The following is a 54,495-nucleotide window of genomic DNA, read 5'->3' on the forward strand; positions in this document are numbered from 1 at the left end:
TTTGTGTTTGCTCTCGACAAGCACCACACAACACCCGGAGGTCCTCTTATTGCGTCAAATCAATCCCCGTGTCACTAACCTGCCGGGACAGTACAACTAGCCGTCGATGTGCCCTGACCGGTGACTTTTCCGCGCCGTGCTGGTCTGTACAACCGATACCGCCTCACGGGAGACTGACGCCATGCGCACCCTGGCCTTCGGCATGAACGTGAGCGTGGACGGCTTCATCGCCGCGCCCGGCGATGACCTCGGCTGGAGCGTGCCCAGCGACGAGCTGTTCCAATGGTGGTCCGACCGGGTGGGGGCCACGGGCCTGGCGCTGTACGGGCGCAGACTGTGGGAGACGATGAGCTCTCATTGGCCGACGGCGGACCAGCAGCCTGGTGCCACACCCGCCCAGATCGAGTACGCCCGCCGCTGGCGGGACATGCCGAAAATGGTGTTTTCCTCGACAACCTGCCCTGTCGACTGGAACACCAGTGTGGTCACCGGTGACGCGGTTACCAAGATCACGCAGCTCAAGGCCGACGACGGCGGCTCCATGGACATCGGCGGCGCCACACTCGCCGCGGCGGCCATGCGGGCCGGGCTGATCGATGAGTACTTGATCGTCAGCCATCCGGTACTCGTGGGCGCCGGTACGCCGTTCTTCACGGCCTTGGACAACTGGGTGAACCTGAGCCTCGTCGAGACACGGACGTTCCCCGACGGTGTACTCATGACGAGGTATGTGACCAGGGGCTAAGTGCCCGGCAGACAGGCACCAGCCCACTCGAAGCTACGAAGTCCACGCCGGGACCTTTCGATCGCGTGGATCGGCGTTGTAGGGTGACGCCGTGATCGTCCCCGATGTTTCCCAGAATGCCGCCGCGGTCGCGGACCACTACGACGAGCTCGATCCCGTCTATCGACGGGTGTGGGGCGAGCACGTCCATCACGGGCTGTGGGCGACGGGCCGCGAGACGCCCGCCGAGGCGGTCGAGGCGCTGGTCCACGCCGTCGGCGATCGGCTGCGGCTTATGCCCGGGGAGGAATGTGTGGACATCGGCTGCGGCTATGGCTCCACCGCAAGGCAGCTCGCGCTGACACGCAGGGTGAGCGTGACCGGGCTGACGCTGTCCGGAGAGCAGGCACGCTACGCCGCAGCGCATCCCGTACCCGGCGTGGATATCCATCTGCTCGACTGGCTCGTCAACGGACTGAGCGATGCCTCGGCCGATGCGGCATGGGCGATCGAATCGAGCGAGCACATGGTCGATAAGCAAGCGTTTTTCGCCGAGGCACACCGCGTACTGGCGCCGGGCGGCCGCCTCGTGGTCTGCGCGTGGCTGGCCGAGACTGGTGCCACCGGATGGAAGGTTCGCCACCTGCTCGAACCGATTTGCCGCGAAGGGCGCCTGCCCTCCATGGGCACGCGCGAGGACTATGAGGCGATGGCCATGGCTGCCGGTTTCGCGATCGATGGCTACGAGGATGTCAGCCAGCGCGTCGCGCGCACCTGGACCATCTGCGCCCGTCGGCTTGTGAAGGCCCTGCTCGTCGATCGTGAGATCCGCCGCCTCGCCCTGGGCGGACGCAACCGTATCTCCGTTCTCAGCTTCCCCCGCCTCATCCTGGCCTACCGCACCGGCGCAATGCGCTACGGGATCTTCACGCTGTCGAAGGCGAGGTAGAACGGGCGCCGCGTGAACGCGGCAGAGAAACGCAGCAGGAGCCGGCCCGATCGCAAAGGGACAGCGGACGACGGCGGAGCCTCCCGCCGTCGTCCGCTGCCTCTGGTAGGGCCCTCCATTGCGCCCTCCAAGACCATTCCAGCTAGGCGGCCAACGGCATGTCGAACAATTGCTCCGCAAGCCGGATCAGGTGGCGCGGAGCGTCGGCGTGCTCCCCTGACTCCGCCCGGCCCAGGAACAGGGCGGTCCCGTGTATTGTCGCGTCCACGTCAACGCCGGCTTCGCGGATCAGGACTTCCGCCCGGAGGTTCTCGGCGTATTTGGTCCCCTCGCTGTCCAGGTAGGCATGCCAGCCCGTCCCGGCGATGTGCCCAATGTCCCCCTCCGCCACCCGCAGCAGCGCTGCCCGGTCCAACTCCACGGGCAGGATATGCACGGGGTGGACCAGCGGGGCCGGGACCACCAAGGCCGTGAAGGAAATGTTCATTGTGTTTGTCCTTGACGCTCGATCCGGTGTGCGGCGCCTGACCGCCGCGGGGACGCGGGCAGCCGTTCGGGCTAGGAGTCCCTTGTCCGGCTGCCCGCGGGCTCTTTAGCGTTGGTTTTTGCGCGGCTTTGCGAAATTAAGTTCGCTATTCTCGCTTTTAGCCCTTTTGTCGGCCCTTTTTTCGAGAATTGACTTGCCGGCTTTTTTGGCAGCGCCGCTTTTGGGGGATTTTCCGGACATCGGAATCACGCCTTTCTTTGCTTGCGTTACCCAGTACCATACCTACTTTAATTTTTTAAGCCAGTCCTGCGAAACTGGCGCTACACCGCAGCAGCGAAGCCGTCCACCGCGCCTAAGCAGGGGGTTCGGCCTTTTTCAATTTGACCAGGAAGCATTTTTGATTTTTTTTCCAAGGAATGTGGCCGACGGTAGAATCTAATTCGAAAAAAGGGAAGAGTTGCGGAGACGTCATTTTCTGCTCTCTAGGCCTGCTGAAGGAATTTTTCGTCCTCACCGGCCGGCTGGAAACTGACACCTACCCAAGTTGGATGGCGTGACCTTCAGTTGCGAACAGCCAGGCCCCCAGTACAACTAGAGCGGACGGCGACGGGACCTCCAGCCGCCGTGCGCTCGCGTGTCGCGCTCGAAGGGGGAAGCGGGCGGGCACGCTTGCTGGCACACTGGCCCAATGAATGCGGCACTCACACCTTCCCGCCGACCTGGCATCCGCGCGGCGATGTTTGTTGATTTCGACAACGTCTTCACCGGCCTTCAGGCTTTGGATCCACAGGCGGCGAAGCGGTTTGCGGAAGACCCCAAACATTGGGCTGATGCCTTGTCTGCAGGAGGTCCCGGTGAGGGTGCCCGGCGCTTCCTGATCCGCAACTGCTACCTGAACCCCATGGTGTATTCGAAGTACCGCACGTATTGGACCCGCGCCGGATTCCGCGTCATCGACTGCCCCTCCCTCACCCAGCGGGGCAAGAGCAGCACGGACATCAACCTGGTGCTCGACGCCATGGACGCACTCTCCGGTGGCGGTGGAATCGAGGAATTCTTTATCGCCTCCGCCGATGCCGACTTCACATCCCTGATCCAGCGGTTCCGCGCTGCCGACAGGATGACCACGGTCATCGCGGCCGGGGCGGTGGCCTTCGCCTACAGGGAGATGGCAGACCACGTGGTGGAGTCCCACGATTTTGTCTCGATCCTCAACGGCACAACCTCTGAACCCGTCCGGGCAGCAGCTTCCGTGCAGCAACCCCAGGCACCTGCCGCAACCAAGGCAAAGACCAAAGCCCACTCCCCCGCGATCCGTGAGGTAGCGGAGTTTGTCCGCACGGCACCCGGACCGGTTGTTGGCGCCATGGTGGCCCACCGGGCGCTCACTGCCGATCCTTCTTTGAAGACGGACTGGGGTGGCTTCGGAAAGTTTGGGACATGGGTTTCCCAGATCGGCAAGAACGTCGAGTATTCAGCGGCACAGGGCGGCTGGGTCTGGGACTCGAAGCGGTTCTCCAATGAGGACCTTCCCCTGCCAGCCGATGCGCAGCCGGGTGTCGAGGAGCGGGTCACTCGGGTGACGGATGTGCCGGCGCTCTCGGAAGCCCAGTTTCGGCAGATCTTTGAGGCCATGGCGGAGCGGTTGCGGGAGCATCCGCCGCTCAACCGCACGGAACTGTCCCGGCAGGTGCGGGATGACTGTGTCAATGCAGGCCAACCGGTCTCCCGTAGTGCGGTCAGTTTTGTCCTGCAGGGTCTCGCTTACGCCAACTTCCAACTCCACGATCAGGCGACACCGGAGGAATTGGCGGCAGCATGGACCGAGAATGTGGAAGAACTCTGCCGCGTGGCATTGCTGGAATTCGACGCGGCGGAGAAGCTGTCAGTCCGGCGCTGGGCGAGCGGTGCACTGCTGGACAATTGACCCAAGTGAAGCGGACGACGGCGGGAGGTCCCGCCGTCGTCCGCTTCTTTCAGCCCCTCGTAGAGGTGAGGGTCAAACCTCGACCAGTGCGCGCCGGGCCCGCGCGGCCCGCACCAGCCCGCTGGAGACGGCCGCTCCCACGAGGGCGAGCGCCGCGAGCACTATGAATACGATGTGGTAGCCGCCGGCTCCCGGGTTCGCGTCGAGGATGGCACCGTAAACGATGAAGGCGAACATTCCGGGTGCGTAGCCCACCAGGCACGCGATACCGAATGCGGTGCCGCTGGTCTCTTCAGGAATCCCCACCTCGTCCATCGGCGCCCAGAACACGCCGCGCATGGTGAAGACGATCAGGGAGAACAGCAGGGTCACGATCATGGCCGGGATCTGGCTGCGCGGATCGGCCGGGAGGAGCAGCAGCACCGCCACCACGGGGATCAGGCCCAGGAAGGTCAGGCGGAGGTACCGGCTCGCACCCTTGAACACCTTGTCAGCGAGGACGCCGCCGATGGGGCCGCCGAGGATCTTCAGGCCGTACTGGTTGATGATTCCGTAGGCGCCCACCAGTGCGACGGGGAGCCCGTAAACGTACGTCAGGTAGGGGATGAAGTAGGTGAGTCCGCAGTACACGACGTAGACCATGAATACGGTGAAGCTTACCCACCAGAGCTGCGGCAGCTTGGCCGCGCGCCAGATCTCGGCAAGGCCTGCCTTCTGCTTTGCCGGGGCAGGGCTTTCACTCGGCTGGCTGCGAAGGAGCAGGAACAGCAGTACGCCGACCACAACGTCGATGATGGCGTAGAAGGCGATGGCTGCACGGAATCCGCCTGTTCCGGATCCAAGCAGTACGAAGATTCCCAGCGCAGAGAATGCGACGACAGTGTCCACCACGCCCCGGCCGCCCTCGAGCAGGCCAAAGAGCCGCCCTTGTTCCTTTGAACCACCGAGCTGGCGGATGCTCTTCAGCAGCGCTGGCCACACCAGGCAGTCTGAACACACGGCCAGCAGCGCGAACAGCAGAAGAAGTGTGTTGAAGCCCGGGAAGGTGCTGAGGAACAACCCGAGAGCACCTGTGCCCACCAGACCGAGCGGGATGAGGATCCGGGTGGAGAACCGGTCGGCGAGGTAGCCGCCGACGATAAAGAGCGCTGTGGCAACCATCGAGTTGACGCTCAGTAGGGTGCCGATCTCAGTGTGACTGAGCCCCATGGCTTCCTGCATCGGGACGTAGAATGCATCCTTGAGGTTGGCGAGCTTGTAAATCGTGCCGCCAGCCATGACGAGCAGGGCGAAGCGGATCCATTTGCTCCAGTTGATACCGCTGGCCGTCTTCTCGGGAGTGTTGGCTGTCGTAGTCATCGTGCACCTGCCAGGGAGGTTGTGGTGTCGAGCTGTGCGACGGCGATGTCGCGCAGCGAGGAGAGCAGGCCCTTCACATAGGCCACTTGGTTGTCGGCCCAGAACGGTTCTGCAGCCAGCAGTGAATCCCGGGTCCAGCCGTCCGGGATGCCGGTAGTGCTCAGGTCCCGGTACGGGATAAACGGGTTCTCCCCCTCACCGGCATGCCGGAAGGCGGGAGCGTAGTAGAGATTCTCCTGTTCGAGGGCCAGGGCGATGACCTGGGGCTGGTCCCCACCGAGCATCAGGAGTTCGAAGAGCATGCGTGCATTGGGCAAGTCGTCCTCAGCGCTTCCCTGCAGCACGCCGCGGTGTCCGAATCCGTCCCCCTCAGGCAGTACGTGCACCCCTTTGAGGTGTGCCTGCCGGATGTGCGGCGCGAGCGCGGCGAGGGCGGCCATGGGGCGCTCACAGGCATTAATCATGTTCCCGAAATCGAACATGGCGTGCAGCCGCGGATGGGAGACCCGGCGCAGCAGCTCTGCAATTTCGGTGGAGCGAAGTTCCTCGTGCTGCTCAAAGGAGAAGTGCAGATCGTGCTCGTCTGCGAGCGCCGCAAGCCGGTTCAGGTCGCTCTCGATAAGGGTCAAAACCTCGGACAGCGTGCCCTCGAAACGTGAGTAGACACGGATATTCTCGACGCCGAGGACACCGGCAATAAGGACCACCTCGTCCACGTCCCGGCGCAGTGTAGTGCTGATCTCAAGATGGATGGCAAGGCCCAGGCGGCGTGCACGGTCAGCGAACTGGTGGAGCCTGTCGTCGCTCATCCGGCCCAGGCTTCGCTCCTCGCCGTCGAGGAGGTGGATGCAGACGCCCTTCAAGCCATGCCGATCTGCGAAATCGAGCACGTCGTCGGGCCCGTATCCGCCGTAGGTCAGGTTGCCCAGCAGGGCGTAGGCGTGGGCGAACAGCGGGGCGCGATCGATCCGGTCTATCAGCGTGCGGGCCAGCTCGTCGGTGAGGCGGGGCATGGACTCCATTTCCTCGTCGTTGAGGCATGGTTTCAGGAGCGCCTGGAATCGGGCGTCGGCAGGGGGCATCATAGGCTCCTCGGAGGAATGTCAGGGGTGGTGGCGAATGTCACTCCTCATTTGTACGCGCGTAATGGACAACTAAAAAGATCCATTATGAACCCATCGTTTAAGTCCATTCAGGAACCCGCAGCGGCTCTCTCCCACCTGTCCCAGGCGGCGGCCATCCTGCCCACAGCCCGCGGCATGTGCTCCTCGGAGGTGCCGGCGAATCCGATCAGCAGCGCAGCCGGAAGCTGCCGGGTGAGGCGATACTCGCCGAGCGGGTAGGTGTACACCCCGCCTGCGGCCAGTCCCCGCGCCACCTCGATATCGTCGGCAGGTTCACGCAGCCAACCCATGAGGTGCAGGCCGGCGTCGACCGGAGCGGCTGAAACCCGGTGGCTCAACTGTTGGTCCAGCGCCTCGAGCAAGGCGTCCTGTCGTGCCGCATATAGCCGCCGGGTGCGGCGAAGATGGGCGTGCAGGTGCCCCTCGGCCAGAAAGTCCGTGAGTGCCGCCTGGAGCACCATCGCAGGCGGCCGTCCGATGATCGAAGAGGCGGAGGCGAACGGTTCCACCAGATCCTCTGGAAGCACGCAGTACCCAAGGCGGATCGATGGTGCGAGCACCTTGCTGAAGGATCCCACGGTGATTACCTGCCGGCTCAGGTCGAGGCCGAACAGTGTCGGCAGAAGCTTCCCGCGGTAGCGCAGCTCGCTGTCGCAGTCGTCCTCGACCACCCAGCTCCCGTTTCGCTGGGCCCACGTGATCCACTCCGCCCTGCGTGCCAGGCTCATGGTCATGCCGAGCGGATGCTGCCTGGCCGGAGTCAGACAGGCCAGACGGGCCGGGGCCATGCCGTCTGGCTCGACCGGGAGGACAGCTCCCTCGTCGTCCACCGGGACTCCTCGGAGAGGGCAGCCCTGGGACTGGAAGGCGAGCCGGCCCGAGATGTGCCCAGGGTCCTCGACGACGACGGGATCGCCGGCGTCGAGCAGCAGCACTGCCAGCACGTTGAACGCCTGCTGCGCACCAGAGGTGACCACAATCTGGTCTGCTGTGCACCCGAGGCCCCTGACGTCGTTCACATAGTCCGCAATTGCTTCCCGGAGAGGCCGGAAACCGTGCGGGTCGCCGTAGCCGATGGCGAGCGGGTCGGTGCGTCCGGCATGGCGCCCCAGCAGACGCTTCCAGGTAGCCGCGGGGAACGCCGAGGACGCCACCTGGCTGGCAACGAACGATTCAATCTCTGCCGGCGCCCACGAGTGTGGAGCCTCGGTGAACAGGCTGGTTCCCCGCGAAGACGTGGCGGCGCCACGTTCGGACAATGGCGGCCGGGGCATCGGCCTCTGCGGGGCAGTATCGCTCCACAAGGTGTCCACATACGTGCCGTCTCCCGCGCGGGAGCGCAGGAAGCCCTCGGCGGTGAGCTGCTCGAACGCCGACACAATAGTGATCCGCGAGACTCCCAAATCCGCGACGAGTGTGCGGGTGGAGGGCAGGCGGGTCCCGCTCGGCAACGAACCTGCCAGGATCTGGGTGCGAAGTTGGGCGTACAACTGCTGGTGCAGGGGTTGGGCGGCGGCGCGGTCAAGTTCCAGTCCTGCCAGCAGCCGGCCGCCAGCGGTCTTCATCCCGCAGGCCGCGGAACTGTTGTCACCATGGCGCCATTTTACGGGCCCGGCTTTGGTAGATGGCGCCTGCACACGAGTCCAACCCGATGACATTGCTCTACGCCGTCGTAGGCTACTGAAGAGGTTGAACACCAACGCAGGCCTCAGGCCCGAAGGGAACATCGAGTGGACAGTAATCCTGGTACCTGGTTCTTGAGTGGCGCTGAGCGGGGGAACACTGCCACCGGAGTGCACGCCGGAGACGCCGGATCGCAGTCCTGGTCCGAGGGAAACCTGGTGCGGCCCCTGATTCACGGGGCCACCTATTTCGCCCGGCTGCATGAGGAGCTGACGGCCCTGCAGGCCGGAGACCGTGTGTGGTTTACGGACTGGCGTGGTGACGGCGACGAGCGGCTCACCGCGGACGGACCCACGATCGGTGAGCTGCTGGCGCAGTTGGCGGAAGCGGGGGTGGAGGTGCGCGGGCTGATCTGGAGATCCCATGGCGAGCGCATCTCGGCCCCGATGAGCAACCGGTCCAACGAGCTCCTCAGCCGCCAGATCAATGACGCCGGCGGTGAAGTCCTGTTGGATCAGCGGGTGCGCCTCTTCGGCTGCCATCACCAGAAACTGGTGGTCATCCGCCGCCGCGACGACGCCTCAAAGGACGTGGCGTTCGTAGGTGGGATCGACCTCTCGCACGGCCGCCGGGACGACGCCGATCACGCAGGAGACCCGCAGGCCGTGGACATGGATCCCCGGTACGGAAAACAGCCCCCGTGGCACGATGCCGCAATGGAACTGCGCGGGCCGGTGGTGGCGGATGTGCTGGAGCTGTTCGCCGAAAGATGGAATGACCCCCATCCCCTGGACCGGCGCACACCGTACCGGATGCTGCTGCAGCGCCTGGCCGACATGCCGCGGCACCCAGAACCCCTGCCGGAGACAGCGCCGCCACCGCCGCCGGCCGGCCCCCACGCCGTGCAGCTGCTGCGCACCTACGGCGTGAAGCACCCGCCGTTCCCGTTCGCCCCCGGCGGTGAGCGGAGCGTTGCCCGCGCCTACACCAAGGCCTTCGCGCAGGCCCGCTCGCTGATCTACATCGAGGACCAGTACCTGTGGTCCTCCGAGGTGGCCGCCGGAATCGCTGCGGCCCTCGAACAGAACCGGGAGTTGAACGTGATCGCCGTGGTCCCCCGCTACCCGGACTCGGACGGCCGCCTAGGAGGGCCGCCCAAGCGGGTGGGGCAGTTGCGGGCCATCGAAAGGATGCGCCGCGTTGCCCCGGACCGGTTCGGCGTCTTCAACCTGGAGAACAAAGCCGGGACTCCCATCTATGTCCACGCCAAGATCTGCATCATCGATGACACCTGGTTCACCATCGGGTCGGACAACTTCAACCGCCGCTCCTGGACCACGGACAGCGAACTTACCTGCGCAGTGATCGACACCAGCGCCGGTTCTGACGCTTCCCGCTCGTTGGCCCACGCCCTCCGCCGCCAGCTCTGGGCCGAACACCTGGGCCTGGACCGGAATGACCCCCGGCTCAACGATCCGGCAGCCGGGCTCGGCCTGTGGAACGCCACAGCCGACGCCCTGGACCAGTGGCACAAAACCGGACGCGGTTCGGAGCGCCCCCGGGGGCAAGTGCGGCGGCACCATCCGCAAGGAGTGCCGCGGCTCCAGCGCATCTGGGCGAATCCCGTCAACCGCTTCCTGATAGACCCGGACGGCCGCCCCCGGAAAATGCGCGGGACCACCGAGTTCTAGACCCGGGCAAAAGGAAACGGACGACGGCGGGGACCTCCCGCCGTCGTCCGTTTCGCTTTGGTGCCTACTCGCTGAAGGGGACCCTCTCCCAGCTCAGGACCTCGCCGCCGGTGCTGTTGCCGGCCACCGTAAACCGCACATAGTTCGTGGCGTTGGCGGAGCCGTCCACGGTGATGCGCTGCAGGTTGTCCGCGGCGGGCTGGCCGTACACCGCGAGCCAGGGAGAGCCCTCGGCCAGCGGCTGGTTCTCGGCGAAGACGTGGCTGTCGCCGTTGATGAGGTACACCGGGGCGTCGAAGCCGTTGGTCTCCTCAATGATGGTTCTGACGACTTCACGGAACCCGGAGACCGTTTCCGGGTTGGCGGTTGCCGCGGCAAGCAGCGACGGATCGAACATGTCGGCCTGGGTCATCAGCACCACGGCCCGGTCGTTGCGGCGCTCAGCATCTGCGAACGTCTCGTGGATCTGGGCGATGACGGCGTCCGTCCGGTGCTGCACCTCAGCCAGCTGCTCCGCGGTGGCAGTGGTTTCGCCCAGCCCGGTCCACGGTTGCAGGGAGTTGTTGCTGCCCTGGATGTCCACCACGGAGAAGGCCACCCGGTTCTGGGTAAAGCGGACATTCTCCGGCAGCCCGAGGCTCTCCTGGGTCTTGACGGGCATGGTGGCGCCCAGCGTCTTGCCTGGCTCGTTGAAGAACACTTCCCGCAGCTTGTCCAGCCGCTCCAGCGGGTTGTAGGCGCCGTTGTTGGTGCGGTGGCAGTCCACCCATTCGTTGTCGCCGGGGGTGTAGACCAGCGGGTGCTCGAAGGTGTCGAACTCGGCCCGGATGTTGGCGAAGTATTCGTCGGAGCAGACCGATGAGCCATTCTTGATGTCGCCCACGTGGGTGACGAACTTCAGGTCCCTGTCAGCGTTGATGTCCTGGATCCGGGACGGGAACTTGGCGATTTCGGCGGCACCGTAGGGGATGTCGCCGATGACGCCGAAGGTGAAGGCCTCGCCGGTGCTGTCGGCGGCTGTGGCGGGCTGGGACGCAAGGAGGCCAAGCGCCAGGGTGAGCGCCGCCGTCGTAATTTTCATGGTGCGTGAAGGCATCGGAAATATTCCTGTCTCGGGAAGGGCTCAGGCCGCGCGGGCGGTGAGGAACTGCTGCAAACCGGCGAGGTCGTCAGTGTTGATGTGGTCCACGCCGGCATCGGCGAGTTCGGTCCACAGGGCGTCCCGGGCTGCGCCGGGCATGTCCGGGGTGGCCCAGAACCGGACGCGGTAGCCGTTGACGTGCGCCTCGGCCACGTAGGCGTGCAGCTTGGTGCGCTCCGCTTCGGGCATGGGCCCGACGCCCTGCCAGGCGAAGAGCTTGGTCCAGTTGTCGCTGACCAGCGGCATGAGCCCGGCGGGCATGCCCGAAGTGAGGTCCGCGGAGCGGCCGTCGTAGAAGCTGAAGCGCTTGTCCTGCGCCTGCATGGTGGCCAGCGGACGGTTGCCGCTGATGACGGCGGTGACCGGGCCGGTCTTGACGTTGCCGCTGGTGTAGCGGCTCAAAATGTCTCGGTGCTCGGCCAGTTCCTGCTCAATGGCCGCATAGGTGGCCTCGCCCTCGCTTTTGATGTCGATCAGCAACTGCAGGCTGCCGTCCCAGTGCGGGTAGACGCCGTGGCCCGGCTGGCTGCGGACCAGGTCCTGCAGCGGGTCGAGATAGAGGCTTTCGAGCGTGACGCCCTGCTTGGCATCTTCCAGATCGTGGGCCACGCGCAGCTCACCGTCCACCAGCCACACGTCCGCTTCAACGCTCGTGAAGCCGTGCTCCAGCGCTTCGAACAAGGGACGGTCATGCTCATAGTCGTTGTGCGCATGCGCCTGGGCCACCGGCTGGCCGACGACGACGGGAGCCGGCTGAGGTGCCTCGGCCTGGGCAGGTGCCACTGCGGTGCCGGCCAGGGAGGCAAACACGGCGACGGCAGCGAGGGTGCTTTTCACGAACACGGAGTACTCCTGGTACCTCGGGGATGTTCGCCCGGCAGGGGGTGTGCCGGGCAAAAGGGTGCGTGAAAAGACTGCTGGTGGCAGGAGAACGAAGGCGGACATCCTGATTGCTGGCAGGTAAACCGGGAGGGACCAATTCCCCTTTTGCATGCAGATTAAGTCCGGAATCGCTGAGACACGTATTGCTGAGAAACCGCTTTCTCGCTAGTGTCCTTGTCAGCGCTCACAAATGACCGGCGTCACAGTGGACCCGGCCGAAGCGCAGTTCGTTCCAAAGACGGAAGAGAGAACATGCGAAAACGCAGTACCCGCTTATCCATGTCCGCAGCCATTGCCGTAGCAGGGGCACTGGCCATTTCGGCTCCTGCCGGAGCATCCCCCAACCCGGTGGCGGACCCTGTCGCCCAGACCGCCCAAACCCCGCTGGAGCGCCAGGTACTTTCCGCAGGCGACGGCTGGGCATCCGAAGGAGCCGGAACCACGGGAGGCTCAGCGGCGGCAGACGACAACGTTTATGACGTCTCCACCAAGGCCGAACTGCTGGCCGCCTTCGCAACCGCCGGCACCCAGCCCAAGATCGTCCGCGTCCACGGAACCATCGACGCCAACACCGCCGCGGACGGGAAGCCGCTGACCTGCGAAGACTACGCCGCAGGCACCGGCTTCCGGCTGGAGCAGTACCTTCAGGACTTCGACCCCGCAACCTACGGCCGCACCGAGGAGCCCGCCGGCCCGCAGGAAAGCGCCAGACGCCTCGCCGCAGCAAACCAGGCCAAGACCATCCGGTGGGACATCCCCAGCAACACCACCATCGTGGGCGCCACCCCGGAGAGCAGCATCACCGGCGCCGCGCTCCGCGTCAACGGCGCCACCAACGTGATCGTCCGCAACCTCACTGTGCGGGACGCCGCGGACTGCTTCCCGGCCTGGGACCCCACCGACGGCGCCGAGGGCAACTGGAACAGCGAGTACGACCTGCTCCAGGTCATCAACAAAGCCACCCACGTCTGGATCGACCACTCCGAATTCACTGACGCCCCCAACCTGGACAGCAACCAGCCGCTGTACTTCGGCCGCCCCTACCAGGTGCACGACGGCGCCGTGGACGTCACCAACGGCTCGGATCTTGTGACCATGTCCTACAACCGGTTCTCCGACCACGACAAGCTCCTCCTGATCGGCTCCACCGACTCGGCCAACCGCGGGGACCCCGGCAAGCTGCGTGTCACCATCCACCACAACGTCTTCGAAAACGTCGGCCAGCGCGCCCCGCGCGTCCGGTTCGGCCAGGTGGACGTGTACAACAACCAGTTCAAGGTCAACGAGGACAGCACCGTCCCCTTCGAGTACGCCCTCGGGGCCGGATTCGACTCCCACCTCTACGCCGAGGCAAACGCCTTCACGCTTCCGGCCGGAACCGACGCCGCGGACCTCATCCGGCGCTTCAAGGGAACCGCAATCACCACCATCGCGAACGCCGTCAACGGCAAAATCACCGATCTTCGCGCCGAGTACAACGCCGCTGCCGCGCCCGCGGACCAGCTGGCCGAGGACACCTCCTGGACACCACTCCACCGGACCCAGGTCCACCCGGCCCAGGCCGTCCCGGCGCTGCTCAAGAACTCCACCGGCCCCATCTTCACTGCCGGCGGAAACCTCTGATGGCCGCCATCCTGCCCAGCCGCCGCAGCGTTCTGGCCACCCTGGCGCTCACCGCAGGAACCATGGCCCTCTCGGGAACGGGCATAGCCAGCGCCTTCCCCCAAGCAGAGCCGGAGCCCACCAAGCCACGCACCAAGCCGGTCATTTTCGTCGTCGGGGACTCGACGTCGTCGGCCTACCAGCAGTCCGAACGCCCCCGCGCCGGATGGGGACAGGCCCTGCCGCTCCTGCTGGGGCCGCAGGCCACCGTCTTTGACTACGCCTGGTCCGGCGCCTCCTCCAAGAGCTTCGCCGATGCAGGGCTGCTGGACCGGGTGCTGGCACTGATGCAGCCTGGCGACTACCTGCTGATCTCCTTCGGCCACAACGATGAGAAGGTCACGGACCCCAACCGTGGAACGCTCCCCGACACCTCCTTCAAGGAGTACCTGGGCCGGTACATCGAGGGTGCCAGGGCACGCGGGGGCAAGCCCGTCCTGGTGACCTCGGTGGAACGCCGCCGCTTCGATTCCTCCGGCAACGCCCAGGACTCCCATGGCGCGTACCCGCAGGCCGTGCGGGAACTCGCCGCGGCGTCCGGCACTCCGCTGGTGGACCTGACGGTTTCCTCGAAGGAGCTGTGGCAGCAGCTGGGCCCCGAGGGGACCAAGCAGCACTTCCTGCACCTGGCTCCCGGCGAGCACCCGCAGTATCCGGCAGGGTCGGAGGACAACACGCACTTCCAGGCCGCCGGAGCGCTGGCGGTGGCCCGCCTCGTGGCCCGCGAACTGCAGTCCAAGGAGATCGTCCCGCCGGGCTACTTCCTGAATATCGACGCCGGCGCCGATCCCCTGCTGGGCATGTACTGGCCCGCCGAGCGGCCCGTGGATGTACCGGTGACGTTCGACGTCGGACCGGGCAGGACGTTCGCGACCGTTCAGTCTGCCGTCGACTCCGTCCCCTCGGGAAGCCTCCAGCGGACCGTCATCAGGATCCAGCCCGGCACCTACCGGGAAGCCGTGCGGGTGCCATCCGACAAACCCCGGATCTCGTTCATCGGCCAGGGCGCCTTGCCGGAGGATGTAGTGATCGTCTACAACAACGCGTCCGGCACGCCCAAGCCGGACGGCAGCGGCAACTTCGGCACGTCTGGCAGCGCGTCCGTGCGGATTGACGGGCCGGACTTCGTGGCCCGGAACCTGACATTCAGCAACGACTTCGACGAGGCCGCCAACATTGGAATGAAGGACCGCCAGGCCGTGGCGCTGCACATCACTGCGGACCGTTCGGTGCTGTCCAACGTCAGGATGCTGGGCAACCAGGACACCCTGCTGGTCAACTCCCCGGCGGCGGGCGTCCAGGCCCGGTTCTACTTCGAGGACTGCTATGTGGAAGGGGACGTGGACTTCATCTTCGGCCGCGGAACCGCTGTCTTCAGCGGCTGCGAGATCAAGTCTTTGGACCGCGCCTCGAGCACGAACAACGGCTATGTGACAGCAGGCAGCCTGGACCTGTCCCTCAAGTACGGCTACCTCTTTGACCATTGCCGGCTCGTCTCCGATGCCGCCGCAAACACTGTCCACCTCGGCAGGCCGTGGCACCCCAGCGGCGACCCTAAAGCTGTTGCCCAGGTCCTGATCCGGGATTCCTGGCTTGGTGCCCACATCTCCGGCACGCCGTGGACGGACATGAGCGGCTTCTCCTGGCGCGAGGCGCGGTTCCACGAGTACAACAACCGCGGCCCCGGCGCGCAGGTGACTGCCGACCGTCCGCAGTTGCCCGGGACTGAGGCGGGCAACTACACGGCCAGGGACTACCTGCAGGGAATGGACGGCTGGGCACCCCGGCTCGCAGGCACGACGGCGGACTGCAGCGTCGTGCCGTCGGAGGTGGCTGCTTAGCTTCCGGCATGCAATGGCGGGCGACATCCGCTAATGGCCCACCCCGGAAAACCGACGCGGGGTCACTTTCGGCCCAATAATCGCTGCATTTTGGGCCGGAAGTGACCCCGCGTTGCAATGGCGGCCGGACGACGGCGGGAACCTCCCGCCGTCGTCCGCTTCCTGGCTGCTACCGCTGTACGTGCGCGGTCAGTCCTTTGCCACGTCCAGCTCGATCACTGCCCAGGACAGGGCGGGGAGAGTTGCCCGGAGTTCGGAGCCGCTCGCCTTGGCTCCTTCCAGCGGCTTGAGCCCCACCTGGTCCGGCCTGCTTTGGGTGTTGATGGTGAAACGGTCGCCGTCTTCAGGGATTTCCAGGACCTCAGCGCGGACAACCTGGCGCGCATCAAACCCGCGAAGCGCTACTTCAATGTCCGCCGCTTCCTCAAGGCCCCGGTTAGCGAAGAACAGCGCCAGGCGGCCTGTTTCCTCGTCCCAGGTGGCACTGACATCCACCAGATCGGTGCCGCCGAAACGGGCATTTTCGTACTTGTCCGAGTCAACGGACAAGCGGAGGATCTGGCCCTTGGCCAGCTCTGCCATCCGGGCGAACGGGTGGAAAATGGTCTGCCGCCACGCCGGCCCGTTTTCCTCGCTGAAGATCGGAGCGATGACGTTGACCAGCTGCGCCTGGTTGGCGATCTTGACGCGGTCGCCGTGCCGGAGCAGCGAGTTCAGCAGGGTTCCCACCACCACGGCATCGGTCACGTTGTATTTGTCCTCGATGACCCGGGGGTGCTCGCGCCAGCCCGCTTTGGCCACGTTGTGGGGCTGGTCCTGCGTATCCAGGCCGCGCTGGTACCAGACGTTCCACTCGTCGAAGGAAAGGTTGATGTGCTTCTTGTGCTTCCCCTTCGCCCGGACGGCGTCGGCAGTGGCGATGACTGATTCGATGAAATAGTCCATGTCCACGGCGCTGGCGAGGAAGCTGCCGGCGTCACCGTCGTGCTCCTGGTAGTAGGCGTGGAGGGAGACGTAGTCCACCTCGTCATACGCGTGGGTGAGGACCGTCTGCTCCCACGCGCCGAACGTGGGCATGCCGGAGTTGGAGCTTCCGCAGGCCACCAGTTCGATGTCCGGGTCCACGAAGCGCATGGCTTTGGCGGCTTCCTGCGCCAGGCGGCCGTATTCCTCGGCGGTCTTGTGGCCGATCTGCCAGGGCCCGTCCATTTCGTTGCCCAGGCACCAGAGCTTGATGTTGAACGGATCCTTGTGGCCGTTTTTGGCGCGGAGATCGGACCAGTAGCTGCCGCCGGGGTGGTTGGCGTATTCGACGATCTCGCGGGCCGCGTCCACTCCCCTGGTGCCCAGGTTGATGGCTTCCATGATTTCCGTGCCGGCCAGGCGGGACCAGTCCACGAATTCGTGCAGGCCGAACGCGTTGGTCTCCACGGTGTGCCAGGCACCGTCCAGCCGGCGGGGACGGTCCCCGCGCGGGCCGATGCCGTCTTCCCAGTTGTAGCCGGAGACGAAGTTGCCGCCGGGATAGCGGACAACCGTGGCGCCAAGTTCTTTGACGAGCTTGAGGACGTCGAGGCGGAAGCCGTTCTCATCCGCTTCAGGGTGGCCCGGCTCGTAGATGCCGGTGTAGACGCAGCGGCCCATGTGCTCCACGAAGGAGCCAAAGAGGCGGCGGGGAACTTCGCCGATGGTGAAGTCGCGGTCGAGGGTGATCCGTGCGCGGGACATGTTGGAGTTACTCCTTGGTTGTGGGAGGTCTGTTTGAAAGCGTTGGGTTTGCTAGGCGGAAGGTGCCCGATCAGGTCCCGGCGAGGCCCGTCGTCGCAACGCCCTTGATGATCTGGCGCTGGAAGAACAGGAACACCAGGATCAGCGGCAGCGCCGCGAGCAGGGCGGACGCCATGTTCTGCGCGTACTGGATGCCGTAGGCGCTCTTGATGGTCTGCAGGCCCACCGGAAGGGTGAGGAGCGAGCCGTCGTTGGTGGCGATGAAGGGCCACAGGAAGTTGTTCCAGGCGCCGATGAACACAAAGATGGCGACGGCGGCCAGGATGGGCCGGGACAACGGCAGGATAATTTGGGTGAAGATCCGCATGCGGCTGGCGCCGTCCATCACCGCGGCTTCTTCAAGTTCGCGCGGAATCTGGTCGAAGAACTTCTTGAGCACAAACACCATGGCCGGGTGGATGACCTGCGGCAGGATGATGGCCCATGAGGTGTCGATCATGTGCAGGGCGAGCATCTGGTAGAAGAGCGGAATAATCAGGACCGGCGGCGGGACGATGATGGAGGCGATGATCACCGTCATCAGCACCTTCTTGCCCTTGAAGTCGATCCGGGACAGCGCATAGGCCACCAGTGTCGAGATCACCAGCGTGATGGCCGTGATGGCTGCCGACGTGTACAGCGAATTCCACGTCCAGAGCGGGATGTTGCCGTCCTGGAAAACCTTCACGAACGCTTCAGGAGTAAAGCCCGACGGCGGCACCCAGCTGATCTTCGGCGCTGCGGCATCCGTCTCGGTCTTGAAAGCGGTGGCGGTGGCCCAGGCGAAGGGAACCAGCCAGAGGACTGCGATCAGCGCGGCCACCACCACGGCGGCGATCTTGCCAGCGGTCATCTTCTTGCGGGGTTGGCGGATTTCCTGGCTGGTGCTGGTGCGTGACTTCGGGCGGTCGAGGGTCTGAATGGCCATGGTTATGCACTCCTGCGGCGGGTGATGGCGAACTGCATGACCGAGACGAGCACGATCAGTCCGAAGAAGATGTAGGAGATGGCTGCCGAATAGCCCAGCCGGTAGCCGGTAAACCCGGTTTCGAAGATGTACTGCACCACGGGCCGGGTTGATCCTCCGGGGCCGCCGGCTGTCATCTGGTACACCTGGTCGAAGATCTTCAGCGAGGCCAGGATCTGGAGGAGCACGATCATCACGGTGGTGGGGGTCAATTGCGGCAGGGTGATGGAGAAGAACTGCCGCCAGGCTCCGGCGCCATCCAGGGATGCCGCCTCATAGTGCTGGTGCGGGATGTTCTGCATCGCGGCCAGGTACAGCAGGAAGTTGAACCCCACTGTCCACCACAGCGTGGCGATCACGATCGCCCACATGGCCACGTTGGGGTCGTTGAGCCAGGCGACTTTGGGGATGCCGATCTTGGACAGGGCATCGTTGATGAGGCCTAGCTGCGGGTTGTACATCCAGGTGAAGAAGAGGGAGACCACGGTGGACGCGAGCAGGTAGGGGGCGAAGTAGGAGAGCCGCCACAGCCACTGCGCCGGAAGCCCGACGTTGAGCAGTGCCGCCATCACCAGGGCCACCAGTACCAGCGGGACCGTGCTGATGACCGTGAAGTAGAGGGTGTTGCCGAGTGAGCGCCACATGCCGGCGTCGGCCAGGGCTTCGGCGTAGTTGGCGAAGCCGATCAGGCTGTCATTGGCTCCGGTCAGGGACTTGCCGGTGAGGCTCATGTAGAGGCCATAAAGAAGGGGCCAGACAAGGAACACAAGGAAGAAGACCAGGAAGGGGGCGGCGAACCCCCAACCGCTGCGGTTGCTTCTGGTGAGGCTCCCGGGTTTCCGCCGGGCTGCTAGTGAAGAACTCATGAAGGACTCCTTTGTCGCTCGGGCGGTTAGACCGGGTTGGGCATGGAAAGAAGGTGGTTGGTCCGCTCTTCGAAGGCGTCCCAACCCGCAGCTGCCTTGTCGCGGCCCAGGAGGACGTTCTGCACGTTCTCCGCGAAGTAGGTCTGCCAGTCAGAACCTGATCCGCTGAACCAGGATTCGGGATCATAGGCAATCACGTCGGCTGCATTGGCGTAGTGCACCTGCGGTGTGAGGTCCTTGTAGGCCTGCGACCGGACCACGGGCTGGTACGCCGGGATGTGGCCTGCTTCAGCCCAGGAGAGTGATCCCTTGAGGACGTCGCTGACGAACTTGTAGACATCGCGGCGCTTCGCTTCGTCCACGTTCAGTTGCCGCGGAAGGACAAAGGAATGCGAGTCTGCGTAGGCGGCCGGCGTGCCGTAGAGCGTGGGAATGGTCGCGGCGTCCACCGGCAGGCCTGCCTTCTTGAGGGTGGGCAGTTCCCAGACCCCACTGAAGAGCATCCCCGAGTCGCCGCGGGCGAATTCCGCGATGCCGGTGCTGATGTCGCCGCTCTTGGCCGCGATGGTGTCATCAAAAAGCGATGCCATGAACTCCAGGGACTCAATGGCTGCGTCCCGGTCGACCTTCATCGGCTGGCCCGGCGTGAGGGTGATGTCCGCGCCGTGCTGTTTGTAAAGCGTGTAGAAGAGCCGCCACATCTGGGATCCGCTGCCCAGGTAGCCAAAGGACAGTCCATGGGCTTTGGTGACCTTCTGCATTTCCCTGGCCAGGTCCATGAACTCCTGCGGGGAAGCCACGTCCTCCAGTTGTCCGTTGCCGGCCAGGACCCCTGCTTTGCTGGCCACGTCCGTGTTGTAGAACATCACGAACGGGTGCGAATCCAGGGCGATGGAGAACACTTTGCCGTCCTGCTGGCTCTTCTCCCAGATGCGCGGGGCGAAGTCTGCACCGGTAACTCCGTGCTCTGCCAGCAAGGAGAGGTCCCACGGATCGATCAGTCCACCCGGCGCGTAACCGGGGACGCGGCTGGCATGCATGATTGCTACCTCAGGCGGACGTCCACCTGCTGAGGCCATGGCCAATTTTGTGTAATACGGGGGCCCCCAGGCCAGCACCGTGGGATTCACCTTGAACCCCGGGTTGGCCTGGTTGGCGCCGTTGATCATGGCCTGCATCTTGATGCCGTCGCCACCGGACAGCAGATGCCAGAAGCCGATATCCCGGACACCGGCGGCCTGGGCGTTTCCGCCGCACCCTGTCAGTGCGCCTGCTGCCAGGAGGCTGCCAAAGGCCGCGGTTCCCGTCAGTAACTGTCTCCGGGACAACTGCTTCCCGGGAAATACTTCAAACTGCTTCACCAATCACTCCTTTGGATGGGTCCGCTGAAAGGTCACTTCTTATTGCTCAAAACTCCGGTTCCGGCGCATCACGTTCCTAGGCCAGGGCCTCCGGGGAGTGACGCGGGTCTCACATTACATCGATGTAATGACACCTGCAAGGAAAAATTGTTAGCGCAAACAACTTGATTGCAGGCTCCCGTTTCAGCCGCCGCTGCTGTCCCGTTCCACAATCGTGTAGTCAATGGGAGCCAAGCGCTGTTCATGGCCCCTGTCCGCCATCCGCTCCGTCAGGAGGCGCAGGGCTTCCGTGGCGACAGCGCGCTTGTCAAAGGAAACGGTTGTTAGGGACGGAACGGCATAACGGCCGTCAGCAATGTCATCAAAGCCCGCCACGGCAATGTCCGCCGGAATCCGCAGGCCCTTCTTCCAGAGCACGCTCAGTGCGCCGATGGCCATGGAATCGGTGAAACAGAACAAAGCCTCCGGAAGCGGATGCGAGGCCAGGTAGGCAGTCAATGCTTCGGCGGCAGTTTCCGGCGTCCATTTTTCGCAGGGAATCAGCAGCGATTCGTCCCGATCAACACCGAGGATCCGCAACGCTTCTTCGTAACCCTGGGTTCTCTGGATCGCCGCGGCCGATCCCCTGCCCTGGGTGGTTCCGAGGATGGCAATTCGGCGGCGCCCGGGCTTCGCCAGGGCCAACGTCATGTCCCGTGCCGCCGCGAAGCTGTCCACGAACACGCGGTCGGCGAGCTTCTGCGTGACCTCGCCGAGCAGGACCACCGGCGGAAGGGCAACCCCCACCTGCACGGCGCTCTCATCGAGCACCACAGGATTGAGGATCAGCCCGTCGATGAGGTTGGTGCGGGCGCGCACCATAAGTTCGTGTTCGCGCTGGGGGTCGGAGCCGGTTTCCTCGATCTGCACCACCCAGCCCTGTTCATGCGCTACCTCGACGATGTTGTGGGCAATTTCTGCCGAGTAGGGCGTGGCAAGGTCAGGCAAAGCCAACGCAATGACACCGGATCGTCCATTGCGCAACCCCCGGGCGGAGAGGTTGGGCACGTAATCCAGATCGAGGATGGCCTGCTCCACTTTCAGCCGGGTGGCTTCACTCACCGGAACGATGCCGTTCATGACGTTAGACACCGTCTTGGGTGAAACACCGGCGCGGCGCGCGACGTCCTTGACCGTTGCGCGCACTGCTCCCCTTTCCGACCCAATAACGCCAACCCGGCAGGCAGCGGATGCCGCTCTGGTGGCTTGCTGATGATGTTACCGCCCGCTTAAGGGAGGTCCTGCCAGAACCCGTTTCAGCAGGGACTCCCTTACGCGTCCGGGAAGGCGTTGACTGGAGGAAAAGCCCGGCACATCGGCGTCGGGCGAACGATTATCAGCAAGGGAGACATGATGCATACGCGGACACTTGGGCAGGGCCTGCAGGTTTCAGCGATCGGCCTTGGCTGCATGGGAATGTCGCAGAGCTACGGCCCCAACCCCGGGGACCGCCAGGCGATGATCGGTGTGCTCCGCGATGCTGTGGAGATCGGCATCAACTTCTTCGATACCGCCGAGGTGTACGGCCCCTTCGTCAACGAGGAACTGGTCGGCGAGGCACTCGCCCCGGTCCGGGACGAGGTGGTCATCGCCACCAAGTTCGGCTGGCGGATCGAGAACGGGAAGTCCGTGGGGCTGGACAGTTCACCCGAACGGATCAAACGCGTGGCCGACGAGTCGCTGCGCCGGCTGCGGGTGGACACGCTCGACCTCTTCTACCAGCACCGCGTGGACCCCAATGTGCCCATCGAAGAGGTGGCCGGAGCCGTGGGCGAGCTCGTCCAGGCCGGAAAGGTGCGTCATTTCGGGCTGTCGGAGGCCTCCGCTGCGACCATCCGTGCCGCCCACGCCGTCTTTCCGGTGACAGCGGTGCAGAGCGAGTACTCGCTGTGGACGCGGGACCCGGAGCCGGAAGTACTGCCTGCCCTGGCAGAACTGGGCATCGGTTTTGTGCCCTTCAGCCCGCTCGGCAAGGGCTTCCTCACCGGAACCGTGGATACGGCCACACAATTCTCCGAAGGTGACGTCCGCGGCACCATCCCGCGCTTCACACCTGAGAACCGCGCCGCCAACCAGGCCTTGGTGGATCACGTGGCCGGACTCGCGGCAGCCAAAAACACCACGCCCGGGCAGATTGCACTGGCCTGGCTCCTGGCGCAGCAACCGTGGATTGTGCCGATCCCCGGGACCCGCCGTCGGGAGCGCCTCGAGGAGAACGCCGCGGCCACGGCCGTCGCGCTGTCCGCCGATGACGTGGCCGACCTCAACGCAGTCGCCGCCCGGATCGGCGTGCAGGGGAACCGCTACAACGATCTGCATCTGGGCCTCGTCGGGCGATGACCCCTAACGCCCCCTCACCCTGAGAAAAACCGACGCGGGGTCATTTCCGGCCCAATAATCGCTGCATTTTGGGCCGGAAGTGACCCCGCGTTGCAAAGGGGAGCGGACGACGGCGGGAACCTCCCGCCGTCGTCCGCTTTCTGTTTGTCAGTGGTCGCCTTCCAAGCCGGCCGCACGGGCACTGCTAGAACTGCCCGCTGGGGCCGCTGTCCTGGACTTCGCCGCGCCAGCCGCCGGTTTCCGTGCCGCGCGATTCGATGAAGTCCTTAAACTTCCGCATGTCGGCCTTCACCTGCATCTCGTCGATCTTCAGTGCCGCACCTGCCTTTTCAGTCAGGGTTTCCGGCGCCCATTCGAAATGGACCCTGACCTTCGTGTGATTGGGATCCAGCGGCGTAAACCTGATGATGCCGGCATGGGACTTGCCGTCGGTGCTGCGCCAGGCGATCCGGTCGTCCGGCTCCTGGTCGACAATTTCGGTATCGAATTCCCGCCGGACACCACCCACCTTGGTGACCCAGTGGTTGGTTGTGTCAGTCAGCTGGGTTACGGATTCCACACCGGACATAAACTGCGGAAAGGACTCGAACTGGGTCCACTGGTTGTACGCGGTCCGCACCGGTACTGCCACGTCGACTGTCTCTTCAACATGTTCCATCTGCTTCCTCCTCGTGACGGACGGCCGCAACAGCGGACCGGCAGCACTGGCCATCCTGCCAGTCAGGCAGCCGCCACCTTTTCACCATAAATCCGGCCGCTGCCGCGGGTCCAGACCCTCTGATTTCCCGGCACAGGGTTGAGAATTCCGCGGCTTCAGCCGGTAGATTTGAGCCGATGATTTCCATTGACCGGGACGATCCCGCACGGGCCGACGTCCATCAGCTCCTCCCAAGAGAGAGACGACGCCGGCTCGGATCATGGGAGTGAACCTCCGGGTGGTGTCGCCGTTTCACTTCTTGGGTATAGGGGTTACCGCACCGTTCAATACTTAGGTATTAGGGTATCGAGCGTGCCCGGAAAGAGGTACATTACTTCGTTGCGCCTACTTTCGTTTCGGGTCTACGCTTTGGCATAGCTGGCATTTAGCCGTCGTTATTTCTGGGGTCGACGCTTGCTTTACCCAGCAAAAACTTAAATTCCCCAACAGAAACAGCCGATTAACATGAAGGCTACATCCGCCGGCTTAATAACTCAGGAATTGCCAATCCACGGGACAAGCCGCAGTGCGCGTCCAACAAAATTTCCAGGCCTGATAAGGGCCAAGGGCAAGTCCTGGCGTAAATACGTGGCGGTCGCATCATCCGTTCTGGCTGTGTTCGCACTATTTACCCCACCATCGGCAAACGCCGCAGCAGCGACCATCTCTCCGACAATGGACACCTACGTTCAGGCGGACAAGGCGACCACCAACTTCGGGACCAGCATCCGTTTATCAACCGAAGGCCGCACCAATATTTGGCGGAACGCACTCCTACGGTTCGATGTCCAAGTTCCCGCCGGCCAACATGTTGTTTCGGCTAAACTGCGGGCCTATTCGGAGACCTCAACAACGTCCACTCAGTTCGTGGATGTTTTTACTACCTCCGGCGGTTGGACCGAGCGGGGAGTAACCTGGAATACCGCACCGGCGCGCGCGACTTGGCTGGGGAAGGCCGGCAGGTTCGCTGCCAACTCCTGGGTTGAGTGGGACGTTACGAAGGGCGTTGGCGCAACGGGTGGCGAGGCGAACTTCAAGCTGGAAAGCAACGCGCAGAAGTGGATCGGCTTCAAGTCCAAGGAATCCTCGAATGCCGCCCTGCGTCCACGGCTGGTAATTACCACCGCAGCTGACACAGTGACCTCCACGGAGGCTGCGGTGGCCCATGGCTGGGGCACACCTGTAACTGGCGACGAGTTCAATTACACAGGTGCACCCGATGCCACCAAGTGGACTGTTTACAACAGCCCAGGGCATGCGGGCAACGGTATCCGCAGTCCACAGCAGGTTACGGTGGACGGTTCCAAGATGGTTATCAATGGAACTCCGGATGGCACCACTGCCGGTATCGGCGCCAAATTCGCAAACCAGAAGTACGGCCGGTGGGAAATCCGCGCGGCGGGCTCCGGTGACAATGAATACCACCTGGTGTCCATTCTGTGGCCGGATAGCGAGAATTGGCCCTGCGAGGGCGAAGTTGACTACGCGGAGACGACTGGTGACTGGAGCTTAATCAAATTCTTCCACCACTACGGATGTTCAAATTCGCAAACATCGGGGACAAAGATTCTGGACGTCAGCCAGTTCCACAACTACGCGGTTGACTGGTCTCCGAGCGGGACGGTCGGCTACATCGATGGAGTTAAGTGGTTTGAGGACTACGACCCAACCCATCAGCCTCCAGCGTCGATGCACCAGACACTGCAATTGGACTGGTTCCCGGACGGCACTCCTGACGGCGCTGGCGAGATGCGGGTGGACTGGATTCGCGTATATGCGGCTGGAGCCTAGGGCGTTTCTCCCTAGGCATAGCCGAATGACGACGGCAAACAGTGACCTGACGTCACACAACGCGATCGCATCCGGATTAGGCCAAGCAACGTCCTACCCTTGACAGGTGACTTTGACTAAGATGCGTACCGCCGCCGCGAGCTCGCTCGCCGCCGCCGGTCTCCTGTTTTCCCTCGCCGCCTGCTCCGCGCCGGCCACCCAGCCCGCTGCCTCCGAACCGGCTTCCTCGGCAGCCTCCTCCCCCAGCGCCTCCGACGGACCCTGCACCGGCGTGAAGGTTATCGTCGATTCCGGCTCCCTGAAGCAGGCCGCCGCCGACAAGTCCGTGTGCGTGCCCGTGGACGCCGCCACCCCCGCGTCCAAGGTGCTCGAAGAGGCCGACATCAAAACAGTGGGCACTGAGCAGTACCCCAACGAACTGGTGTGCCGCGTGAACGGTGTCCCCGCCGCGGACTTCGACATCACCCACAAGGGCGGCACGTACCGGGAAGAATGCAAGGGCATGCCCGCCGCCTTCGCGTACTGGTCCCTCTGGACCAAGCCGGCCTCCGGTGAGTGGGCCTACGCCCAGGAAGGCCTTGCCACCCTGAAGGTGAACCCCGGAGAGAGCCTGGAACTGCTCTACACAGTCGACGGCGAACCGGCCGCCCCCAAGGCATGACCTTTCGACCCGCGCCGCTCCGCGCCGGCATTGCTCTGGCCGTCGTGTTCATCGCGGCGCGGGTCATCTACCGCGTCCTCTTCAACGGCGCCGGCATTGGCTCGCCCATCCTGCTGGACCTGCCGGCCCTGCGGCTGCCGGCCCCGTACGCCCATGTGGTCTTCCTCGGTCCTGTCTCCGGGCCCGGGCTGTGGGCGGCGGTCCTGTCCGCCCTGCCCATCGCCGGGATGTTCATCGGATTTGGCCTGCTCAACGCCTGGGTGGACGTGGCCCGCGGCTTCGTGTTCCTGGCCCGCCGGGGCCCCATGCAGGGCATAGCCCGGATGCTTGTGGTGGCATGGGCGGCTCTCCCCGCGCTGGCCGACGCCGTGACCTCCGTGCGCCTGGCGTTTCGTTTGCGGGGCGAGCGTTTTGGCCCCCGTGCCCTGGTGCCCGTGCTCGAGCGCACGCTTGAGCATGCCAGCAGGGTGGCTGCGGCTCTGGAACTGCGGGGCTTCGGGAGCCGGGCGGTACAGCAGCCTGGCAACGTTTTCGAAGCTCCACTTTTCATCCGGGACGCAGAGTTCCGGATCGGAGACGCGGCCGTCCGCGTGGCCGGATTTACCCCTGCCAGGGGCTCACTTACCGCCATTACCGGGCCCACCGGCTCCGGCAAATCCACCATCCTGCGGGGTATCGCCGGTCTCCTCTCCCACGTCGACGGTGGCGAACTTTCCGGCACCGTTCGCGCCGCCGGATCGGACCGCGCCGCCACTCCACCGCGCGATACTGCCCGCCACATCGGCGTCGTCCTGCAGAATCCCCGCGCGGCTTTTGCCAGCACCCGGGTCCGGGACGAAATCTCCCTCGCCCTTGAGCTGCGTGGCATGCCATCCACTGCCACCAAGGCCCGGGTGCAGGAAGTCGCCGAGCAGATTGGCGTGTCGGCGCTGCTGGACCGGAATCTCAGCACCCTCTCGGCGGGGGAGGCAACACTCGTCGCGATTGCCGCCGCAGTGGTGGACCATCCGGCGCTGCTGCTGGTGGATGAGCCCCTGGCCGATCTTGATACTTCAGCCCGCGCACGCGTCATCTCGGTACTTCATGCCCTCGCCCGCGACGCCGGTGTCTGCGTCATTGTCGCCGAGCACCGGGCGGAAGCGCTCGTTCCCGTTGCCGATTCCTGGTGGACCATCAACGACGGCGCCCTGGTCCCGGGTGCCGCGCCCTCCCCTTCACACCCTGTTGAGCTCCGCGAACCACCGGCAGAGCCGATGGACGTTCCTCCCGTGCTGACCGCGACCAACCTCGCGGTGCACCGCAAGGGCAAGCCGCTGGTGGGCGACGCATCCCTGACCCTGCACCGCGGTGAAGTGGTGGCCCTGGTGGGGCCCAACGGGGCCGGGAAGTCTTCCCTCTTGGTGGCACTCGCGCTAGGCGAAAGTACGGGCGGATCCACTACGTACGACGGCGGTCGGGTCGCCCTGGTGCCGGACGCCTCGGACGACCTCTTCACCAGGGATACTGTCGCGGGCGAGCTCCGCGCCGCAGAGCGGCGCCAGGCCCGGCGAAAAGGCGGAAGCCGGCCCGCGCCCGGTTCCGCGGCTGCACGACTGGCCCGTCTCCGCGGAGACGTCACGATTCCCATCGGGGACGAGCATCCCCGCGACCTTTCCGCCGGAGAACGCAGGATCCTTGCCATCGCGCTGCAGACTATGGACGATCCCCAAGTGCTCTTGATCGACGAGCCCACCCGCGGCCTCGATCCCGCGGCGCGCGCAGCAGTCTCGGCAGCACTCCGCGCCGCGGCGGACGAGGGCACTGCCGTCCTGATCGCCACGCACGACCTCAACTTTGCCCAAGGCCTTGGGGCCCGGATCCTCCCGATGAGGGACGGCGTCGCGCCCTCCTTGGAGACGGAAGCCGCCCCGGCTGATGCCGTCACTGTACAACCCGCAACAGCACCACAGATCCCCGCACCAAAGTTCAGTGAAGAACCAGCCGACTCTCACACCGCCGCGAAGCCTCGCCGCATCCGGATGCCGCGGCCCCTCGAGTTGGCAGTCCTCGGCGCTGCCAACCTTCTGGCCCTCGGTGCCTTCTGTTGGCCGCTGCTCGCCGCAGCGCTTCCGCAGGATGCCGCCGCAGCACTCCCCTACGCGGCGCTGGCCATCGCACCCCTCGCCGTCGTGGCCATCGTGCTCTCCCTCGACGGTTCGGTGAGCTCGGCACATACCGTGGCATTGCTCGGCGTCCTGGCCGCGGTAGGTTCCGCGGTGCGGGTGGCGAGTACCGGCGTCGGGGGCGTGGAGGCGGTCTTTATCCTGCTGATCCTGGCCGGGCGGGCATTCGGTGCCCGCTTCGGTATGCTCCTCGGCGCCGCCACCATCGCGGTTTCGAGTGTGCTGTGGGGCGGGATTGGGCCATGGACGCCGTTCCAGATCTTCGCCTGCGCATGGGTGGGCGCGGGTGCCGGCCTGCTCCCCCGCCGGGTGCGGGGCAAGGCCGAACTGTGGATGCTGTGCGGCTACGGCGTGGTGGCGTCGTACCTGTTCGGCCTGCTGACCAACCTATGGTTCTGGCCGTTCGCAGTGGGCGCCGGCACCGGCATCTCCTACCTGCCCGGCGCGCCGCTGGGCACCAACCTCAGCAGCTTCCTGCTGTACTCACTGGTGACGTCGACGGCGGGCTGGGACACCCTGCGCGCCATCACCACGATCATTGGCATCGCAGTGGTGGGCCGGGCCATCCTCGCCGCGTTCCGGCGCGTGAAGCCGGTCTCCAGCGCCGGCGGGCAAAAGCAGGCTCACTCCAGCCAAGCCAAAGACCGGCTTCAGCTCAGGGTCTAAGGCCCCCCCGAAAATAGTGGCAGGACCAGCCCCTTGTTGATGACGTGCTTCACGCACCCGCGTATTGGGCGGGGGCATTGGCTTCGAGTGCGGCGTTGAGTTCCTCAAGGGTGGGCGGATTCGCTCCCGGGCGCTGCACGGTGATGGCCGCGGCGGCTGCTGCGGTGTGTCCAAGCTGCTCCAGGACAGCCGGCGCGAACCCTTCGGTTCCCCGGGTGAGGAAGCCCAGGATCAGGGCGGACATGTAGGAGTCTCCGGCGCCGATGGTGTCTGCAACTGTCGTTTTCACGGCGGGGATGCTGATGGTGGCGGCGGCTGTGGTGAATTGCGAACCTTCAGCGCCTTTAGTAATGACGGTTAACCGGGTGCCCAGTCCGAGGATGTGTGCAGCGGTTTCGTCCAGGCGTTTCCCGGGGTACAGCCAGTGCGCGTCCTCGTCGCTGAGTTTGACGACGTCGGTGAGGGCAACGAGCTCTTCGAAGATGGCTTTCGCTTCGGCGTGGCTGCCGAGGAGGGCGGGCCGGATGTTGGGGTCGTAGGTGATCATGCAGTGCCGGTGTGCCTGTTCCAACAGGGCTTTTACGGCGCCGGCGCCTGGGCTAAGGAAGGTCGCGATGGATCCCGTGTGCAGGATTTTGGGGAAGTACGCGGGCGGCGTGGTGGCCAGGTCCCAGGAGATATCGAACTCGTACGTGGCAGAGCCGTCCGAAGCGAGGGTTGCTGTTGCCGACGGTGTCCGGGTGAGGGATTTCGAACCGGGCAGGAGTGTGACTCCTGCGCTGTGGAGATGTTTTTCGATGGCGGTCCCCCGGGAGTCCGGGGCGATGGCCGTCAGCAGACCCGTGGTGACGCCGAGGCGGCCGAGTCCGTAAGCGACGTTGGCCGGTGAGCCGCCCGGATGTTCCACCTGGCCGTTTGAGGTTGTGACCACGTCGATCAGCGCTTCGCCTACGACAGTGACGTCAAGTGTCGGGTGAATGTCCTGCCGGGCTGTTGTGAGGTAATCCATGGTCTGTCTCTCGTGGGGAGCTGATGGGGTGGGGCTGTTCAAGCGACGTCAGTCCGCGGACCGGTGGCCTGGTCCGCGGACTGACGTCGGGGCAAGCAGTTGATCAGGCGGTGGCTGCGCCGGTCATGATTGCCACTGCATCGGTCATGTTGTGGGATTGAGGAGTGATGGTGGCCGCACACTTGCCGAGGCGCTGGATGTGGATGCGGTCTGCCACGTCGAACACGTGGGGCATGTTGTGACTGATCAGGATGACCGGCAGGCCGCGGTCCCGGAGGTCCCGGACCAGCTGCAGGACCTGGTTGGATTCGCGCACGCCCAGTGCCGCCGTCGGCTCATCCAGCACAACAACCTTTGAACCGAATGCTGCGGCACGGGCGACCGCCACGGCCTGGCGCTGGCCGCCGGACAGGTTCTCCACGGGGACAGTGACGTCCTGGAGGGTGGAGATGCCGAGCCGGGTCAGCTCTTCCTTGGCTTTGCGGCGCATTCCTTTGGTGTCCAGTACGCGGAAGAGCTTGCCCACCGGACCGGGGATCCGCTCTTCACGACCTAGGAACAGGTTTGACGCCACATCGAGCGCCGGCGACACCGCAAGGTTCTGGTACACCGTCTCAATGCCGTGGGCACGGGCATCCTGGGGCCGCTTGAAATGCACCGGTTTGCCTGAGACAAAGAGCTCGCCGGAATCCGGGACCTCTGCTCCGGTGAGGCATTTGATCAGGGTTGATTTGCCCGCGCCGTTGTCGCCGATGATTGCCAGGACTTCGCCCGGGTACAGGTCGAGGCTGACTCCGTCCAGGCCGACGACGCGGCCGAAGGTCTTGACGAGGTTCCTGGCCTTCAGGATTGGCTCGCGGGTGGCGGTGTGCGAAGCTGCTGGTTCTGTCATGGTCATGACTTGACCTTTCGGATCCACTGGTCGATGGACACAGCGAGGATGATCAGGACGCCTACGGCGAGGGTCTGGTACAGAACGTCCAGGCCTGCGAGGGAGAGTCCGTTGCGGAAGACGCCGACGATCAGGGCGCCGAGGAGTGTGCCCCAGACGGAGCCGCGGCCGCCGAAGAGGCTGGTTCCGCCGATGACGACGGCGGTGATGGAGTCAAGGTTCAGGTCCACGCCGGCGTTGGGGCTGGCTGCGTTGGTGCGGCCGATCTGGATCCAGGCGCCGATGGCCAGGACAGCGCCGGCGGCGAGGTAGACGCTCATGAGGACTTTATTCACGGCAATGCCGGCCAGGCGGGCGGCTTCCTTGTCATCGCCCACGGCGTAGACGTGCCGGCCCCAGGCGGTCTTGCCGAGGATGAAGGCGATGGCGATGTAGAGCAGGAGCATCACGACGACCCCGGTGGAGATCCTGACGCCGCCCACCGGGAATGTGGTTCCGGTCCAGGTCAGCAGGCCCGGCATTGCCGAGCCACGCACTGTTGCTCCGTTGGAGTAAAGCAGCGTCAGGGCGATGAAGATATTCAGGGTGCCGAGGGTGACGATGAACGGAGGGAGCCGGAACCTGGTGACCAGGAATCCGTTCACGGCTCCGGCGGCGAGTCCCACGATCAGGCCTGCGAGCAGGGCAACGGGAGCGGGGAGTCCGTTGTTGACGGCGAGCTGGGCCACGACCATGGAGGACAGGATCATCACGGCTCCGACGGACAGGTCAATCCCGGCCGTGAGGATGATGAGTGTCTGGGCGATGGCCAGGGTGCCGACGACGGACACCTGCTGGGTGATCAGCGAGAGGTTTTCAACCCGCAGGAACCTGTCATTGAGCAGGCCGAACACCACCACCGCAATGAGAAGTACGAGGGCCGGGCTGAGTGCTGGGTAGCGGTGGAGGATGTTGCGTATCCGGCTGAGCGGGGTCTGGCGGTCAAGGAATTCCTCCGCCAGGTCTGCATGCCCGGCGCTTGGCGGGCCGGCGGTCTGTTGCTGGGTCACGTTGGGTCCTGATCTTCGATAATGGTTTGCTGGCGCGTAGCTATCGCGGAATTGGTGCTCCGGGGAGGCCGGAGCGGAGCGCGGCCTCCCCGGGCGCATGGCTGCGGGGTTCTACTTTCCCCAGCAGATATCGGAAGCTGCTGTGGTGGTGATGCTCTTGATGCCGTCGGCCGGCTTATCGGTGACAAGTTCGACGCCGGTGTTGTAGAAGTCCAGGCCCGCCGAGTTGGCAGGCTTGTTACCGGTCTTGGCCAGATCCACGATGGCCTTCACGCCAAGTTCGGCCATCTTGATCGGGTACTGCTGGGCAGTGGCGCCGATGACCCCGGACTTAACGTTGTTCACGCCGGTGCAGCCGCCATCAACGGAGACCACGAGCACGTCCTTCTCTTTGCCGGCGGACTTCAACGCCTCGAAGGCTCCAGCAGCGGCAGGTTCGTTGATGGTGTAAACAACGTTGACGTTCGGGTTTTTGGCGAGAAGGGTTTCCATCGCTGTGCGGCCGCCGTCCTCGTTGCCCCCGGAGGCCTGGCTGCCCACGATTTCGTACTCGCCGCCCTTGCCGCCGGTGTACTTGCCGGTCTTGGCTTCATCGCCGTTCTTCTTCTTGTCAGCGGTGTCGATGCCCAGCCCGGTCAGGAAGCCCTGGTCCCGGTTGTAGTCCACTGAGACGATCTTGTCGTCGAAGAGGTCCAGCAGCGCGATGGTGGCCTTCTTGCCGCCGAGCTGGCTCGCGGTCCACTTGCCGATCAGCTCGCCGGCGGCAAAGTTGTCCGTCGCGAACGTGATATCGGCGGCATCGGCCGGGTCCGGCGGAGTGTCCAAAGCGATGACAAACAGGCCTGCGTCCTTCGCCTTCTTCAGAGCGTCAACCACCGAGGGGCCGTTGGGTGTGATGAGGATGCCCTTGTCGCCCTTGGAGATGGCGTTTTCGATCGCCTGGATCTGCGTTTCCTCATCGCCGTCGGCCTTGCCGGCGGCCAGCTTCAGGTCAACCCCGTCTGTTTCGGCGGCCTTCTTTGCACCGTCCTGCATGGAAACGAAGAACGGGTTGGTGGTGGTCTTCACTATCAGGGAGACGCCGACCTTCTCATCCCCGGAGCCTCCGCTGGCTGAGGGGCCACTGGAACTGCCGCCACAGGCAGAAAGGCTGACCGCTCCCAACGTCAGGACCGCTCCTGCCGCGAACAGGCGGGTGGCCATTGAACGGGGTGCTTTGGAACTCAACATTGAATCTCCTGGTGTTTGAGGCCGTAACTGACCTCGACAACGATGTCATAGACGAGGTAAGCAGGATCACACGATAGAGTCAATAGGAAGAGAACGAGAAGGAGCGACTTTCTTGACAACGATGTCTGATCGTTACCAGCCACCCCTATCCCCCACCCGGCCCACCATGCGCCACGTGGCGGCGCTTGCGGGTGTCGGAATCAAAACCGTTTCACGAGTGATCAATGACGAGGCGGGGGTATCTGAGGCCACGCGGCAAAAGGTGCTCGATGCCATCGCGCAGCTCAACTACCAGCTGGACGTCACAGCCGGCAGCCTCCGCCGGGCGGGCAGGAGGACCCTGTCGGTAGGCCTCCTTCTGCCCAGTGTTTCCAACCCGTTCAGCGGCGAGATACACCGGGCCCTGGAGGATGCGCTTGGCGCCCGGGGAATAGCCGTTTTCGCCGCCAGCCTCGACGACGACCCTAAACGGGAGCAGGCCATCATCGCTGCTTTCCTCGGGAGGCGGGTCGACGGCCTTGTCCTGACACCGATCGCAAAAAACCAGGCTTACATGATCCCGGAGCACTCCAGAAACCTGCCAATGGTCTTTATTGACCGGGAGCCGGTAGGGGTGGAGGCTGATGCAGTGGTCACGGACAACGCAGTGGGCGCGGGCAAAGCGGCCTCACATCTGCTGAGGCACGGACACACCAAGTTGGCCTACCTGGGCGACCGCACAGACATCCAGACCGCGCGGGAGCGCAGGCGGGGCTTCCTCGAGGAGGTCGGCGGGGCAGGTATTCCCACCTCCGCACTACCCGTCATCGACGATCTTCATGATGAGGAAGCAGCGAGGCGGGCGGCCCTTGAACTGTTGAATTCCGAGGATCCTCCCACGGCAATCTTCTCGAGCCAGAACCTCGTCACTTTCGGAACGATGCGCGCGATGAAGGAGCTTGGCGTACATAAGCGTGTGGCACTTGTTGGTTTTGACGACTTCACTCTTGCCGACATGATGGACCCCGGGATCACTGTCATCGCTCAACACCCGGAGCGGATTGGCGTCAAGTCCGCCGAACGGCTTCTGGCCAGGATCGACGGCGACGAGCAAGCTCCCCGGACCTACATCGTCCCGTCCGAACTCATCCAAAGAGGCTCCGGCGAAATCCGCCCGCCGGCATGAACCCCTTCCCAAAGAACTTCGCCTCTGCCAAACCAACCTGAAGAGAGAGATCATGACCAAAACCTTGTATGCCGAGTTCACCGTCAAAGCCGGCAGTGAGGCCCGCGTTGCCGAAATGATGGTCGAATTGACCCGGCACGTCCGCAACGAACCAGGCAACGAATTGTTTCTTCCCTACACCCGCGAAGAGAATCCCCGGGAATACTTCGTCTTCGAGGTATACCGGGATGAAGCCGCGTTCCAGGAACACATCACCGCCGACTATGGAGCCAAGTTCAACGAGGAACTGGCCCGTCACATCGAAGGTGACGGCTCGGAGCTGACCTGGCTCAACCCGGTCCTATAGCCCAGCTGCAAACAGCGGCCCTAGGGTAGGCGTCCCCGAAGGCTTTTCCTTCAAGGACCGCCCCTTCGCACGTCTCAGCCCCCGTCCTGCGGACGCGGGGCCAGTCGTCGTTCCCTTGCCCAGCAGCGTATTCGGGCACAAGAAATCGGCCACAAAAATGACCGTTGACTTGTCCGATAGACATCTTTTAGAGTCCATCGCACTGACTGACAACGTTGTCTACTGGCTAGACACGTCCAATGAAGGGCGACACAAGCAACATGAAACAATCCACAATGCGGAGCGTGCGCTGCGTCTCTGCACTGACACTGGCCAGCCTCTCGCTCGCCACTGCATTGGCTGGTGCCATGCCCGCGTCCGCCGTCGAACTCGGAGATGAGCTGCACCGCCCGGCCATCCATTTCACGCCGGAAAAGAACTGGATGAACGATCCCAACGGGCTCGTATTCCACAAGGGCGTCTACCACATGTACTACCAGCACAACCCCTCCGGGAACACCTGGGGGAACATGTCCTGGGGCCACGCCACGTCCAAGGACCTCGTCCACTGGGAAGAGCAGCCGCTGGCCATCTCCACCGATGCCCAGGAAGATGTCTTCTCCGGCAGCATCGTTGTCGACAAAAACAACACGTCCGGACTGGGCACCGCGGAAAACCCGCCCCTGATCGCGATCTACACCAGTGCCTACAAGGAACCGTCCCCACACCGCGGCCTGCAGGCCCAGTCCCTGGCCTACAGTTTGGACGACGGCCAGACCTGGACCAAGTACGACGGCAATCCCGTCCTGAATCGGAACTCAGCCAACTTCCGCGACCCGAAGGTTTTCTGGTACGAGAACCCGGCCGGCGGAGGCTACTGGGTCATGACCGCGGTGGAATCGCAGGAGCACAAGGTTGTCCTGTACAAGTCCGACAATCTTAAGGACTGGACCGCCCTGAGCGACTTCGGGCCAGCCAACGCCACCGGCGGGCAGTGGGAGTGCCCCGACCTGTTCCCCTTGGCTGTTGGCGGCGACCCGAACAACATCAAATGGGTCATGATCGTCAACATCAACCCCGGCGGCGTTGCTGGAGGTTCTGCCGGCCAGTACTTCGTGGGCAACTTCGACGGCACCACGTTCACCTCCGAAACCACCAAACCAGCCACTGCCGCACCGGCCGGAACAGTCCTGGCCGGATTCAACGACGGAACCTACAACGGCTGGACGGTGAACAACGAACCGGGCAACTGGAAAAATGGCCCCTTCGGTGACGCCGCCGCGACAGGTTCCCTGCCCGGTCAGAGCCCCGTGACCGGATTCGGCGGCAGCGGGCTGATCAACTCCTTCAACGATGGCGACTGGCCCCTCGGTTCCATGCAGTCACCCACATTCACCGTGACCAACGACTACTTGAACTTCCTCGTGGGCGGAGGCAAGCACCCCCATGTGTCGGACAAGCTGGACAATAACCCGCCCGACGGCGAGCTCAAGTTTGATGGCTTCGAGGTTCCCGAGGGGACGACGCTGGCCAATGCCGGCTGGACGGGCACAGGAGACCTGACGCCCAATTTCCAGCCAGCCACCAGCGGTGGGGACTACTACATTGGCGCCAAACGGATCAACACATTCGAAACCGGCACCGTACCCGGTGATGACCGCCAAGGCACCCTGACATCACCCCAGTTCCCCATCACGAAGAATTTCATGAGCATGTTGGTCGGCGGCGGCAACCGCTCCGCCGACTCCGGACAGACCCTCGCAGTCCAGCTGCTCATCAATGGCAACGTGGTCCGCTCCCTGGCCGGCGACAACGGCGGATTGCTGAACTGGAAAGGCTGGGACGTCTCCGAATTCGCCGGCGAAAACGCCCAGCTGCGTGTCGTTGACCAAGCTACCGGCGGGTGGGGACACCTGACCCTTGACCACGTCATGCTCACCGACACCGCCGCTGTTCCCAGGTCCGATGAAGAAACGGTGAACCTGGTAGTCAACGGCAAGGTGGTACGTACGGCCACCGGCAACGACAGCGAAACCCTGGACTGGGCATCCTGGAACGTCAAGGAATTCGTTGGCCAGCAGGCACAAATCAAGGTCGTCGACAACAACAGGTTCGGCTGGGGGCACATCCTCGCGGATGAATTCACAGCAAGCCCCGCGCCGGCGGCGTCCCGGCTGGAGTCCTATGACTGGCTGGATTACGGACGGGACTACTACGCCGCCGTATCCTTCGGCAACATGCCCGAGGACAAGCGGATCATGCTGGGCTGGATGAACAACTGGGACTACGCCAACAACATCCCAACCAGCCCCTGGCGCAGCGCCATGGCCCTTCCCCGCGAAGTGAAACTCACCCAAACCCCTGACGGACCCCGCCTCACCCAAAGCGCCGTGAAGCAAGTGGAAAAACTGGCAGGGAAAGCCAGCTACAACGACAAGTTGGGCGGCCCGATTTCAACAGGCACTCACCCGCTGCCTGCACAGTCGGCGGGCCAGGTGCAGCAGGTGGACATCACCTTCGCCCCCGGTACCGCAACAAAATCCGGCATCACCGTCCTCGGCGACGGACAGTCGGCCACCATCATCGGCTACGATGCCCCGACCGGCCAGATGTTCGTTGACCGCACGAAATCCGGCAACACCGCTTTCCACCCGGCCTTCGCATCCGTCGAGGACGCCGCCGTCACGCTGGACAAGAACGGCAACGTCACCATGCGGATTTACCTCGATCACTCCTCCGTGGAGGTGTTCGCCCAGAACGGCCTGAAAACAATTACCGATCAGGTATTCCCCAACCAGGGAGCCGACAAGATGGCCCTCTTCGCCGAAGGCGGTACCGCCCAGCTCAAATCACTCACCGTGACACCGCTGGAAAAGGCAATGTTCCTTCCCGGAAAGAAATAACACACCACGATATGACCAGCTCCCCTGCGAGCTGGAGCTGAAGGGACTGGGTTCGGTAATCACCGGGCCCAGTCCCTTAAGCTTTTCCTTTCCCCGCATTGGCAAGCACGCAGGCGCACGGAAGCTGGACGGGGATTCTCTCGCCAAGCCCCGGCCGGGATATTTAGGCGCCGATCGGGCGGATTTGCATCATCAGCCCGAAGAGGTCCGGGAGACCGTGCTCTTCACTGATTTGGCCATCTGTGAATCGATAGATGTTCATTGCCTGCGTTTGGATCGGTTTTCCTGTTGCAGGTACGCCGAGGAAGTCCCCCTGGTGCGTGCCACGAAGGATGAACCGTGCGGCTACTGTGTTTCCTTCAATAATGGTTTCCTCCAGTGACCACTGGACGTCGGGAAAAGCCTGTCGCATTATCCCGATGATTTTGAGGTAGCCGCCTGGACCCTGCACCGGCTCCGGCAGGAACGGCACATGGAACGTTGCCGACGGAGAGATGATTTCGTCACCAATCTTTTCGTCGGCTGAATTGATGAATTCGACGAAACGGTCCATGCGTCCACGGAGTTCTTCAGTCATTTCGCTTGCTTCCTTCACGTCTTAGTGGGTTGCGGTACACCGCTGGCTAGCGGCGAATAGACGATGACCTCGGGTTGCCGCAAGCGCGTCAGTTCGGTGGCTCTGCCGCCGCCAACCGACTGGCATTTCGCAGCCGGCCCAGCAGTTCCATGAGGTCATCTGTTTGCTGCCGGCTAAGTACCGGCTTCAGCCGCAGATCCAGCTCCGCTTCAACAGTCTTCCTGGCCCGTTGCAGCAGCACTCGACCGTCGGCCGTGAGCTCGATGAGGGAGGACCTGCGATCGAGTGGGTTATCTCTCCGACGGCAATGTCCGGCCTTTTCAATCCGGTCAATGAGCTTGCTCGTGCCTCCGACGGTAATCGCAAGAGCCGAGGCAATATCGAAGACCCGGCATGCACCCAGGCGATCGACGACGGCCATTGGTTCAAACCTGCTCATCGGGAGGCCATGCTCCTTGCGCAGGCTGTTATCGAGTCCGTCCCACAGCTCAGTTTCCAATCGGGTCAGTTCGCTGAAAAGAGGGTAAAGGGACGAGGTTTCGGTGCCCTTGCCCATATAAGAGAGTCTACCCAATTGTTTCCATGGAATCTAGTTCCGAGGAATCTAACCTCTGGGTCAATGGACAACCTGGCCGTTACAAGCCGGCGACCAATTATGCATCTAACCTGCATGGTTATCTTCAAAATCTTGCGCTTTTATTGCAGGCCCTGTGACCCTAATCTCAGTACAAGCTCTTCGACCATCAGAGTCATGCTTGTCCGACTCAGCGCCGGGCAGGCAGCGTTGGGATGCTGTTCCACTGGGCACGGCATCCCACTGACGGCCTTCGCCCTCGCGAAGGAAGAGCTGTCCCGTGCCCGTGAAGGGTGCTTCGGTGGCCTGAAACCTGGGGAGGTATCCTCATCGAAGCATCCTTCACGGGCCCTGGGGCAACGCCTGCAACGTTGCCGGACCAGTGCAAGGCCATCCGAAAGGAAGGCCCGGCACCAAATACCCCTACACAAAGGAGTGTCCATGTCAGGAAACAAAGCCGTCGCCTACAAAGAACCGGGTGTCGTCGAAATTATCAACACCGACTACCCGACGTTCGAACTCAAAGATGGGCCCGGCGTCAATCCAGCCAACGTGGGCCGGAAAGTACCCCACGGCGCGATCCTGCGCACGGTAACCACCAATATCTGCGGCTCGGACCAGCACATGGTCAGGGGCCGGACCACAGCCCCTAAGGACCTCGTCCTTGGCCATGAAATCACCGGCGAAGTGGTAGAGGTCGGTCCGGATGTGGAGTTCATCAAGGTGGGAGACATTGTCTCCGTGCCTTTCAACATCTCCTGCGGCCGTTGCCGGAACTGCAAGGAGCGCAAGACGGGCATCTGCCTGAACGTCAACCCTGACCGCCCGGGCAGCGCCTATGGTTACGTGGACATGGGCGGCTGGGTGGGTGGCCAGGCCGAATACGTGCTGGTCCCCTATGCTGACTGGAACCTGCTCAGGTTCCCGGATCGCGACCAGGCCCTGGAAAAGATCATGGACCTGACCATGCTTTCCGATATCTTCCCCACAGGCTTTCACGGCGCCGTCACCGCCGGAGTGGGCGTCGGATCCACCGTCTACATTGCCGGTGCCGGCCCGGTGGGCCTCGCGGCCGCCGTCGGCGCGCAGCTGCTCGGTGCCGCCGTCGTGATTGTGGGTGACATGAACGAAGACCGCCTGGCCCAGGCCCGCTCCTTCGGCTGCGAAACGGTGAACGTCACCAAGGGCGATCCGAAGGACCAGATCGAGCAGATCCTTGGCGTCCCCGAAGTGGACTGCGGTGTCGACGCCGTAGGGTTCGAAGCCCGCGGTCACGGCAAGGACGCCTCCCACGAGGCCCCCGCCACCGTGCTGAACTCGCTCATGGACATCACCGCTGCAGGCGGGGCCCTTGGTATCCCCGGCCTGTACGTCACCGGCGATCCCGGCGGAATTGACGAGGCAGCAAAGCACGGCTCCCTGTCGCTGTCCCTGGGCACAGGATGGGCAAAGTCCCTGTCGTTTACCACCGGACAGTGCCCCGTCATGTCGTACAACCGCCAGCTGATGATGGCGATCCTGCATGACAAGGTCCAGATCGCCAAGGCAGTAAACGCCACAGCCATCCCGCTTGAGGATGCACCGCGCGGTTACGCCGAATTCGACGCCGGTTCGGCAACGAAATTCGTGCTGAATCCGAACGGATACGTCAAGGCCTAGATCCGCAGCTGGCGGGGCATCGTCACACCGGCAGGTAGACCGGGGACAGAACGTAGCCGTTCACCGAAAGTAGCAACCCGCCCGGACGGTACGGGCCTTCCTGGCCCGTACCATCCGGCGCGCATCCACTCTCCCGCATCAGCAAAGGTAATTCCATGACCCATAGCATCGACCAAGAATCAATTCTCCGCCTTAGCAGCAACGGGAAGGAGCATGTTGACCTCCGGCTCGAAGCATCGAGTCCAGTGACCGTTCGGCTGCAGCTGGATGGTGGCTGCAGTTGCCAGCATGGCACTGAGAATCGCCCGGGTTCGTATATCGACAGCGACCTTGGTGTCCGCTGACAGTGGCTCTGCCCTAATGGGGGCGAGCGCATAGGCCCGCTCCGGAGCAGGCCCGGAGCGGGTCGCCGCTTAAGCACGCATTGTGCTCGAATGATTACGTGGTTTAGGCCCGGGTTCTGCCTTGAATGAAGTGGAAGACCAGGACCACGACGGCAATAACCAGAAGTATGTGAATGAGGCCGCCGCCGATATTGGTGAGCAGGCCTAGAAGCCAGAGAACTGCGATGATGATGGCTATCCAAAGCAACACGAGAATCTCCTTCTTTTGTTTTGGTAGAGAATACTTGGTCGAATTCCCGCCCCTGACGCAAAGGAAGAAGCCCTGCAGGAATGGCGGGTCTTTCAGATTGCTAGGTCCGCTGTTGTCCGGAAATTGGCACTCCTCCCGCTCTCGTGGCCTTTACGGTAGCAGTGATACGGCCGACCTGGAATACAAATGCCGGATCGATGCCGAAGCTCACCCCATTTCCGCGTGGTGCCTCTCAACCTACTCCGCGATCCGAGTTTGGGAAATGTCAAAAACTCCAGCTAACACCCATATCCGACACACAGGGCTATTTTGACGGATCCGTTGCCGGCGTTTAGTAAGTGCAGAGGCTAGGCCTTCACTCAGCGCTGAGGGTTTTGTCAGCCGGCGGTGAGACTACCAGTTTCGTCCGCGTAGGACGATCAACGGCTTGCCCTGCTGTGTGCGCAGACAACAGGGGCCGAAGCGGATGGCCCCGGCCCCTGTTGCATTCTTGTCGCCAGGAAGTCTGGCGACAGGTTTCACGGTGTCAGGGTGTGTTCTCGACGCAATCAAAGCTGGCGGCATCATTCGTGTCGCCTACGCCTGAGTACCGCGGGTATGTGGGGTACTCACACAGCGGCCGGGTGAAGAGGGTGCCGCCACTCGCCGGATCGATCTTGCTCGCTATGATCTTTCCAGGCGGGAGGTCCCCTTCAACCCAATCGATCATGGCGGGCAGGAGATCGAAGTTGTCAGCCCCTGCGCCTCCCCGGCAGTGGGCGACGCCAGGTGCCAGGTAGAGGCGGGAGTTATCGTCAGCGATGGAGTCGCCGGCCGCCTCTCGGACTTCATTCCACTTGCGCACGGTGTCGTTCTCTGAGAGTAGAGGGTCCGCGGTCCCGTGCCAGACCATCACCTTCTTTCCCTCATCCATGAAGTCGGCAAGTCCCTGCGCTGACGCGTTGGAGCCCAGAGCCCCGATTGCCTGCTGGATCGTTGGCAAGTATGTCAGGATATCGAACGTCGACTGATCCCATGTTGGATCGTTGAGGACGAGATTCCGCATGTGGCCGACACCAAGCCCGTAGCGGTCACCTGCACCGGGGACGCTGTAGCGCGAATAGATGGTTTCCCCGAAAGCGACGACATCGCTCATCACGGCTGCCACGGCTTCCGTTTCGGCGGCCGTAAGGCCAATCTCGGCGGGGATATCGGTGGACGGATTGAAGTCGACAGCCTCCATGTTTGACACGATGCCGTCCTTCAGGCCATCGAGCGCGTCGTACTTGGCCACGATCACGGCCTCGATCGCAGCGACCTCCTCGGCCGAAGGAAGCTGAAGCTTTGCCATCCGGGTCCAAGCAGCGATCTGACCGTCGAGATTCTGCGTGGGTGCGCCGGCGATAACTCCGTCGAACTCGTCAGAGTACTTTGCCGCAGCGTTCAGTGCTCCCCGGCCGCCGTTGGAGCATCCCACGTAGTAGGAGTATGACGGCTCGGCGGTCCGGGCATTCAGGGGTGTCGCGCCGCGCCCCTGGTTGAAGGTGCCGTTCGCGTGCCCGAACGCGTTCCCGTAGGCCCGCGCTTTGACCGGCACGGCCCCGTAGTACCGTGCGGCGAGTTCCTTGCTGAAGCGCGCAGTCGTCTCGATCGCGGTGTGTGCGTACCGGGCTTGCGCTTCGGGGTTGCCGAGGAGGGCAGCCCCTGACGGGTCGCGGTGACCGCCATTGTTCGCAGCGGCCACGGCGCCCAGACTCAGCTGTGAATCGGGGATACTCGGGATTCTGCCGTCGAATCCGCCGCCCCCGTTCTGAACGTATCGATTCAGCCACTCGTCCGGAAGCCTGACCTCAAGGTCGTGTTCGGTTCCCACTTCGGTGCCAAGGATCCGGCAGTAGCCCGGCACGCTGGCAGTCGCCGCAACCTCTGTGGCTGCAGTGACCTGAACGTCGGCGAGAGTGAGTGCACCAAGTGCGGCACAGTCTGCGGCCGGAGTGAGTGCTGCGCCGGCCGCGCGGCCGCCGGACTCGGCCGCGGTTGCCAAGGCGGCTCCACCCGCCACCATTACCGTAGCGAGTGAGAAAGCCGTGACTGTCCTCGTTAGCGCCCTCGGCCGGCGCATATTTCTGGTTGGTATTTTCATTGCCTGATCCTCTCTGATCTCTGCAATTTGCAGGGCTAGGTGTCTGACGAAATGCACCAGCGAGCCGACCCGTTGGAGATCCGTTTCCGTTGAACGCCCAGCGTTTATTAGTTGGTCCGCAGGGCCTCATTAGCGGTGGCGGGGGTACGTTTGTCAAAGACGAACGCCCCGATTTCCTGTTCGGCCTGGTTGTGGATGGAAAGGTCGATGCCGGAGCGGTCCTTCACGAGTGAGACGGCCACAAGGGAGACAAGCGTCATCCCTACGAGATACCAGGAAACGGCGTCTGTTCCGCCGGTTGCCTGCACCAGGGCTGTGGCGATGGTGGGGGCAAAGGCGCCGCCAAGGATCGCACCCAGGGCGTAGGAGATGGAGACGCCGGAGAAGCGTACTGAGGCTGGAAACATTTCTGAGTACAGGGCTGCCTGCTGGCCGTATGACAGTCCCAGACCTACCGTGAAGATGGTCATGGCCAGGTAGAGCATCGGCAGTGACCCTGTGTTGATCAGCCAGAAGAGCGGGAAGCAGGCCAGGAGCTGGGCGCCGAAGCCTATGAAGTAGGTGTTTTTGCGGCCGATCTTGTCCGCGAGGTACCCGGCGAGGTAGGTGAAGACGAGCCAGATGACGGCGCCGTAGGTGACGGCGAGGAGCACGTCGGTGCGTTCGTGGCGGACAGCGGGGCCGGAGGCGTAGCTGGGGATGAAGCCGCCGGTTGCCATGTAGCCTGCGGCGTTGTTGCCTGCGAAGATCAGGGCAGCGATGATCACGAGCAGTCCGTGACGGCGAAACAGTTCCACGATCGGTGTTTTAGGCTGCTTTTTCGCTGCGGCGATTTCCTGGAAGACGGGGGATTCGTCCACCGCGCGGCGTACGAAGTAGCCGACGACGATGAGGACGATGCTCAGCAGGAAGGGCACGCGCCATCCCCATTCGAGGAAGGCTGCGCCCGGGGAGATTACACCGGTCATGAGCGCTGTGACGCCGGTGGCCAGCAGCAGTCCCAGCGGGACGCCAATTTGGGGGAAGGCCCCTGCCCGTCCGCGGCGGTCGTTGGCGGCGTGCTCAACTGCCATCAGGACTGCCCCTCCCCATTCACCACCCGCGGAGATGCCCTGCAGGATCCGCAACAGCAGCAGCATGACCGGGGCAATAACACCTGCCGTCGCGTACGTTGGAAGGAAGCCGATCAGCATGGTTGCGGCGCCCATGAGGACCAAGGTCATCACTAGCATGGCGCGGCGGCCGATTTTATCCCCATAGTGACCGGCGAGGAAGGCGCCGAGGGGCCGGAAGAGGAAGCTGATGCCGACGGAGGCGAAAGACAGCAGCAGACCGATGGATTCGCCGGCTGGTTGGAAGAACAGCTGGGCAAACACCAGGCCGGCGGCTGTGGCATAGATGAAGAAGTCGTACCATTCAACGGTCGTGCCGATGACGGTAGCGAAGGCGACGCGACGTTGGTTCGCCTTCGAACTGTGGGTGGACGTGCTCATGATTCTCCAGAGATGTAAGCGATATAGCCCCAAGGGGAACCTTAGGGATCGAGCGTTGAGTCCGTATGGCCTTGTGAGGCCGCGCCGGGATGATGAGTCCGTATGGCCTTGTGAGCCTGGGACCGGGATGGTGGGCTGGTAGCCGTGTGCCGGTGTTCGCCGGCACACCCGCCTTTCGGGGCTCAGTTCAAAGTCAGTTGTGTGCGATCTCCACCGGGACTGATGATGCGGCCGCGGAGTACGGGACAGCTCAGACCGTCAGCGGCTGACCCGAGGCCTGCTGCGGTTTCAGCAGGGCGGAGAAGAACTCCCCCAGTTCCGCCGTGGCCGTGAGCGGCAGGACATTGGCCACGTACTGGTCCGGGCGGACCACCACCACCATGCCGCCGCGGTCCAGGCCGCGCTGGTCAAAAATGTCAGCAGCGGGATCGGTGGCGTACACCTTCTCGTAGTCCGTCAGCTTGAAGGGGCCCACCTGGGGCTTGAAGACTGCGGGAACCTTTCCGATGTCCACGGCCGTGTGCGGTTGCTGGTAAATCACCTTCAGGTCGAACCAGGCGTCAGGATCGGCGCCCGACGGCGTGGCGGCCAGCGGCGAGTCCGGCGAGTTCGCGATCCACTCGGCGAAGTCCGCCACCCCTGAATGCGCTCCTGCGGCCGACGCGGCGTCGGCAAAGACGTAGATGCGCCACCGCCCGTCGGCCGTGGCGTGGTGGCCGAGATGGATGGGGTTGGTGTCGCCCACGCGCACCACGGGTGCCGATTTGAAACGCTTGCCCACCGGGAAGCCCGCGGCCAGCGCCTGGTGCTTGGCGGGCGCCACCAGCATGGACGGCGCGTATTCGGTCATGAATCCGGCCGGGAACTCGGCAGTGCGCACGTAGAAATCCTCGAGGTCCGAAGGGTTTTCGAACTCCTCGGGCTTCTTGGCCATCATGGTGGACCATTCCTTGTCGAAGTCGATGAGGTTCTTCGCCACCACCTGCCGCTCGGCCGAGTAGGTGGACAGCAGGCTCTCCGGGCTGCGGCCCTCAAGCACATGCCCCAGCTTCCAGGCGATGTTGAACCCATCCTGCATGGAGACGTTCATGCCCTGGCCGGCCTTGGCGCTGTGCGTGTGGCAGGCGTCGCCGGTGATAAACACCCGCGGGGTCCGCGTGCCGCGATCCTCCGGCAGGACGTCGTCGAACCTGTCCGTGAGCCGGTGCCCCACCTCGTAGACGCTGTGCCACGCTACATTCCGCACGTCCAGGGTGTAGGGGTGGAGGATCTCGTTGGCCTTGGCGATGATCTGCTCGATGCTGGTGTTCCGCACCGCTCCCTTGTCATCACGGTCCACTTCACCCAGATCGACGTACATACGGAACAGGTGGCCACCCTCACGCGGAATCAGCAGGATGCTGCCGCCCGAACCTGACTGGATGGCGCACTTGGTGCGGATGTCGGGAAAGTCAGTAACAGCGAGAGCATCCATGACGCCCCACGCGTGGTTGGCGGCATCGCCCGCGAGAGTGCAGCCAATTGCCTGGCGCACCTTGCTGCGTGCACCGTCAGCACCCACCACATACTTGGCCCGGACAATCTTCTCCTGCCCGTCATTAGGGCCCGACGTATGGATTAACGTCACGGTGACGGGGTACTCCTCGCCCTGGACAACCTCCAGCCCCTGGAACTCGTAGCCGTAGTCCGGAGCCATGCGTGCCGGTGACTTAGCCATAAATTCAGCAAAGTAATCCAGCACGCGGGCCTGATTGACGATCAGGTGCGGGAACTCGCTGATACCGGCGGGATCATCCGGAGTCCGGGCAGTGCGCACGATGCGCGTCGAATCGTTGACATCCGGCTTCCAGAAAGCCATCTCGGTGATCGCGTAAGCCTCGGCAACGATCCGGTCGGCGAAGCCGAAGGCCTGGAAAGTTTCGACACTCCGGGCCTGGATACCGTCGGCCTGGCCAATTGCGAGCCGCCCCGGTCGGCGCTCGACGATCCGAGTGGTGATGCCAGGGAACTGGGACAGTTGCGCCGCTGCGAGCATGCCTGCGGGGCCCGTACCGACAATCAGCACATCCACTTCGTCCGGGAGTTCCTGAGGGCGATTGATGCCGACGCCGGCGGCGGGCTGGATCCGGGGGTCCCCGGACACGTAACCGTGGTGGTGAAACTGCACGGGCTTTCCTCACTTCACTGTGGGCCTTGGCATAAGCGTGTTCGATAATAGAACCAATGCTTCTATATGCGAAACATTGGGATTTAGGTCGAAACTGTACGCGACCGTGATGCCAATAACAAGGGGTCAATTTGTGGCGCTAAGGGTGGGTTGACGAAACCAATTAGCGTCCCCCATGATTTCATATACGATTTCGTACCTGATGAGGAGGTAGTTTTGGAGCAGGTCAACGGGGACACCCTCGCAGCGGCACGGAAGGTGATTGCGGTGCACATCAACTACCCCAGCCGTGCTGCGCAGCGGGGCCGCACTCCGGCCCAGCCGTCGTACTTTCTCAAGCCGTCGTCGTCGCTTTCCCTGACCGGGAACGCCGTCGAACGTCCCGCGGGCTGCGAGCTCCTCGGCTACGGGGGCGAGATTGCCCTGGTCATCGGCAAGGCGGCCCGCCGCGTCGGGATCGATGACGCATGGGGCCATGTCGCCGCCGTCACGGCCAGCAACGACCTGGGCGTGTACGACCTGCGCTGGGCGGACAAAGGCTCGAACCTCCGGTCCAAGGGCGGCGACGGGTTTACACCCGTGGGCCCGGCACTGATCCCGGCAGACGCCGTCGACCCCGCAGGCTTGCGGATCCGCACCTGGCACAACGGGCAACTGGTCCAGGACGACACCACCGAAGACCTGCTCTTCCCGTTCGCCCGCCTGGTGGCGGACCTGTAAGGAGATGCGCGAATGCCTGGAGCACTTTGACCCGGTCCGCTTCACCCGGCTCAACCAGGACTTCCACAGCGTCCTGTTCGAGCACTGCCCCAACCCGCACATCCTGGACCTCGTGCACCGCGGCTGGAACCGGCTGGCAGCACTAAGGTCCTCCACCTTCCGCTTCGTCCCCGGCCGCGCCCACGATTCCGTGGACGAGCACGAGGCACTCCTGAAGCTGATCGAAACCGGAGCCGACGCCGACTCGATCGAAAAGGCAGCCCGCCTGCACCGCTCCGCCACCCTGGACGCCTACCTCGCCCAAGCATCCCCCTCCGAACGCAACGCGGGGTCACTAAACGCCCAATATTAGGCCTCCGAAGGGCCAAAAGTGACCCCGCATTGCTCTCAACCACAGTAAGGACTTCAACGATGACGACCTCAGTCGAAACCACTCAGCACCATATTCCGGAAAATCTGCCCACGCATCTGCAGCACTTCATCGACGGCAAGTTTGTTGACTCCCTGGGCGGCAAGACCTTCGATGTGCAGGAGCCGGTCTCCAACGAGAACTACGCCACGGTCGCCTCAGCCCAGCCGGAAGACGTCGACCTCGCCGTCGCTGCCGCTAAGCGGGCGTTCAAGGAGGGCCCGTGGTCGAAGATGCTTCCCCGCGAACGCTCACGCGTGCTGCACAAGATCGCCGACATCGTCGAATCGCGCGACGACGAACTCGCCCTTCTGGAGAGCTACGACTCCGGCCTTCCCATCACCCAGGCCAAGGGTCAGGCCCGCCGCGCAGCTGAGAACTTCCGGTTCTTCGCCGACCTCATCGTCGGGCAGGAGGACAACGCGTTCAAGGTGCCCGGCCGCCAGATCAACTACGTGAACCGCAAGCCGATCGGCGTCGCCGCCCTCATCACTCCGTGGAACGTCCCGTTCATGCAGGAGTCCTGGAAGCTCGCCCCGGCCATTGCGACCGGTAACACTGTCGTCATGAAGCCGGCCAGCTACACCCCGCTCTCCGCGGTGCTGTGGCCCGAAATCTTCCGCGAGGCAGGCCTGCCCGACGGCGTCTTCAACCTGGTCTTCGGATCCGGCGGCGTCGCGGGCGACTACCTCGTGAAGCACCCCGACGTGCCGATCGTCTCCTTCACCGGCGACAGTTCAACAGGTGCCACGATCTCAACCGCTGCCGCCCCCCAGTTCAAGAGCCTCTCACTCGAGCTCGGCGGCAAGAGCCCGGCGATCGTCTTTGCCGACGCCGACATCGAGGCCGCCCTCGACGCCACGGTCTTCGGTGTCTTCAGCCTGAACGGTGAGCGTTGCACCGCCGGGTCCCGCGTGCTCGTGCAGCGCGACATCTACGACGACTTCGTCGCCCGCTTCGCCGAACGCGCCAAGAACATCAAGGTCGGCCTCCCCAGCGATCCCGCCACCGAGGTCGGCTCGCTCGTGCACCCCAACCACTTCGATAAGGTCATGAGCTACATCGAGATCGGCAAGTCCGAAGGCCGGCTCCTGGCCGGCGGCGGCCGCGCCGAAGGCTTCCCCACGGGCAACTACGTTGCACCCACGGTGTTCGCCGACGTCGCCCCTGATGCCCGGATCTTCCAGGAGGAAATCTTCGGCCCCGTCGTGGCGATCACCCCGTTCGATACCGATGAAGAGGCCCTCGAGCTCGCGAACAACACCAAGTACGGCCTCGCCGCCTACGTCTGGACGACGAACCTGAAGCGCGCCCACAACTTCGCACACGCCATCGAATCCGGCATGGTGTGGCTGAACTCAAACAACGTCCGCGACCTGCGCACCCCGTTCGGCGGCGTTAAGGCCTCCGGCCTCGGACGCGAGGGCGGCTACCGTTCAGTCGACTTCTACACCACCCAGCAGTCGGTGCAGATCACCCTGAACGAGGCCCACTCCCCCAAGTTCGGCAACGTCGAAGACGCTGCAGCAACCAGCGACAGCTAACCTTTTCCCTCACGTGCTCAAAGAAGAGAGACCGTCATGACCAACTTCGTTCCCACCCCCACTGTCCCGGCACCGGACATCGTCCGCTGCGCCTACATGGACATCGTGGTCACCGACCTCGCCAAATCCCGCGAGTTCTACGTCGACGTCCTCGGACTGCACGTCACCGAAGAAGACGAAAACGCCATCTACCTGCGCTCCCTCGAGGAGTTCATCCACCACAACCTGGTGCTGCGCAAGGGACCCATCGCCGCCGTCGCCGCCTTCGCCTACCGCGTGAAGTCCCCCGCCGAAGTGGACGCCGCCGAAGCCTACTACCGCGAGCTCGGCTGCCGGGTGGAGCGCCGCAAGGAAGGCTTCACCAAAGGCGTCGGTGACTCTGTCCGCGTCGAGGACCCGCTGGGCTTCCCCTACGAATTCTTCTACGACGTGCAGCACGTGGAGCGCCTCACCCAACGCTACGACCTCTACTCCGCCGGGGAACTGGTCCGCCTGGACCACTTCAACCAGGTCACCCCCGACGTCCCCCGCGGCCGCGCCTACCTCGAAGACCTCGGCTTCCGCGTCTCCGAAGACATCAAGGACTCCGACGGCGTCACCTACGCCGCCTGGATGCACCGCAAACAGACCGTCCACGACACCGCCCTGACCGGCGGCAACGGACCCCGCATGCACCACGTCGCGTTCGCCACCCACGAAAAGCACAACATCATCCAGATCTGCGACAAGATGGGCGCCCTGCGCATCAGCGACCGGATCGAACGCGGCCCCGGCCGGCACGGCGTATCCAACGCGTTCTACCTCTACATCCTGGACCCGGACGGCCACCGCATCGAGATCTACACCCAGGACTACTACACCGGCGACCCCGACAACCCCACCATCACCTGGGACGTCCACGACAACCAGCGCCGCGACTGGTGGGGCAACCCCGTCGTCCCCTCCTGGTACACCGAAGCCTCCCTCGTCCTGGACCTGGACGGCAACCCCCAGCCCGTCATCGAACGCGAGGAAAAGTCCGAAATGGCCGTCACCGTCGGCGCCGACGGCTTCTCCTACACCCGGCCCACCGAAGCAGCAGGGGCTGAAGGCTTCAAGCTCGGCGTCCAGGTCTAACAAGACCGGGCGGCCGGTTTCGTAGCGCAACGCCGGGGCCGGCCGCCCTTCCAAGAACTGACGTGTCCCACCATTGAGGAGCCCATGCATGCTGGATGCCAAGACGATTGAGGCCATCGCGGACGAACTGGTGGAAGCCGGCCGCACCCGCACCCCTGTTCCCCGGCTGACGGCCCGCTACCCGCACATGACGGTGGAGGACTCGTACGCGGTGCAGCAACTGTGGCGGCGCCGGAACGAGGAAGCCGGCCGGACCCTGGTGGGCCGCAAGATCGGCCTCACGTCCAAGGCCATGCAGGACGCCACCGGCATCACCGAACCGGACTACGGCGCGATCTTTGACGACATGGTTTTGGAGACCGGCTGCTCGGTCGAGTGGGACCGCTACACCCACCCCCGGGTTGAGGTGGAACTGGCGTTCGTGTTGAAGGACGGTTTAAAGGGACCCGGTGTCACCATCTTCGACGTCCTCAAAGCCACCGACTACGTGGTCCCGGCCCTCGAAATCCTCGATTCACGGATTGAGATGGAGGGCCGGACCATCGTGGACACCATCTCGGACAACGCAGCCATGGGCGCCATGGTGATCGGCGGCCGCCCGGTCAAGCCCGACGCCGTGGACCTGCGCTGGGTTTCGGCGATCCTGTACAAAAACCAGACCGTGGAGGAAACCGGCGTCGCCGCCGGCGTCCTGAACCACCCCGCCAACGGAGTGCACTGGCTCGCCAACAAGATCGCCGCCCACGGCGACCCACTCAAGGCCGGCGACATCATCCTCGCCGGGTCCTTCACCCGCCCGCTCTGGGTGTACAAAGGCGATACCGTCCACGCAGATTACGGACCCTTGGGGAGTGTCACATGCCGCTTCGAATAGAAGACACCTTTCGCGACGCCCTGGCTGAGGCCAGGCGCCCACTGGCCGGGATGTGGGTCTGCTCCGGCAGCCCGCTGATCGCCGAACTCTGTGCCGGATCCGGACTGGACTGGCTCCTGGTCGACGCCGAACACAGCCCCAACGGCCTCGAATCCATCCTCGCCCAACTCCAGGCCGTCCACGGCTACCCCGTCCAGGTCGTGGTCCGGCCGCCCGTGAACGACACAGTGGTCATCAAGCAGTACCTGGACCTGGGCGTGCAGAACCTGCTCATCCCCATGGTCAACTCCGTATCCGAAGCTGAAGCTGCGGTGGCGGCAACCCGTTACCCGCCCGAAGGCGTCAGGGGCGTGGGCTCGGCGCTGGCCCGCGCCGCCCGTTGGAACCGGGTCCCGGACTACCTCAACCGTGCCAACGAGACGATCAGCGTCACCGTCCAGATCGAATCGACGGCGGCAGTGGAGTCGGTGGCGGACATCCTGAAGGTGGACGGCGTGGACGCCATCTTCGTGGGACCTTCCGACCTCGCCGCCTCCATGGGCCTGCTGGGACAGCAGGAACACCCCGAGGTGCGCGCCGCCGTCGAACACTGCCTCGCCGAAGCCACAGCCGCCGGTAAACCGGCCGGCGTCAACGCCTTCAACCCCGACACCGCCCGCCATTACCTCGACAACGGCGCCAACTTCATCCTCATCGGCGCCGACGTCGCCCTCCTCGCCCGCGGCTCCGAGGCCCTCGCCAACCAGTACATCCATCCCGCTAACGGCGACTCGCCCGCCAGCTACTGATTTCGCCTTAGTTAGGACTTTTTATGACTGCTACATCTGCGGCGATAACTGCTGCCGTCTCCCCTCAGCGCGAGGCGTCCCTGCTCGCTTCCGTGCCGACCGGCCTGCTCATCAACGGTGAGTGGCGGGAGGCATCCGACGGCGGCACGTTTGACGTGCACGATCCCGCCACCGGGGAGGTCCTCGCTACCCTCGCCTCCGCTACCAGCGATGACGCTGTTGCCGCCCTGGATGCGGCCGACGTCGCGCAGGTGTCCTGGGCGCGGACAGCGCCCCGGGTTCGCGCCGAGATCCTGCGCCGGGCCTTTGAATTGGTCATCGAACGTGCCGAGGACTTCGCCCTGTTGATGACCCTGGAAATGGGCAAGCCTCTGGCCGAGGCCCGCGGCGAGGTTACCTACGGGGCCGAGTTCCTGCGCTGGTTCTCCGAAGAAACCGTCCGCGACTACGGCCGCTACCTCACCACCCCAGAGGGCAAAAACAAGATCCTGGTCCAGCACAAACCCGTCGGACCCTGCCTGCTCATCACCCCCTGGAACTTCCCCCTGGCCATGGCCACCCGCAAAGTAGCCCCCGCCGTCGCCGCCGGGTGCACGATGGTGCTCAAACCCGCCAAACTCACACCCCTCACGGCGCAGTACTTCGCCCAGACCATGCTCGACGCCGGCCTGCCCGCCGGTGTCCTCAACGTCGTCGCCTCCTCCTCCGCCTCCGGGATCTCCGGGCCGCTCCTGAAGGACTCCCGGCTCCGGAAGGTCTCCTTCACCGGCTCCACCCCGGTCGGCAAACGCCTGATGGCCGACGCTGCCCAGAACGTCCTCCGCACCTCAATGGAACTCGGCGGCAATGCACCCTTCATCGTCTTCGAGGACGCCGACCTCGACAAAGCCGTCGAAGGGGCCATGGCCGCCAAGATGCGGAACATGGGCGAAGCCTGCACCGCCGCCAACCGCTTCCTCGTCCACGAAACCGTCGCGCAGGAATTCACTCAAAAGTTCGCCAAAGCAATGAGCGCCCTGACCACCGGCCGCGGCACCGAACCCAACACCCAGGTCGGTCCGCTCATCGACGGCGGAGCCCGAGACGACGTCCACGCCCTGGTGACTGCCGCCGTCGACGCCGGAGCGGTAGCGGTCACCGGCGGCGCACCCGTGGACGGGCCCGGCTACTTCTACCAGCCCACAGTCCTGGCCAACGTGCCCAACAACGCGGAGATCCTGGGCCAGGAAATCTTCGGGCCCGTCGCCCCCGTCACCACCTTCGCCGCGGAGGAGGACGCCATCCGCCTGGCCAACGCCTCCGAATACGGGCTCGCCTCCTACCTCTACAGCCGCGACTTCAACCGCCTCCTGCGTGTGGCCGAACAGATCGAATTCGGCATGGTCGGGTTCAACGCCGGTGTCATCTCCAATGCCGCGGCACCCTTCGGCGGAGTCAAGCAATCAGGCCTCGGCCGCGAAGGCGGCACCGAAGGCATCGCCGAATACACCACCACCCAATACATCGGCATAAGCGACCCCTACACGAGCTAGACCGAGACCTACCTGCCCACCCCGAGGTCGAGACGAAAGGTCGGTAGTCGCCGGAATGCTTTAAGACACCACATGGAGGAAACATGGCGCGAGGCCGGCCCCTGCTGCGTACAGGCCGCAAACCAGAGAGTCAAGGTGGAACGTTCTTGCCCCCTAGTAATGCTGAGTACATTCGGGACTGGACAATACTGGCCCCAGGAGAACAGGTTTTACTCGTTGAGGACAACGCGACTGAATTAACTGGCCGAGTTGATACCGTGACCAAAGACGGTTCAATCCTGTGGCTTCACCTTGATGGGGTGGGACGCCGACTATTTACCCATACGGACTCTGTACCAATCTGGCGGGTTTAGCATGCAGATTGGACACCGCGCAAGGCAGGTGGCTTCCAACGATTCATCGTGGGGCCGGAACAGGAAAACGGCAGCCCGGTCCGGTACGCTAACGACACCGTAACCGATCTTCGTGGTCGAGCCGTTATCACGATGGTGACGAATGGGCTCACCGTGACCATGGGTGATTTCTAAAAAGTGATGCCCGTTTACTCGTCCGCGCCCGGCTTCTGTAAGGGCTGCAGTGATGGAGAAAATATAAGGGGCGACTATTGACAGCGATGCCATCGCCACTTCCTTGCATATTTGCACCATTTCTGACTACGATTCCAGAATACGAAACGATTGAAAGCCGTTCCGCGAGATTGCGTACGTAATCAGCGGCGCGGGCGTGACGCGGGTCATGAGAAGAAACTCAAAGGAGAGACATGGGATTGCTCGAGAACAAGGTTGCCTTCATTACGGGGGCTGCTCGTGGCCAGGGCCGCTCGCACGCCGTCCGTCTGGCAAAAGAGGGGGCCGACATCATTGCCCTTGACATCTGTGCTCAAGATGTCACAACAATCAAGTACGACTTGGCGACCCGGGCCGACCTCGACGAGACGGTACGGCTCGTCGAAGGCCTCGGCGGCCGGATCGTGGCCGGAGTAGGCGACGTGCGCGAGCTCGCCCAGGTGCAGAAGGTCGTGGATGA

General features: G+C 63.8%; 42 protein-coding genes and 2 pseudogenes. 22 read left to right on the top strand and 22 right to left on the bottom strand.

What is annotated here, in order from left to right; all coding sequences use genetic code 11:
- Nucleotides 1-181: 181 nt before the first annotated feature.
- Together BMX78_RS20300 and BMX78_RS20305 are read left to right on the top strand one after the other, a co-directional pair.
- Nucleotides 182-745 carry a dihydrofolate reductase family protein gene (locus tag BMX78_RS20300; protein ID WP_091423668.1) on the top strand — a complete coding sequence of 188 codons (564 nt, stop codon included), beginning with the start codon at nucleotides 182-184 and terminating at the stop codon, nucleotides 743-745.
- A 91-nt stretch (nucleotides 746-836) separates the two neighbouring features.
- Nucleotides 837-1,673 carry a class I SAM-dependent methyltransferase gene (locus BMX78_RS20305; RefSeq protein ID WP_091423671.1) on the top strand — a complete coding sequence of 279 codons (837 nt, stop codon included), beginning with the start codon at nucleotides 837-839 and terminating at the stop codon, nucleotides 1,671-1,673.
- A 142-nt stretch (nucleotides 1,674-1,815) separates the two neighbouring features.
- Here BMX78_RS20305 and BMX78_RS20310 read toward each other — a convergent pair whose 3' ends face one another.
- The gene (locus tag BMX78_RS20310) at nucleotides 1,816-2,160 is read right to left on the bottom strand and encodes a hypothetical protein (protein WP_091423675.1); all 345 of its coding nucleotides are present in this window, start codon (nucleotides 2,158-2,160) and stop codon (nucleotides 1,816-1,818) included.
- Nucleotides 2,161-2,848: 688 nt separating this feature from the next.
- Between BMX78_RS20310 and BMX78_RS20315 the strand changes: the two genes are divergently transcribed.
- Nucleotides 2,849-4,087 carry an NYN domain-containing protein gene (locus BMX78_RS20315; RefSeq protein ID WP_091423680.1) on the top strand — a complete coding sequence of 413 codons (1,239 nt, stop codon included), beginning with the start codon at nucleotides 2,849-2,851 and terminating at the stop codon, nucleotides 4,085-4,087.
- 72 nt (nucleotides 4,088-4,159) lie between these two features.
- Here the strand turns inward: BMX78_RS20315 and BMX78_RS20320 are convergent, their stop codons facing one another.
- The 3 genes from BMX78_RS20320 to pdxR all read right to left on the bottom strand — a co-directional run bounded on the left by BMX78_RS20320 (nucleotide 4,160) and on the right by pdxR (nucleotide 8,135).
- On the bottom strand, nucleotides 4,160-5,446 hold the full coding sequence (locus BMX78_RS20320) for an MFS transporter (protein ID WP_091423686.1): 1,287 nt from the start codon (nucleotides 5,444-5,446) through the stop codon (nucleotides 4,160-4,162).
- Nucleotides 5,443-6,531, bottom strand: a complete 1,089-nt coding sequence (locus BMX78_RS20325; protein ID WP_211482603.1) for a sugar phosphate isomerase/epimerase family protein — start codon at nucleotides 6,529-6,531, stop codon at nucleotides 5,443-5,445. The genes BMX78_RS20320 and BMX78_RS20325 overlap by 4 nt, the downstream gene beginning before the upstream one ends.
- A gap of 107 nt (nucleotides 6,532-6,638) precedes the next feature.
- Nucleotides 6,639-8,135, bottom strand: coding sequence for a MocR-like pyridoxine biosynthesis transcription factor PdxR (gene pdxR, locus BMX78_RS20330; protein WP_170850893.1), 1,497 nt, complete (start codon nucleotides 8,133-8,135; stop codon nucleotides 6,639-6,641).
- A gap of 165 nt (nucleotides 8,136-8,300) precedes the next feature.
- Here pdxR and BMX78_RS20335 point away from each other — a divergent pair, with 165 nt between their 5' ends.
- Entirely contained in the window at nucleotides 8,301-9,884 is a 1,584-nt protein-coding gene (locus BMX78_RS20335; protein WP_091423700.1) for a phospholipase D family protein, read from the top strand.
- Nucleotides 9,885-9,948: 64 nt separating this feature from the next.
- Here the strand turns inward: BMX78_RS20335 and BMX78_RS20340 are convergent, their stop codons facing one another.
- Nucleotides 9,949-10,980, bottom strand: a complete 1,032-nt coding sequence (locus tag BMX78_RS20340; protein WP_091423703.1) for a metallophosphoesterase family protein — start codon at nucleotides 10,978-10,980, stop codon at nucleotides 9,949-9,951.
- 27 nt (nucleotides 10,981-11,007) lie between these two features.
- Nucleotides 11,008-11,868 carry a phosphatidylinositol-specific phospholipase C/glycerophosphodiester phosphodiesterase family protein gene (locus BMX78_RS20345; RefSeq protein ID WP_091423707.1) on the bottom strand — a complete coding sequence of 287 codons (861 nt, stop codon included), beginning with the start codon at nucleotides 11,866-11,868 and terminating at the stop codon, nucleotides 11,008-11,010.
- A 318-nt stretch (nucleotides 11,869-12,186) separates the two neighbouring features.
- Between BMX78_RS20345 and BMX78_RS20350 the strand changes: the two genes are divergently transcribed.
- Both BMX78_RS20350 and BMX78_RS20355 read left to right on the top strand, forming a co-directional pair.
- Nucleotides 12,187-13,530 carry a pectate lyase family protein gene (locus BMX78_RS20350; RefSeq protein WP_286139189.1) on the top strand — a complete coding sequence of 448 codons (1,344 nt, stop codon included), beginning with the start codon at nucleotides 12,187-12,189 and terminating at the stop codon, nucleotides 13,528-13,530.
- A complete protein-coding gene (locus BMX78_RS20355; protein WP_091423714.1) occupies nucleotides 13,530-15,410 on the top strand; it encodes a pectinesterase family protein in 1,881 nt (626 codons plus the stop codon). The genes BMX78_RS20350 and BMX78_RS20355 overlap by 1 nt, the downstream gene beginning before the upstream one ends.
- A gap of 189 nt (nucleotides 15,411-15,599) precedes the next feature.
- On the opposite strand, the gene arfA is transcribed toward BMX78_RS20355, so the two are convergent.
- The 5 genes from arfA to BMX78_RS20380 all read right to left on the bottom strand — a co-directional run bounded on the left by arfA (nucleotide 15,600) and on the right by BMX78_RS20380 (nucleotide 21,556).
- On the bottom strand, nucleotides 15,600-17,138 hold the full coding sequence (gene arfA, locus BMX78_RS20360; RefSeq protein ID WP_091423716.1) for an arabinosylfuranosidase ArfA: 1,539 nt from the start codon (nucleotides 17,136-17,138) through the stop codon (nucleotides 15,600-15,602).
- Nucleotides 17,139-17,208: 70 nt separating this feature from the next.
- Nucleotides 17,209-18,105 carry a carbohydrate ABC transporter permease gene (locus BMX78_RS20365; RefSeq protein ID WP_091423718.1) on the bottom strand — a complete coding sequence of 299 codons (897 nt, stop codon included), beginning with the start codon at nucleotides 18,103-18,105 and terminating at the stop codon, nucleotides 17,209-17,211.
- Nucleotides 18,106-18,107: 2 nt separating this feature from the next.
- Entirely contained in the window at nucleotides 18,108-19,010 is a 903-nt protein-coding gene (locus tag BMX78_RS20370; RefSeq protein ID WP_091423721.1) for a carbohydrate ABC transporter permease, read from the bottom strand.
- Nucleotides 19,011-19,036: 26 nt separating this feature from the next.
- Complete coding sequence (locus BMX78_RS20375) at nucleotides 19,037-20,371, bottom strand: extracellular solute-binding protein (RefSeq protein ID WP_091423724.1); 1,335 nt, start codon at nucleotides 20,369-20,371, stop codon at nucleotides 19,037-19,039.
- Nucleotides 20,372-20,554: 183 nt separating this feature from the next.
- Nucleotides 20,555-21,556, bottom strand: a complete 1,002-nt coding sequence (locus tag BMX78_RS20380) for a LacI family DNA-binding transcriptional regulator (RefSeq protein WP_091423726.1) — start codon at nucleotides 21,554-21,556, stop codon at nucleotides 20,555-20,557.
- A gap of 207 nt (nucleotides 21,557-21,763) precedes the next feature.
- Here BMX78_RS20380 and BMX78_RS20385 point away from each other — a divergent pair, with 207 nt between their 5' ends.
- Nucleotides 21,764-22,750, top strand: coding sequence for an aldo/keto reductase (locus tag BMX78_RS20385; RefSeq protein WP_091423781.1), 987 nt, complete (start codon nucleotides 21,764-21,766; stop codon nucleotides 22,748-22,750).
- Nucleotides 22,751-22,934: 184 nt separating this feature from the next.
- On the opposite strand, the gene BMX78_RS20390 is transcribed toward BMX78_RS20385, so the two are convergent.
- Nucleotides 22,935-23,408: an SRPBCC family protein gene (locus tag BMX78_RS20390; protein ID WP_091423728.1), complete on the bottom strand. Its 474-nt coding sequence runs from the start codon at nucleotides 23,406-23,408 to the stop codon at nucleotides 22,935-22,937.
- Between the two features lie 504 nt (nucleotides 23,409-23,912).
- Here BMX78_RS20390 and BMX78_RS20395 point away from each other — a divergent pair.
- The 3 genes from BMX78_RS20395 (at nucleotide 23,913) to BMX78_RS20405 (ending at nucleotide 28,727) form a co-directional block, all read left to right on the top strand.
- On the top strand, nucleotides 23,913-25,238 hold the full coding sequence (locus tag BMX78_RS20395) for a CBM96 family carbohydrate-binding protein (RefSeq protein WP_286139190.1): 1,326 nt from the start codon (nucleotides 23,913-23,915) through the stop codon (nucleotides 25,236-25,238).
- A 106-nt stretch (nucleotides 25,239-25,344) separates the two neighbouring features.
- A complete protein-coding gene (locus BMX78_RS20400; protein WP_286139191.1) occupies nucleotides 25,345-25,899 on the top strand; it encodes a hypothetical protein in 555 nt (184 codons plus the stop codon).
- Nucleotides 25,896-28,727 carry an ATP-binding cassette domain-containing protein gene (locus tag BMX78_RS20405; protein ID WP_091423736.1) on the top strand — a complete coding sequence of 944 codons (2,832 nt, stop codon included), beginning with the start codon at nucleotides 25,896-25,898 and terminating at the stop codon, nucleotides 28,725-28,727. Before BMX78_RS20400 ends, BMX78_RS20405 begins: the two co-directional genes overlap by 4 nt.
- A gap of 49 nt (nucleotides 28,728-28,776) precedes the next feature.
- On the opposite strand, the gene BMX78_RS20410 is transcribed toward BMX78_RS20405, so the two are convergent.
- The 4 genes from BMX78_RS20410 to BMX78_RS20425 all read right to left on the bottom strand — a co-directional run bounded on the left by BMX78_RS20410 (nucleotide 28,777) and on the right by BMX78_RS20425 (nucleotide 32,907).
- Nucleotides 28,777-29,736, bottom strand: coding sequence for a carbohydrate kinase family protein (locus tag BMX78_RS20410; protein WP_091423738.1), 960 nt, complete (start codon nucleotides 29,734-29,736; stop codon nucleotides 28,777-28,779).
- A gap of 103 nt (nucleotides 29,737-29,839) precedes the next feature.
- A complete protein-coding gene (locus BMX78_RS20415; protein ID WP_091423741.1) occupies nucleotides 29,840-30,634 on the bottom strand; it encodes an ATP-binding cassette domain-containing protein in 795 nt (264 codons plus the stop codon).
- On the bottom strand, nucleotides 30,631-31,677 hold the full coding sequence (locus BMX78_RS20420) for an ABC transporter permease (RefSeq protein ID WP_091423744.1): 1,047 nt from the start codon (nucleotides 31,675-31,677) through the stop codon (nucleotides 30,631-30,633). The genes BMX78_RS20415 and BMX78_RS20420 overlap by 4 nt, the downstream gene beginning before the upstream one ends.
- 111 nt (nucleotides 31,678-31,788) lie before the next feature.
- A complete protein-coding gene (locus BMX78_RS20425) occupies nucleotides 31,789-32,907 on the bottom strand; it encodes a substrate-binding domain-containing protein (protein WP_091423746.1) in 1,119 nt (372 codons plus the stop codon).
- Nucleotides 32,908-33,073: 166 nt separating this feature from the next.
- On the opposite strand from BMX78_RS20425, the gene BMX78_RS20430 reads away from it, so the two are divergent.
- The 3 genes from BMX78_RS20430 (at nucleotide 33,074) to BMX78_RS20440 (ending at nucleotide 37,300) form a co-directional block, all read left to right on the top strand.
- Entirely contained in the window at nucleotides 33,074-34,072 is a 999-nt protein-coding gene (locus BMX78_RS20430; RefSeq protein WP_091423784.1) for a LacI family DNA-binding transcriptional regulator, read from the top strand.
- Between the two features lie 52 nt (nucleotides 34,073-34,124).
- Nucleotides 34,125-34,418 carry a putative quinol monooxygenase gene (locus BMX78_RS20435; protein ID WP_091423749.1) on the top strand — a complete coding sequence of 98 codons (294 nt, stop codon included), beginning with the start codon at nucleotides 34,125-34,127 and terminating at the stop codon, nucleotides 34,416-34,418.
- 260 nt (nucleotides 34,419-34,678) lie between these two features.
- Nucleotides 34,679-37,300: a GH32 C-terminal domain-containing protein gene (locus tag BMX78_RS20440; protein ID WP_286139192.1), complete on the top strand. Its 2,622-nt coding sequence runs from the start codon at nucleotides 34,679-34,681 to the stop codon at nucleotides 37,298-37,300.
- A gap of 163 nt (nucleotides 37,301-37,463) precedes the next feature.
- Here BMX78_RS20440 and BMX78_RS20445 read toward each other — a convergent pair whose 3' ends face one another.
- Entirely contained in the window at nucleotides 37,464-37,877 is a 414-nt protein-coding gene (locus BMX78_RS20445; RefSeq protein ID WP_091423751.1) for an ester cyclase, read from the bottom strand.
- Between the two features lie 88 nt (nucleotides 37,878-37,965).
- On the bottom strand, nucleotides 37,966-38,433 hold the full coding sequence (locus BMX78_RS20450; protein WP_091423754.1) for a MarR family winged helix-turn-helix transcriptional regulator: 468 nt from the start codon (nucleotides 38,431-38,433) through the stop codon (nucleotides 37,966-37,968).
- A 459-nt stretch (nucleotides 38,434-38,892) separates the two neighbouring features.
- Between BMX78_RS20450 and fdhA the strand changes: the two genes are divergently transcribed.
- Complete coding sequence (gene fdhA, locus BMX78_RS20455; RefSeq protein ID WP_050053564.1) at nucleotides 38,893-40,110, top strand: formaldehyde dehydrogenase, glutathione-independent; 1,218 nt, start codon at nucleotides 38,893-38,895, stop codon at nucleotides 40,108-40,110.
- 447 nt (nucleotides 40,111-40,557) lie between these two features.
- Here the strand turns inward: fdhA and BMX78_RS22885 are convergent, their stop codons facing one another.
- From BMX78_RS22885 to BMX78_RS20470, 4 genes are all read right to left on the bottom strand, one after another.
- Complete coding sequence (locus tag BMX78_RS22885) at nucleotides 40,558-40,704, bottom strand: lmo0937 family membrane protein (RefSeq protein ID WP_139205044.1); 147 nt, start codon at nucleotides 40,702-40,704, stop codon at nucleotides 40,558-40,560.
- A gap of 526 nt (nucleotides 40,705-41,230) precedes the next feature.
- Nucleotides 41,231-42,727 (bottom strand): tannase/feruloyl esterase family alpha/beta hydrolase, encoded by a 1,497-nt coding sequence (locus tag BMX78_RS20460; protein ID WP_170850894.1) that lies wholly within the window; start codon nucleotides 42,725-42,727, stop codon nucleotides 41,231-41,233.
- 206 nt (nucleotides 42,728-42,933) lie between these two features.
- Complete coding sequence (locus BMX78_RS20465; RefSeq protein ID WP_091423759.1) at nucleotides 42,934-44,319, bottom strand: MFS transporter; 1,386 nt, start codon at nucleotides 44,317-44,319, stop codon at nucleotides 42,934-42,936.
- A gap of 250 nt (nucleotides 44,320-44,569) precedes the next feature.
- The gene (locus BMX78_RS20470; RefSeq protein WP_091423762.1) at nucleotides 44,570-46,486 is read right to left on the bottom strand and encodes an FAD-binding monooxygenase; all 1,917 of its coding nucleotides are present in this window, start codon (nucleotides 46,484-46,486) and stop codon (nucleotides 44,570-44,572) included.
- A 216-nt stretch (nucleotides 46,487-46,702) separates the two neighbouring features.
- Here BMX78_RS20470 and BMX78_RS20475 point away from each other — a divergent pair.
- The 8 genes and pseudogenes from BMX78_RS20475 to BMX78_RS20510 all read left to right on the top strand — a co-directional run.
- Nucleotides 46,703-47,203 (top strand): annotated as a pseudogene (locus tag BMX78_RS20475) (fumarylacetoacetate hydrolase family protein); the annotation flags it as partial.
- 1 nt (nucleotide 47,204) lies between these two features.
- A pseudogene (locus BMX78_RS20480) lies at nucleotides 47,205-47,558 on the top strand (FCD domain-containing protein); the annotation flags it as partial.
- 59 nt (nucleotides 47,559-47,617) lie between these two features.
- Nucleotides 47,618-49,159, top strand: a complete 1,542-nt coding sequence (gene hpaE, locus BMX78_RS20485; RefSeq protein ID WP_091423765.1) for a 5-carboxymethyl-2-hydroxymuconate semialdehyde dehydrogenase — start codon at nucleotides 47,618-47,620, stop codon at nucleotides 49,157-49,159.
- Nucleotides 49,160-49,195: 36 nt separating this feature from the next.
- Nucleotides 49,196-50,275, top strand: a complete 1,080-nt coding sequence (gene hpaD, locus BMX78_RS20490; protein WP_091423768.1) for a 3,4-dihydroxyphenylacetate 2,3-dioxygenase — start codon at nucleotides 49,196-49,198, stop codon at nucleotides 50,273-50,275.
- Nucleotides 50,276-50,363: 88 nt separating this feature from the next.
- Complete coding sequence (gene hpaH, locus BMX78_RS20495) at nucleotides 50,364-51,149, top strand: 2-oxo-hept-4-ene-1,7-dioate hydratase (protein WP_091423771.1); 786 nt, start codon at nucleotides 50,364-50,366, stop codon at nucleotides 51,147-51,149.
- Complete coding sequence (locus BMX78_RS20500; RefSeq protein WP_170850895.1) at nucleotides 51,134-51,937, top strand: HpcH/HpaI aldolase family protein; 804 nt, start codon at nucleotides 51,134-51,136, stop codon at nucleotides 51,935-51,937. Before hpaH ends, BMX78_RS20500 begins: the two co-directional genes overlap by 16 nt.
- A gap of 23 nt (nucleotides 51,938-51,960) precedes the next feature.
- Nucleotides 51,961-53,469: an NAD-dependent succinate-semialdehyde dehydrogenase gene (locus BMX78_RS20505; RefSeq protein ID WP_091423777.1), complete on the top strand. Its 1,509-nt coding sequence runs from the start codon at nucleotides 51,961-51,963 to the stop codon at nucleotides 53,467-53,469.
- A 760-nt stretch (nucleotides 53,470-54,229) separates the two neighbouring features.
- The coding region (locus BMX78_RS20510; protein ID WP_139205045.1) for an SDR family NAD(P)-dependent oxidoreductase at nucleotides 54,230-54,495 on the top strand (266 nt) is incomplete at its 3' end.

Source organism: Arthrobacter sp. OV608 (assembly GCA_900110595.1).
Classification (GTDB): Bacteria; Actinomycetota; Actinomycetes; order Actinomycetales; family Micrococcaceae; genus Arthrobacter.

Bases quoted from the DNA above. Each gene is read 5' to 3' on its own strand.
- BMX78_RS20300 (WP_091423668.1), top strand. From the start codon at position 182: ATGCGCACCCTGGCCTTCGGCATGAACGTGAGCGTGGACGGCTTCATC.
- BMX78_RS20310 (WP_091423675.1), bottom strand. From the start codon at position 2,160: ATGAACATTTCCTTCACGGCCTTGGTGGTCCCGGCCCCGCTGGTCCAC.
- BMX78_RS20315 (WP_091423680.1), top strand. From the start codon at position 2,849: ATGAATGCGGCACTCACACCTTCCCGCCGACCTGGCATCCGCGCGGCG.
- BMX78_RS20320 (WP_091423686.1), bottom strand. From the start codon at position 5,446: ATGACTACGACAGCCAACACTCCCGAGAAGACGGCCAGCGGTATCAAC.
- BMX78_RS20325 (WP_211482603.1), bottom strand. From the start codon at position 6,531: ATGATGCCCCCTGCCGACGCCCGATTCCAGGCGCTCCTGAAACCATGC.
- pdxR (WP_170850893.1), bottom strand. From the start codon at position 8,135: ATGAAGACCGCTGGCGGCCGGCTGCTGGCAGGACTGGAACTTGACCGC.
- BMX78_RS20340 (WP_091423703.1), bottom strand. From the start codon at position 10,980: ATGCCTTCACGCACCATGAAAATTACGACGGCGGCGCTCACCCTGGCG.
- BMX78_RS20350 (WP_286139189.1), top strand. From the start codon at position 12,187: ATGTCCGCAGCCATTGCCGTAGCAGGGGCACTGGCCATTTCGGCTCCT.
- BMX78_RS20355 (WP_091423714.1), top strand. From the start codon at position 13,530: ATGGCCGCCATCCTGCCCAGCCGCCGCAGCGTTCTGGCCACCCTGGCG.
- arfA (WP_091423716.1), bottom strand. From the start codon at position 17,138: ATGTCCCGCGCACGGATCACCCTCGACCGCGACTTCACCATCGGCGAA.
- BMX78_RS20365 (WP_091423718.1), bottom strand. From the start codon at position 18,105: ATGGCCATTCAGACCCTCGACCGCCCGAAGTCACGCACCAGCACCAGC.
- BMX78_RS20370 (WP_091423721.1), bottom strand. From the start codon at position 19,010: ATGAGTTCTTCACTAGCAGCCCGGCGGAAACCCGGGAGCCTCACCAGA.
- BMX78_RS20385 (WP_091423781.1), top strand. From the start codon at position 21,764: ATGCATACGCGGACACTTGGGCAGGGCCTGCAGGTTTCAGCGATCGGC.
- BMX78_RS20390 (WP_091423728.1), bottom strand. From the start codon at position 23,408: ATGGAACATGTTGAAGAGACAGTCGACGTGGCAGTACCGGTGCGGACC.
- BMX78_RS20395 (WP_286139190.1), top strand. From the start codon at position 23,913: ATGAAGGCTACATCCGCCGGCTTAATAACTCAGGAATTGCCAATCCAC.
- BMX78_RS20405 (WP_091423736.1), top strand. From the start codon at position 25,896: ATGACCTTTCGACCCGCGCCGCTCCGCGCCGGCATTGCTCTGGCCGTC.
- BMX78_RS20410 (WP_091423738.1), bottom strand. From the start codon at position 29,736: ATGGATTACCTCACAACAGCCCGGCAGGACATTCACCCGACACTTGAC.
- BMX78_RS20415 (WP_091423741.1), bottom strand. From the start codon at position 30,634: ATGACCATGACAGAACCAGCAGCTTCGCACACCGCCACCCGCGAGCCA.
- BMX78_RS20425 (WP_091423746.1), bottom strand. From the start codon at position 32,907: ATGTTGAGTTCCAAAGCACCCCGTTCAATGGCCACCCGCCTGTTCGCG.
- BMX78_RS20430 (WP_091423784.1), top strand. From the start codon at position 33,074: ATGCGCCACGTGGCGGCGCTTGCGGGTGTCGGAATCAAAACCGTTTCA.
- BMX78_RS20435 (WP_091423749.1), top strand. From the start codon at position 34,125: ATGACCAAAACCTTGTATGCCGAGTTCACCGTCAAAGCCGGCAGTGAG.
- BMX78_RS20440 (WP_286139192.1), top strand. From the start codon at position 34,679: ATGAAACAATCCACAATGCGGAGCGTGCGCTGCGTCTCTGCACTGACA.
- BMX78_RS20445 (WP_091423751.1), bottom strand. From the start codon at position 37,877: ATGACTGAAGAACTCCGTGGACGCATGGACCGTTTCGTCGAATTCATC.
- BMX78_RS20450 (WP_091423754.1), bottom strand. From the start codon at position 38,433: ATGGGCAAGGGCACCGAAACCTCGTCCCTTTACCCTCTTTTCAGCGAA.
- fdhA (WP_050053564.1), top strand. From the start codon at position 38,893: ATGTCAGGAAACAAAGCCGTCGCCTACAAAGAACCGGGTGTCGTCGAA.
- BMX78_RS20465 (WP_091423759.1), bottom strand. From the start codon at position 44,319: ATGAGCACGTCCACCCACAGTTCGAAGGCGAACCAACGTCGCGTCGCC.
- hpaE (WP_091423765.1), top strand. From the start codon at position 47,618: ATGACGACCTCAGTCGAAACCACTCAGCACCATATTCCGGAAAATCTG.
- hpaD (WP_091423768.1), top strand. From the start codon at position 49,196: ATGACCAACTTCGTTCCCACCCCCACTGTCCCGGCACCGGACATCGTC.
- hpaH (WP_091423771.1), top strand. From the start codon at position 50,364: ATGCTGGATGCCAAGACGATTGAGGCCATCGCGGACGAACTGGTGGAA.
- BMX78_RS20500 (WP_170850895.1), top strand. From the start codon at position 51,134: ATGCCGCTTCGAATAGAAGACACCTTTCGCGACGCCCTGGCTGAGGCC.
- BMX78_RS20505 (WP_091423777.1), top strand. From the start codon at position 51,961: ATGACTGCTACATCTGCGGCGATAACTGCTGCCGTCTCCCCTCAGCGC.